Here is a 53,842-nt window from a genome sequence, read left to right on the forward strand (position 1 = left end):
GCCCGGCCGAGGGCGACCTCGGCGGGATCGCCCTCGGCCGGGCGCTCGGTGTTCCGGGTCCCGGGATCAGGCCCCCGGCGGCGCCGGGGGGACCGGGGGGCCCAGGGCGTGGAGCCAGCTGTCGTCCTGGCGGAGGATGGCGGTCTGGAGGCGGCGCAGGCGGGGGCCGGGGTCCATGCCGAGTTCCTCGGAGAGCAGGGCGCGCAGTTTCGCGTACCGCTGGAGGGCCTCGGCCGGGCGGCCGGAGAGGTACAGGGCGTGCATCAGCAGTTCCCAGGTGACCTCCCGGAGCGGGTGGCCGGCGGTCAGCTCCTCGGCCGACAGCATCGCCTCCTCCAGGTTGCCCTCGCGCACCAGGATCGTCACCCGCAACTCCCGGCCCAGCAGGCGGGCTTCTTCGAGCCGGATGATCTCCTGGGCGGCGAAGGGGTGGTCGACGGCGTCGGCGAGCGCCGCTCCCCGCCACAGCGCCAGGGCGTCGTCGATCTCCTGGCGCGCCGGCCCGACGCGTCCCTCACCGAGCAGCCGGCGGGCCCGGCCCAGGGCCTGTTCGAAGCGGACGGCGTCCTGTGCCTCGGCGGGGACCCGCAGGGCGTACCCCATCGGCTCCCGTACCAGCAGGCTCGTCTTGCCGCGACGCGGGCGTTCGGGCTCCAGGGCGTCGCGCAGTCTGCTGATGTGGGCGTGGACCGAGGAGACGGCCCCGCGTGGTGGACGGCTGGTCCACAGATCGTCGCAGAGCGACTCCAGCGGTATGGCGTGCCCGCGCTCCAGCAGGAGGCGGAGCAACAGCACGCGCCGCTTGGGCGGCCCGAGGTCGAGGGCTCTGTCCTCGGAGTGCGCGACCAGAGGTCCCAGCAGTCCGAATTCCAGCGGGAGCCGGGGGCCGGTCCGCTCGCCCGGCGCGGATAACGAGTACATCGGCGCATTCATTTTTCGATTTCAATCCTCGTACGGTCACGAGTAGGTCCAGGAGGTTCGCAGAAGTCCTGGCGGGGACAGTTCGTGGTCGTGCGGGGGGCTCGGTCGGCGCAGGTCGTGGCCGGTCCTGATCAACCGCTCGCATGCTACACGCCGCAGTGACGGCGGAATCGGGGCCGGGGGCGGTCCCGTTCAGAGGAGCGCCGGGTCCTGGCGGAGGATTCCGTAGAACTTGCTCTGCAATTCGCGGCCCGGGTCCAGCCCCAGGCTGTGCGAGAGGCGTTCGCACATCTGGCTGTAGGCGTCCAGCGCGTCCGCCTGCCGGCCGGACCGGCAGAGGGCGGTGATGAGTTGGGCGCAGAACCGCTCGTGGTAGGGATGCATGGCGTGCATCTGCTCCAGGTCGGAAATCAGCGACCGGTGCTGGTTCAGCTTCAGCCGGACGTCGAACAATCTCTCACAGGCGGTGATCCGGGTCTGCTGGAGCCGGGTGTAGGCCATGCGGCAGATGGCCCCGTGACCGGTGTCGACCAGCGCCGGGCCGCGCCACAGCTCGGTCGCCTCGGTGAGCAGCGCCGCGGCCGCTCCCAATGCGTCGTCGCCGAGCAGTTCGGCGCGGCGGACGAGTTCTTCGAATCGGGCCGCGTCGACCTCGATGGAGTCGATGAGCGCGTATCCGGAGGGCGAGGTCTCGATGATCTCGCGCAGATCGGGCTTTCCGCTGCGGGCCGCGAGCACGCGGCGGAGACGGGCGATGTGGCCGTGCAGCGAGTTCTCGGCATTGCGGGGCGGCTCCTCACCCCACAGTTCGTCGATCAGGTCGTTCCGCGACACCGGGCGCCCGGGCGAGAGAGCGAGGACGGCGACGATGGCCCTCAGCTTCTCGCCGGATATCCGCACGGGAACTCCGTCGTCACTGACTTCCAGAGGTCCGAGAACATCTATCTTCATCGAGCGTCCACCCTTACGGAGTTCTGGCGGTCGAACCATGCGTACTGCGTGGCGACGAAGCCACGCCGTCGGCGATACGGAAACAGAACAACGGCCGGAAATTCAGGAACGGGTCGTGGTACGTGGCCGGGCGGGTCCCGCATCGCGCAGAGGGGTGCCCCGCTCCGGATTCCCCAGTCTCATCCGAGGCGTGCTGTGGCGGGCCGCGGGACACCGGTGTGCCCGTTCGATGTGCCCGAGACCATGCGCATCAGACTCTCCCCCCGGAAAACCGTCGTCCATGGTCAAACTCCCCCTGGTTCGCATCCTGACCCACGTTTCTTGTCGCCCGCTTGTCTTCGGCGGCTGCGGAGGACCGGGGTGCGGCCGGTACCGGTATCGCTACTTTCGAGTAGTAGGTTCCGGGCGCCCGGCGACGCTGATCGCCACACGCTGGGAGAACAGCGCGCTGGGGCGCAGGCCGAACATGGCGTGGAAGGCGCTGCTGAAGTGGGACGGGCTGGCGAATCCCGACTCCACGGCGGCCGTGCTCAGATCGGGCCAGGTCTCCAGCAGGGTGGCCGCCCGCAGCATCCGCGCCCACAGCCGGTACCGGCGGAAGGTGGTGCCGGTCTCGGCACGGAACAGGCGCAGGAAGGCCGAGACGGAGAGGCCGGCCTCGGCCGCGAGCTCCTTGGCCGCGAGCCGCTGCCCCGAGGGCCCGGCCAGCCGGTCGGCGGCCCGTCGGATGCGCGGGTCCCGGCTTCCGGCGAGGCCGTCCGGCCCCGCCAGGTCCAGCCACTGCCGGGCCTCCGGAATCGGTACGTCCCCTTCCAGGGAGGCGGCCAGCCGCACCAGTTCGGCCTCGTGCTCATGGTCGCGGGCCACCTCCGGGCCGCCGCGCATCATCCGGTGGCAGGCCCGTTCCCGCGCCGACGCCGGATCCAGGTAGCAGAACGCCATGCGGGCGCCGCCGGCCACGATGCGGTGCCGGACCCGGGCCGCCACCAGTGCGGTCCGGACCCGCTGCCGGGGGCCGTGTTCCGGCTCGACCGTGAACTCCGCGTCGACGCCCACGGCCAGGCAGCTCACCGCGCCGGCGTGGATGTCCAGCTGCAACGAGGGGCCCACGTACAGGGCCTGGCCCGGCCACAGCCACAACGCGGCCTGGTCACGACACGTTTCTGAAAGCAGGGCCGGTGGCATGCGGGCATGCTAAGCCCTGGCTCGCACCAGGCGCGGTGGCGGCGGGCGGTTCCGCCTCGGGGTGCCCGTGGTGCGCCGGGGCCCGCCGTTCCGCTCCGCGTCCCGGCCGGCCACCACACCGCGAACCCCGGTGAACATTCGTGAACTTCACTCAACATCCCGGTTTTCCTGCGAACAGCACTGATTGTCCACGAAACTATTTTCCTGCGAACGGACAGACGACATCATGTGGATCGACCGTCTCACCGCGGCGCTGCTCTTCATCGTCGGCGCGGTGAACCTGCTGCCCGGCTTCGTCGCGCTGGCGCCGTCGCGGATCACCACCGCGTACGGCATCACGATCGACGGCGCCGACTCCGCCGACCTGACCGTGCTGCTGCGCCACCGCGCGGTGCTGCTGGGGCTGGTCGGCATCGGCCTGCTCTGCGCGGCGTTCATCCCCTCGCTGCGGGTGCCCGCCATGGTCGCGGGCGGGGTCAGCATGGGCACGTTCCTGCTCTTCGCCTCCGTCGGCCCGGCGCTCAACAGCGCCACCATGCGGGTGGCCAGGATCGACATAGCGGCGCTCGCGCTGCTGGCCGTGGCGGCCGTGCTGGTCTGGCGCAAGGAGGCCTGAGGTCCGGGCGGGCCCGGGCCCACGAGCCGGGGCGGGGCGCCTGTGCGCGCCCCGCTTCACGGACCGGCCACGCCCGCGCCTCCACGGACCGGCCACGCCCGGGCGGGCCCATGGGCAAGGCTGACCACTTCCTCGCCTTCGTCGGACAGCCGCAGCTCTCATCAGTGCGCCGCCCGACGTAGCTCCAGGGTCTGACCGAAAAGTCACCCTGCGGGCCGATGCTCCGTTGACTGCTGTCGGGAAGTATTCCTTGCTGTCTGCTGAGAACCGCGTCAAGGACAAGGACCCGACTGTGCAAGGCAAATGGATAGGTGCCCTCCTGGGCGGGACCGCGATCGCTGTGGTAGCAGCGAGCCTTCCCTCTGCGAGTGCTTCTGCCGCTTCCCCTCTGGACCCATACGTCCAGCAGAAGCCTGCGTGGCAGCGATGCGATCCCCGCGCGCCGGCGGACTTGGTGTGCACGAAGATCAAGGTGCCGCTCGACTACCGGCGTCCTGGCGGGAAGACCATCGAGCTGGCGGTCTCCCGAATGAAGGCACGGGATGCGGACAAGCGGCGCGGAGCGCTGCTGATGAACCCTGGCGGGCCCGGCGACTCAGGCAGATTCATGCCCCTGACCATGGAGCTGCCCGATTCGGTACGTGACCGGTTCGACCTGATCGGGTTCGATCCCCGCGGCATGTGGGGCAGCGCCCCCGTGCACTGCGGGCTGACCGAGGCGGAGGACAAGCAGCGACACCCTTATGATCCGCAGACGTTCGCCAAGAATGTCGCATGGGCGCGCACGGTGGCGGAGAAGTGCCGGACGAAACACGGTGCCAGGCTTCCTCACATCACCACCCGCAACACAGCCCGCGACATGGATGTGATCCGCTCCGTGCTCGGAGAGAAGAGGATCTCCTACTTCGGCGCCTCCTACGGAACCTATCTCGGTGCGGTCTACACGCAGATGTTCCCGAACCGCGCGGACCGGTTCATCCTCGACAGCGCGGTCGACCCGAACCGTGTCTGGCGGGAATACAATCGCCGCGAAGCACCCCACGCTGAACGCGCGTTCCGGCGATGGAGTGCATGGACCGCACGGCGCGATGCGGCCTATCACCTCGGTGACACCCCGGCCAAGGTCCGCAAGACCTTCTGGGCCCTGGTCGCCCAGGCCGACCGCACACCCATCGAGGACGGCGGGCAAACCTACACAGGCGCCGACATCCGCAATTTCGCCGGGTTCTCCATCGTCCGTGAGGCGGCCGGGAACATCGTCCGGTGGAAGAAGGCCGCCGACGACACAACCCCCACCACACCCCCGCCCGCCACGGACAGCCCGGCACCGGCGAACGACTCATCGGCCGGCTATTGGACCGTCGAGTGCGGCGATGCGGCGTGGCCGCGTGACCCCGAGCAGTACCGCCGCGACGCGGCGCGGGACAAAGTCCGGTATCCGCTCGTGGGTGATCTGACCGCCGGCATCACGCCCTGCGCCTTCTGGGCCAAGGGCAGCGAACCCCGCACCGTGGTCGGCAACGACACACCTGCGCTCATCCTCCAGAACGAGTGGGACGACTCCACCCCGCTGGCCGGCGCCAGGGGCCTGCGCAAGGCCATGAAGGGCGCGCGGATGGTGACGGTCGCCGGAGGCGAGGGACACGGCGTCTACGCCAACCCGCACCCGCCGTGCGTGGAACGGGCAGTCACCGCCTACCTCACCACCGGCCGCCTCCCCACCGGCGACGTGACATGCCGGGCATCGGACACTCCGCCACAACCCACGGCCGACCACGGCGACGAGCACGCCGAGTAGCCGGCGACCACGCCGGCCGCTCCGCAGACCGAGACCGGCAAGAACGCCGAGATCCCCAACACCGGCGGGAGGCTCGCGACGACCGGCGACAACGGCAGCATCCCGTACGCCGCAGCCGGCGCCGCCGTACTCACGCTCGGCATCATGGCCGTGACAGCGGCCCGTCGGCGGCGGACCCGAGTGACGGCGACAACGGAACACACCTCATAGGTGGTCTTGGACGTCGTTTCCTTTGGCTGAGGTTCGGGCTGGTGACCAGACCCCTCATGAAACGGCTCAACGAGCCTTTCACGCCAAAAAGGAGCGACGTCCAAGACCTACGCCCGCGCGGGCACGAGGTGCCCCGCCCCGCTCGGGCACGGGGTGTACGCCCCGCCTCCGGTCGGGGCACGGGCCGGGACGCCCGTGCCCGCGGAGCGCACGTCACGCCGCGCGCCGGGCGCTCCGGTCCATCAGGCCGAGACCGGCGCGCAGCAGCGGCCGGGCGGGGGCGGGCAGCGGAAGCCGCGGTGCCCGGGACCGGTGCCAGGGCAGCCGTTCGGGGGTGCCGCCGGTCAGCGCCTCGGCCACATGGGCGCCGTGCGCCACCGACAGGGCGAGGCCGTGGCCGCAACAGCCGCCCACGTACCAGACGTCCGGCCGGTCGGCGAGCGGTCCCACGACCGGCAGGCCGTCGGAGGTCATGCCGATCCGGCCGGCCCAGCGGTGCGTCACCTCGGTGCCGGCGAGGGCCGGGTGCAGCCGGCGCAGCCGTTCCTCCAGCCCCGCCCAGACCGCGGCGGAGCCGGAGTCGTCGGACACCGGTGGGAGCAGCGGCCGGCCGCCGCCCAGGACGAGCCGTCCGTCGGGGGTGAGCCGGAAGTACGGGGCCAGGGGGTGGGCGTCGATCAGGGCGCAGCCGGTCCGGCCGCCCAGCAGTTCGCGGGCTTCGGCGGGCAGCGGCGCGGTGGCGACGGCGTGGACCAGGAGCGGCAGTACGGTGCCGACCGGCAGCCCGAGCGGGCCCGCCGCCGCGTTGACGGCGAGAACCGCCTTCCGGGTGCGCACCGTGCCGCCGGGGAAGACGAGATGGGTGTCGGCGGCGGTCTCGCCGGGGCGGAGCGTCACCAGGGGGCTGTTGCCGAGGAAGCGGACGCCCTTGGCGGCGCAGGCGCGGGCCAGTGCGCCGCTGAGCGCCGCCGGGTCGAGACCGGCCGCGCGGTACAGCAGTCCGGCGTGGTACGGCACGTCCAGCCGGTCGCGGATGCCTGCCGCGGAGAGAACGGGTACGTCCAGGCCGAGTTGACGGTAGGCGGCGGCCTGCCGGGCGAGGGTGGCCAGCCCGTCGGCGGTGCGGGTGGCCACGATCTGCTCGCCGTCCCGGGGGCCGGTGGGCACGCCCAGCCGGGCGCACAGCTCCCGGACCCGTTCCACCGCCTCGGTGCTGGCCAGGTGCATGCGGCGGGCGGTGTCGGGGCCGAAGCGGCGGACGGCCTGGTCGACGGGGGGCCCGACGCGGGGGCCGAGCAGCCCGGTGCCGCGTCCGCTGGCTCCCGCGGCGGGGCCCTCGGCGTCGACGACCAGCACGTCCAGCGACGGGTCGCGCTCGGCCAGGTGGTAGGCGGTGGAGAGGCCGGCGAGGCCGGCGCCGACCACGGTCACGTCCGCCTCCAGCACCCCGCGCACCCGCTGCGGCGCGGCCGGTTCGGTGCCGGGCGGGGCCGTCGGGTCGGAGTCGGCGCCGGGCCAGCAGGGCCGGCCGGCCGGGGGCCGCGTCATGGTGCCTCCAGGGGCGGTCGGGGTGCGGGCGGGGCGGAGAGGGGCACGCCCCGGCCTTCGAGGGTGTGGAAGGAGCGGTCGTGCCAGAGGAGCGGAGTTCCGGGGGCCGTGTGCGCCGCGGCGATGCGGCCGACGAGCAGGCCGTGGTCGCCGTAGCGGCGCAGGTCCTCCACCGAACAGACCGACCAGCCGAGGGTGTCCGCCAGCACGGGGACGCCGAGCACCTGGTGGTGGCCGGTGCCGGCGAACCGTTCGGCCGAGCCGGCCCGCGGGTCGGCGAACAGTTCCGCCCGTGCCCGCTGCGGCGCCGCCAGCAGATTGACGGCGAACCACCCCTGCTCCTGGATGACGGCCAGGGTCCGCGAACCGGTGCCCAGGCAGACCAGGAGCAGCGGCGGGTCGGCCGAGAGGGAGGTCACCGCCGAGACGGTGCTGCCGGCCGGCCCGTCGGGGCCCTGCGCGGTCACCACCGTCACGCCGGAGGCCAGCCGGGCGTAGAAGTCCCGGCAGGCGGCCTCCCCGACGCCCGGCACGGCGAGCGCGTCGGACGGGGTGGACGCGTCCGGTTCGCCGGGGGGTGCTCCGGCGGTGGCCTGGCGCATCACCGGGCTCCTTTCTGAAGCCGTTGGGGCTTCCCTTGCGTGCGGGCGGATCGGGCTGGGGCGGTTCAACCGGCTCGCGAACGGCCCGGTGTTGCTCGGGGTCACAGAGGTGTCCCACGGCTCACATGGGAAACAAATAACGGACCCCGGCGAAGATCAACGGCCCTCGCTCACCGCCCCGCTTCGAGCGCGTCCCGCAGGGCGACCAGGGTGGCGCGGGCGGTGGTCCGGTTGCGGGCGGGCCGCCGGACCACGCCGGTGAGCAGCGGGGCGGTGGCGGTGATCAGCCGGCCGTGCAGGCTCCGCCGGCGGTCGTGCCACTCCTCCGTCACCTCGCAGCCGTCGGGCACCGCGGTGAAGCGGTAGACCCAGCGGGAGAGCGGGATGCCGAAGAAGCTGACGTCGAAGGCGAAGCGCTCGCCCGGGACGGCCTCCACCACCCGGCAGAGGGTCACCCAGGGCAGCCAGGAGGCGCGGTTGCGGCCGAGGAAGCGGGTGCCCGGACGGATGCCCCCGCCGATGCCCCCGCCGCGCCCGAGGAGCCAGGCGCCGCGGCACTCCGGGCTCCACTCCCCCATCCGCCGCACATCGCTGACGGCGGCCCAGGCCGTGCCGGGCGGCACCCGGACGGTCAGCCGTTCGACCACCGTCGGTGCCGTGTTCGGGTCGCTCACCGTGTCACCTCTCTCCGCGTGCGCGGGCCCGCCCGCATGTCCACCGGGGTATGCCGGCCCCGGTCCGGAAGCCGTCGGGCGACGGCCGGACTCCGTCCGCCGGGGCTCACCGGCGGGTCTCCACCGGGGACTTCCGGCCCGGCATCCACCAGTTCCAGCGGGTCATCAGCCGCATCGAGGCCGGCACCACCAGCAGCCGGATGACGGTCGCGTCGAGGGCGATCGCCACGGCCATGCCGATGCCGATCTGCTGGATGGGCAGGATGCCCGCGAAGGCGAACGCCGTGAAGACGGCCACCATCAGCACCGCCGCGCCCGAGATCAGCGGTGCGGTGGCCGCCATGCCGCGGGCCACGCTGCCGGTGGCGTCCCCGGTGGCGACGTAGTCCTCCCGGATCCGGCTGAGCAGGAACACCTCGTAGTCGGTGCTCAGGCTGAACAGCAGGGTCACCAGCAGCACCGGGACGAAGTTGGTGAGATAGCCGCTGGTGTCGAAGCCGAGCAGGCCGCTGCCCCAGCCGTCCTGGAAGACCAGGACCAGGACACCGTAGGTGGCGGCCATCGAGACCAGGTTCATCAGGATCGCCTCCAGCGGCAGGAGGACCGACCGGAAGGTGATGAGCAACAGCAGGTAGATGACGGCGAGCATGGTGCCGATCACCGGGAACAGGCTGTCGGTGATGACCTCGTTGGCGTCGACGCCCTCCGCCGTCTCGCCGCCCACGTGGACCGTCCAGCCGTCCGCCGACAGCCCCGCGGCGGCGGCGCGCACCGACTCCAGCAGGTCCCGTACGGATTCGGAGGCGGCGGTGTCCTTGCCCACCACCTCCATCACCAGGGTGCGTCCGTCCGCGGCGACGAAGTGCCGTACGGCGCCGCGCAGATCGGCCGGCAGCGCGGCGGCGGCGCGGGGTGCCAGGAGGGCGAACGGGCGGGAGGGGTCCGCCTGGCGCAGCGGGGCGAGCACCGAGTCGACCCGGGCCGCGCCGGGCAGGCCGGCCAGTTCGTCGTGGAGCTCGGTGAGCCGGGCCGTGTCGGCGGGCGGGCGCTCCCACAGCGGGGTGCGGGATTCCACGACCACCTGGACCGGCGCGGCGCTGCCGACGCCGAACTGGTCCTTGGCGGTGTCGTAGCCCTCGCGCACGGCGGCCCCGGTGGGCACCACCCGGGCGTCCGGGGTGAAGGTCTCCAGCTTGAGCGAGGGCACGGCCAGGACGCCCATGGCGACCAGGCTGACGCCCAGGAAGACTACCGGCCGGCGCATCACGGCACGGCTGATCGTCGCCCAGCGGCTCGGGCGCGCGGGCGTGCCCTCCGCTCCGCGGCGGCCGAGCGCGCCCCACTCGATCCGGGGACCGAGCAGATGGAGCAGGACCGGCAGCAGCAGCACGCTGGTGAGGATGGAGAAGGCGACCACCACGACGGCGCCGAGCGCCATCGACCAGATGACGTTCAGGTCGACCAGGAAGAGGGTCGACATGGCGGCGACGATGGTGACCCCGGAGGCCACCACGGTCTCGCCGGAGGTGCGCAGGGTGCGGGCCACGGCGCGTTCCACCGCGTCGGCACAGGGGTCCGGCCCCTCGGCGCGGAGTTCGTCCTTGAACCGCATGATGACGAAGAGCGAGTAGTCCACGCCCACGCCGAGGCCGAGCATGGTGGCGGCGTTCTGCACGAAGACGGAGAGCTCGGTGTGGCGGGCGAGGAGGGCGAGCAGGCCGAGGGTGAAGGCGACCGAGGTGATGCCGACCAGCAGCGAGGCGAGGGCCGCGGCCACGCTGCGGAAGAGCAGCAGGAGCACCAGGGCGATCAGCGGGAGGGTGATCAGCTCGGCGCGGACCAGGCCCCGTTCGCTGAGGTGGTTGACCTCGCCCCACAGCGCCGCCTGGCTGACCAGCGAGACGCGCAGCCCCCGCGGCTCGTAGGTGTCGCTCAACTCCTGCTGGATGTCGGGGAGTACGCGGCGGGCGGTGCCGTCGTCGAGCCGGGAGCCGAGGCGGACGAGCGCGGTGCGGCCGTCCTCGCCGAGGAACGCGCCGCGCGCCCGGTCGCCGGTGAGGGTGGTCCAGCCGTAGGAGCCGGAGACGTTCAGCCCGCGGTCGCGGGTGACCCGGTCCACGACGCCCCGCACCCGGGTCTCGAAGGCGGGGTCGCCCCGCTCGTGCCGGGTGTCCCGGACGACGAGGGTGAGGGAGCTCTTCCCCCGCCCCTCGAAGCCCTGGGTGACCCGCTGGGCGGCGGCCGCCGAGTCGGAGCCGGTGACGTACCAGCCGCCGCCGCTCAGCGCGTCGGCGAGCTGGGTGGCCCCGTACCCGGTGACCAGGATCAGCAGTACCCAGAGGGCCGCCAGCGGCCGGCGCCGGCGGCGCGTGAACCGGGCGGTGCGGGCGGCGATCCGGGCCACCGGACCGTGGCCGCCGGGCGCACCGGCCGGACCGCCGTCCGCCGTGGGCACGGCGGCGGTACGGGTCGTCGGCTCGGTCATGCCCGGATCGCGATTCCGTGGTCGCGGTCGTCGGTGAGGATCTCCATCAGGGCACGGTTGCTCGTGCGGAGCCGGTCGGTGCGGCCGGTGATCTTGTTGACGATCTCCACCTCACAGGAGGCGATCTTGGTGTTGAGGCAGTGTTTGATGCCGCCCGGGGGGTTGTAGTAGTTCAGCCCGACGAAGTGTTCCGGCCGGGCGTCGAACCGGCCCCGGATGGACACGGTGTCGTCGCCGCCGAGGAAGTTCCAGTAGAAGTAGCCGAAGTCGGCCTTGGCGGTGAGCGCGCGGCGCGGCGAGACCAGGGCGTACTCGCGTTCCTCGTGGCGCAGGACCAGGAAGGTCACCATGGGCGTGGTGACCGGGCCGGCGATCCAGGTGCGCCCGGTGACGATCTCCAGGAAGCTGTCGGGCGCGTCGTCGAAGCCGGCGACCTGACCGAAGGCGTAGTAATCGGTGTGCCGGCTGCCCCAGTTGTGGTTCTGGCTGCCGGTCCAGCCGTCGATGTCGACGGTCCTGCCGTCCACGGTGAGCGTGCCGTCGTACACCGCCAGGGGCACGCCGACCAGGCTCTTCGCCTTGGGGAAGCCGCCGCTGTACATGGTCGGCGGCAGCAGCAGGAGCGGCGGCTCGTCGCCCTTGTAGGTGAGGTCCCAGCCGATCCGGCCGTTGGTGCCCACCGCCTCGCCGCGCAGCGCGCCCGGCTCCAGCACCCGGTCGGCGACGCGGGCGCCGAAGGCGTCGCGGTCGAAGTGGCACTCGGCGATCGGGTACTCCTCCTTGGCTACCACGTGTTCCCCGGTGACACCGTCGAAGTAGACCGCCCACAGCTCACCGATGGCCGCGTCCGGCATCCCGGCCGGGCTGAAGACGGTGTAGCGGATCCAGAACGCCCGTGGCTCGGTGGGGTGGTTGCCGCGCTGGTAGAAGCTCTCGTAGTGCCCCTCGCGCTGCCCCGGCCGGTAGTGCGTCCGGTTCAGGGCCGCCGCGTCGGCGTCGGTGTAGTCGGTGTGCATGAGTCCCGTCTCCTGGAGGTCTGCCGGTCCCGCCGCGCGCGGGGCCGGGGGACGTGCTGCCGGTCCCGCGCGGCGCGGTGAACGTCCGGCCGGTGCCCGGGGGAACGGCCGGTGCCGCGGGTCCCGGTGTGCTGTCGTTCCGGCGTCAGTCGGCCGCGGTGCCCGCCGGCGCGGCCGGCGCGAGCGGGGCGCGGCGGCGCTCGTGGAGCGTCATGGCCATGCCGTGCTTGGGCCGCAGGGTGATGGTCGCGTGATTCACCACCCGGTGGGAGGGGATGTGCCGGAATTCGTACCGCCTGATCAGCGCGGCCAGCAGCAGATGGGCCTCCATCAGCGCGAAGTGCTTGCCGATGCAGAGGTGCGGTCCGGCGCCGAACGGCATGGAGGCGAACCGGTAGCGGCCCTTCTTCGCCGCCGCCGCGAAGTGACCGGGGTCGAAGCGCTCCGGGTCGCTCCAGTGCCGCTGATGGCGGTGGATGTTGAACAGATTGACCAGGATGCGCGACCCCTCCGGCACGTGATGGCCGCCGAGGACGGTGTCCTTGAGGGTCAGCCGGGGCACGATCGGCGCCGACGGGTACAGGCGCAGCGCCTCCTCGAAGATCTGCAGGAGGTACGGCATCCGGGACAGGTCGTCGACGGACGGCATCGCGTCGCCCAGCTCCCGGTCCACCTCCTCCTGCGCCCGGCGCAGCACCTGAGGGTGGCGGGAGAGCAGGTAGAAGGCCCAGGTGAGGGTGACGGCGGTGGTCTCGTGGCCGGCCGCGAAGGTGGTGATGATCTCGTCCCGCAGCTCGCGGTCGGTCATCCCCTCGCCGGTGTCGGCGTCCCGGGCGGCGAGCAGCATGTCGAGCAGGTCGTTGGCGCCCTCCGCGGGGGGGCCGGCGGCCCGGCGCTCCTCGATGATGCCGTACATCATGCCGTCGAGGCCATCCATCACCTGCTGGAAGCGGCGGTTGCGCGGGGTGGGCCAGCCGGTGGGCGGGCTGAACGGGTTCTGCAGCCGGTCGAAGGCGAAGTTGACCGCCACGTCCACCGCTTCCGGGCTCAGCTTGTCCCGGGTGCGGCTGACGTCGGTGCTGAACATGCAGCGGCTGACGATGTCCAGGGTGACCCGCATCATCTCGCCGTGGATGTCGACCTCGGCGCCGGTGGCGTGGCTGCGCTCCATGTGGGTGAGCTGATCGGCGGTGGCGTCCACCATGGCGCGGAACATGCCGGCGAGCGCCTGCTTGGCGTAGATCGGCTGCATCATGCGCCGGTTGCGCATCCAGCTCTCGTGGTCGTCGCTGGTGAGCAGCCCCTCGCCGAGGATGAGGCGGAGCGGGTTGTCCGGGCCGAGCTTCCCGAACGTGCCGCTGTCGGTGAGCACTTCGCCGGCCAGCTCGGGGCTGGAGACGCCGTGCACCACGAGCGGGCCCAGCCGGTAGCGGACGAGGTCGCCGTGGGCCTGCCACCCCCGGTGCATGGCGTCGAGGATGTCCTTGCGGAAGTCCACGATGTTGCCCAGCAGCGGCAGGCCGTCGGCCTCCGGGGCGGGGCCGTCGTGCCGGGCGGGTGCCGCCGGTGCCGTGCGCGGCGCCGCGCCGGGTGTCGTCCCTGGTGCCATCTCGGGTGTCCTCCCCGCCGCCGTCACTTGCGCCCGAGAGCGCAGAGCCAGCCGAGCGAGCGGCGCGGCTCGGCGACGAACCGGACGTCCCGGAAGCCGGCCTCGGTGAGCATCCCGGTCAGTTCGGCGCCGGACAGGATGTGCAGCCCGTCGCGCTCGGAGCGCTCGGTGAACCGCTTGCCGAAGAAGCGCTGCACCAGTGAGGGGTCGGCGGCCGCCTCCCGGCTCATCTCCAGGGTGATCGCCACCTGCCCGCCGGGCCGGAGCACCCGGTGCGCCTCGGCGAGGCCGCGCATCGGGTCGGGCCAGAAGTAGAAGGTCTCGATCGCGCTGACGTGGTCGAACGAGGCGTCCTCGTAGGGCAGTTCGGCGGAGTCGCCGTGCCGGATCTCCACCCGGCGCCGGGCGACGGCGTCCGCGTTGCGGCGCACGGCCTGGCTCACCATGTCCATCGAGTAGTCGACGCCGGCGACGAAGCCCTGCGGCGTCCGCTCGGAGAGCAGCTTGACCGCCATGCCGCCGCCGCAGCCCACGTCCAGGACGCGCTGGGAGCGGCGGACGTCCATGTGCTCGATCGCCCACACCGTCAGCGAACGGTGCTGGAGGGTCATCAGGTGGCCGACGAGCTGCCCGGCCGTGCCGTTGGGCTGCCGGAAGTTCGTCTCGACCACTTCCAGCGGTCGGTTGAGCAGGGTGCCGATCATCCGGGTTTCCCTTCGCGGGCTTTGCGGGTGGGAGGCCTGCCTTGGCGGCGGCGGAAGAAGCCGCGGGGGGTCCCTGGCACAGCCAGGGACCCCGGCGCGGAGAGGGCAGGATTCGAACCTGCGAGGGCTTGCACCCGATCCGGGTTTCCCCGGAACCCCGTTGGGCCGCTTCGGGTACCTCTCCCCACGGCGGGCCGGGCCGTATCGACCCGTTGTGCCGGTGGCAGTGATTCTGCCGCCCGCCTCTGACATTCCACTGATACGCATCTGAGACGCGCGCATCACATCCGGAACAGCCGAAACTGCGTCCGAAAGGGTGAGCGCCGCCACAGGTGGCCGGTCCGGCGAGAAGCCGGGGACCTTTCGAGGAAAGGAGAGGCCCGATGCCCGAACAGCCCCTGCCCGCAGCGAACGAGGAGAACGGGAATGCCGACAGCGCGGAGCACGCGGGAACCACAGCCGGTACCGGGAACGCCGACCGTGTCCGGCACGCAGGGCCGGCGGGTGCCGGGGACGCGGGCGGTGGACACGCCACAGGAACGGCCCGCGCCGGGAACACCGGCCGTGGGCGGGACGCGCCGACGGCGGCTCCCGGAACGGCGAACGGTGCACGGGACCCACGAACGCCCCGTGCCGGGAACGCAGCGAACACCGGGGACACCGAGCACGCCGAGCACCTGGAGACCGGGATCGCGGCCGACGCGGAGACCGACCCCCACGGCCTGAGCGACGGCGAGGCGGCACGGCTGCTGGCCGGGGCGCGCTGGCGCCGGGTGGTGGTGCTCGGCGACGGCGGGCGGGAACGGCGCAGGGCCCGGACCGCCGACGGCCACGAGGACGCACCCTGGTACGACCGGGTCACGGACGCCCTGCGCGGGGTGGAACCGGGCCTGGCCTGCCTGAACCTGCTCGGCGGGCGGGGGCGGCGGGCCACCCATGTGCGCTCCCGGCAGCTCCCCGAGGCGCTGGCCTTCGGCGGGGATCTGGCGGTGCTCCAGGTGGCCGGCCACGACCTGCTGCACCCGGCGTTCGACGCCGACGCCTTCCGGACGGAGCTGGTGCGCATCATCGCCCCGCTGCGCGAACGCGGCTACGACGTGCTGGTGGTGGAGCCCTTCGACCTGACGCGCTCACCCGGGGGGCGTGACCTGGACGCGGAGGTGCTGCGGGCCCGGCAGCGCGCCCAGACCGAGCGCTCGCGCACCCTGACGCAACGCCACGGAGCGCTCCACGTCGACCTGTCGGCCTGCAGGCCGTCGGCCGGCGCCGGGGTGTGGGGCGCCACCGGTCTGGTGCCGAACGGCCGGGGTCACGCCGTGATGGCGGCAGCGGTGGTCCGGGCCCTCGGCGCCCGCCTCCGCCCGGCGGCTTCCGGACCGCCGTCCGCGGGCCGGGTGGTCGGCGGACGGGCGGGCCGGCCGGGGGGCGGACCGGCGGGCGGCATCGTCGGCCGGCCCTGCGGGGCGCCCCGGAGACGGGGGCACACGGCGCCGAGGTGAGGTGCGCGGGCGGGCGGCGGGCGCGGGACGCGGCCCCGGACCCGAAGCAGTCGGGACGCGGCCCCGGACCCGACGAGGTACGGGGGCACGTCCCGGGACCTGCGCCCGGGGCGTGCCCCCGTCGCCGGACCGGGGCGCGCCACCCCAGGGCCGGCCGTCCGGATCAGGCCGGGCTTCGCGGCGCCGGACCGCTCCCGGACCGTGCCCGGTCCGGGGGCGGTCCGGGAGCGGTCCGAACGCCCGGCCCTACCGCTCCAGTTCCTGCTTCAGCCGCTCCAGGGTCGCCCGCATCTGCACCCGGTTGGCGAGGTGGCGCTGGTCCGGACGGGTGCCGGTGAAGATCCTGCCGAGCAGCTGGGCGACGCCGCCGCGCCGGCCGGTGCGCAGGTCCCGCCAGTGCTCGGTCACCCGGGTGCCGTCCCCCTCCGGGGCGAACCGGTAGCCCCAGAGGGCCACCGGGAGCCCGAAGGTGCCGACCCGGAAGGCGAACGCGGCGCCCGGCTCGGCGCTGGTGACCCGGCAGTCGGTGAACCAGAAGAACGGGCCCTTGCGGTTGAAGCCGAGGAACCGGGCGCCGGCCGGGGCGGGGCCGGGCGGCACCCCGCGGACCGCGACGCACTCCGGGCTCCAGCGCCCCATCGACCGCACGTCGGCGATGGCGGCGTACACCGCCTCGGGAGCGGCCTCGACGAAGACGCTCTCCTCGATCTCCCAGCGGCGTTCCACCGGACTCATCGGCTCCCCTCGGGTTCGAAACACGCGTCGGTTCATCGGGTGACGGGCGGACCCGGCGCACCGGTCCGGGCGCATGGGTCATGTACGCATCAGGAACGGGTGAGCAACAGTACCGCGTTCTGCCCGCCGAACCCGAAGGAGTTGCTGACGACCACCTCGACCGGGGTCTCCCGGCCCTCCTTGGCGACCACGTCCAGCTCGATCCCGGGGTCCGGGTCGTCCAGGTTGGCGGTCGGCGGGACGAAGGACTCCTCCAGGGTGAGCGCGGCCACCGCCGCCTCGATCGCCCCGGCGGCCGAGAGCGAGTGGCCCGTCACGCCCTTGACCGAGGTGACCAGCGGCCGGTCGCCGAGCACCTCCCGGATCAGCCGCGCCTCGGTGGCGTCGTTGATGACGGTCGCGGTGCCGTGCGCGTTGACGTGGTCCACCTCGTCCGGTCCGACGCCCGCGTCCGCCAGGGCCGCCCGCAGCGCGAGTGCGGCGCCTGTGCACTCCGGGTCCGGGGCCGTCGCGTGGTAGGCGTCGGCGGAGGCGCCGAAGCCGCTGACCACGGCCCGGATCCGGGCCCCGCGGGCGCGGGCGTCGGCGGCCCGCTCCAGCACCAGGACGGCGGCGCCCTCGGCGGCCACGAAGCCGTCCCGGCCGGCGTCGAAGGGGCGGGAGGCGGCCCGGATGTCGTCGTTCCGCCGGGAGAGCGCTCCCATCTGGCTGAACCCGGCGACCAGCGAGGGGGTCAGGGGCGCCTCGGCGCCCCCGGTGATCACCACATCGCAGGCGCCGGAGCGCAGCAGGTCGCGCGCCGTCCCGATGGCGGTCGTGCCCGAGGCGCAGGCCGTCGCCGTCACCAGCGACGGGCCCTTAGCGCCGAACTCCATCGAGACGTACCCGGCCGTCATGTTGGCCGACAGCATCGGGATGAGCCGGGGAGAGACCCGGCGCGGCCCGGAGTCGAGCAGCCGCCGGTGCTGGGTCTCCCAGGTCTGCGCGCCGCCGATGCCGTTGCCGAGCACCACGCCGACCCGGGCGCCGTCCCAGGTCTCCGGGTCGAGGCCGGAGTCGGCCACCGCCTCCAGGGCGGCGGCCAGCGCGAGCTGGCTGGAGCGGTCGAACTGCAGGACGCGGCGCCTGCCGAGGACGGCGGCCGGATCGAACCCGGGCACCTGGCACGCGAAGTCGGCCGCGATACCGGCGAGTTCGGGGACCGTGACGGCGGCCGTGCCGGCCCCCTCCCGGATGCGCTCCCAGGACGCGGCGGTGCCGACCCCGGCCGGGGTCACCATGCCGAGCCCGGTGATCGCCGCGTCGAACCGCTCGGCCCGTCCGCCCATCAGACGGCTCCCGCCTTCTGCTCGATCACCTGGGCGGCCCGGGCCAGGGTGGAGTCGGGGCCGACCTCGGTTTCGGTGAGCGTGACCCCGAACTCCTCCTCGGCGGCGACGGTCAGCTCGACCAGGGCGAGCGAGTCCATCTCCAGATGGCCGAAGGTGTCCTCGGGCTTCAGCTCGTCCGGCTCCAGCCCGAATCCTTCTGCCAGCAGCTTGATCAGACGGTCGTAGACGTCACTCATGACGGGCTCCCTCGCGTTCGGGGTGAGCGGCCCTGTGGGCCGGTGGGGTGGGATGGAACGGCGCCGCGCGGTCAGCCGGCGGCGGGCACGCCGCCGGGCGCCGCGGCGGGGACCGCCTCGGGTCCGGACCTCTCGTAGCGCTCGCAGAAGGCGGCGTACGCCGGGTGGATCTCGGGCTCGAAGCGCAGCGCGAACGGCTTCAGGTAGTTGCCGAACAGCGCGCGGTCCCCGAAGAGGTGGATCGGGACGGCCAGCAGCGCCCACTCGGCGCCGAACAGCCAGATCCAGGCGAGCACGACCAGGCCCTGGGTGACCAGGCTGTGCATCACGTTGTAGAGGACGAAGTAGACCTTGGGGATCCGCCCGTCGGGGCTGCGGTGGTGGGCGAGGGCGCCGGGCAGGTAGCCGATCAGGTCGATGTAGAGGAACAGCCCGACCGCCGGCAGCCAGCGGACCTCGTCGAGGTGGGTGAAGAACAGGACGGCCGCCACCACCAGGCCGAGCCCGTACTCCAGGCGGATCAGCCGGGAGGTGGTGGGCGTCTCGAAGAGGTTCTTCGCGTCCATCAGCGCAGCGCCGGGGTGCTCGGGGCGGGCTCGCCAGCCGCAGCGACGGCCCGCGCCACCGTCTCGTCGCCCAGGACGGTCGCCCCGCCGAAGAGGCCGATGATCACGCGGGCGATGGTCTCCTTGAAGACCCGCTGGGCCACCGGGTCCAGGATGCCGGCGAGGCTGGGGATGCCGAAGTCAAAGTCGGCGGAGAAGGCGACCAGGGTGTCGGGCCCGTCGCCGCTGATCCGCCAGCTGCCGGAGAACTCCGCGAAGTCGCCGTCGATCTGCTCGAAGGAGATGACCAGCGACTCCCGGTCGAAGCGGTCGGCCTCGGTCCACCCGAGGATGCCGTTACGGAAGTAGACCTTCCACTCGCTGGTCTCCTCGTCCGGGGAGATCTCGTGGACGGTCACGCTCCGGACCACGTCGGTGAATTCCGGGTAGCGGGCGAAGTCGTGGATGCGGTCGAACGCGGCGGCGGGGTCGACGCCGTCGACACGGAGAAGAACTTCTGCGGTACGCATGGTCTCAGCTGCTTCCTGCGGTGGCGGTGGATGAGTAACGGAGCGCCTGCGCGCGGCACGCCCGGTCGAACGCCTCGTAGAGGAAGTCCAGATCGCCGCGGTCGAGGATCGCGGGCGGCGTCAGGCGGAGGACGAGGTGGGAGTTGAGGGAGTGGTTGGCGATCACCCCGTTGGCGATCAGCTCGATGAGCAGGTCCCCGGCCGGTCCCGGCTCGGCGAACTCGATGCCCAGCAGCAGCCCCCGGCCGCGCACCTCGCGGACGGCGTCCCCGTAGTGCGCCACGGCGATCCGGCGGATCTCCGGCAGCAGTTCCTCGCCGAGCTCCCGGGCGCGCCCGACCAGGTCCTCCTCCTTGATCGCCGCGATGGCGCCGCGGGCGGCGGCCATGGCGAGCGGGGCGCCGGAGAAGGTGGAGGTGTGCAGGTACGGGTCGCGGTCGAAGACCGAGAACGCCTCCCGGGTCGCCACCACGGCCGATACCGGCACGACACCGCCGCTGAGCCCCTTGCCGACGAGCATGATGTCGGGGGTGACGCCCTCGGCGTCCGCCCCCCACCAGCTGCCGAGCCGGCCCAGACCGGTCTGGACCTCGTCGAGGACGAGCAGCGCCCCGTGCCGGTCGCAGGCCTCGCGCACCGCGCGCAGATAGCCCGCCGGCGGGATGACCACCCCGGCCTCGCCCTGCACCGGCTCCACGAAGACACAGGCCTCGCCGGGCGCCTGCGCCAGCACCGTCTCCAGCGCCGCCGCGTCGCCGAACGGCACATGCGTGGTGTCCGGCAGCAGCGGCTGGAAGGGGGTGCGGAAGACCTCGTTGCCGGTGAGGCTGAGCGCGCCGGCCGTCTTGCCGTGGTAGCCGTTCACCGTGGCGACCAGCCGGTGCCGGCCCTTGGTGCGGGCGAGCTTGAGCGCGGTCTCGGCGGCCTCGGCGCCCGATCCGGCGAAGTGGACCCGGGAGAGCCCGGCCGGGGCGACGGAGATCAGTGCCTCGGCGGCCAGCGCCGCCTGCGGCTCCAGGAAGACCCGGGTGGCGATGGGGTGGGTCTCCAACTGCTCGGTGACGTGCCGGATTACTGTGGGGTGCCGGGAGCCCATCAGGAAGACGCCGTAGCCGCCGCAGTTGAGGAAGCGCTCCCCCTCGGCCGTGGTGACCCAGGCGCCCTGGGACGCCACTTCGACATGGCCGCCGAACATCTCGCCGAGGGTGGCCCGGCCCCGGTTCATGTGCTCCCGGTACATCCGGCCGAGTTCCTCGCGGCCGGGGCCCCGGTAGGGGTTGCCTGCCGCGGGCGCGCCGGCGGGGACGGGGGCGGTGGGTGTGGTCGTCATGAGGTCTCCTCAGGCCAGCCGCAGCGGTTCGCCCGCCACGTGCTCCAGGTACGGGCCGGTGAAGGCGGAGCGGGACGGCGGGTGGAAGCCGATCCCGTGGGAGGCGGCGGCGAGCACCGCGATGTCGGAGGCGCCCATGTACGCGGTGCCGCCCAGCAGTTCCACGGCCTGGTCGCGGGCGTCGCCCAGGGCGTCCTGCGCCGCGTACCGGGCGGTCAGCGCGTGGGCCAGGGCCTCGTTGCCGGTCTCGCCGTCCCGCACCCGCCGGGCCACGCCCTCCAGGAGCTGGGCGGCGGTCTCCAGCCGGATCAGTGCCCGGGCCCGGTCCGACTCGCTGCCCCGCCGCCCGTCCACCGCCCGCTCGACGAGTCCGCTGACCATCCCCAGGTAGCAGCTGGAGATGAGCAGTTCGAACCAGATGAGGCCGACGGTCTGGAGGTCGTCCAGCTCGCCCGGATCGGCGGTGTTGGGCATCAGCAGCTGCTCGTCCACGAAGACGTCGGTCAGCCGGACCTCGTCGCTCTCCGCGCCCGCCAGCGCCTGGCTCGCCCAGAACGGGTGGACGGTGACCCCCTCGGTCTCCCGGGGGATGAGGAGCACCGCCGACCGGGTGCCGCCGTCGTCGGCGGGCAGCGCCACACTGGCGGTGAGCAGGTCCATGGAACGGGACAGGCTGCACGGCTTCTTGGCGCCGTTGATCAGGTAGCCGCCCTCGGCCTTCCGGGCGGACATGGTCGGCGACAGGATGCCCTGCCCCGGCCGGCCCTCCGCGAAGCCGGAGGCCACCAGGAGCCGCTGTTCCGCCACGCCTTCGAGCAGCGCCCACTCCATGCCGCTGCTCTGCACGCTGTCGGCGAGGCTGAACAGGGTGGCCACGGAGAAGTGGTGCATGGTGGTCGCCACCGACAGGGACGGGGCGCGGGAGCCGAGGGCCCGGGTCACGGCCATCGCCTGGAGCGGGTCGGCGCCGAGCCCGCCGTAGGACTTCGGGATCACCAGCGCGGGTCCGCCGCACTCCCGGAAGAGGCCGATGGCCGGGCTCTGCGGGGTCTCCAGCTCCGCCAGCGACAGGCCGGCGAGGCGGTCGAGCAGCCCCGGGAGGAACGATTCACAGGTCACGCGTGCCGCGTCGAGTGGGCGCATGGTCTCTCTGCTCTCTGTCGTTCTCTGCGTCTTTCAGGTCGCACCGGCCGGGTGGGGCGGGTGACGGGTGCCGCTACGGGCGAGTGCTGTTGCGGGCGGGGGCCGTCGCGGGGCAGGTTCCGTCGCGGGGCGGGTGTCGTCGCGGGGCTCGCTCGGGAGTGACCCGCGCGCGGTCAGCGGCCCGCCGTCCCGCCCGCCGGCTCCGGGCCCTCGCCGCGCATCGCCCGCCAGGCGCCGAAGACGGCCTCCCGGGGGCGGACGGAGCCGTCGGAGACGCTCACGCCCTGGATGTGCGAGGTGCGCAGGATCGGGTAGTTGGCCTCGCCGTACACCCCGCCGGTCAGCCCGGTGCCGCCGTGCGTGGGCAGGCCCGGCAGGAAGCCGATGTGGGAGTCGTTCACCTTGAGCAGCCCGCCCTGGGTGATCCGGGTGACGAAGTGGTCCACCACCTCCGGGTCCCGGGCCCACACCGAGTTGCGCAGCCCGTACGGGTTGCTGTTGACGAAGTCCACGAAGCGGTCGAGCAGCACGGCCTCCGGGGCCGGGTCGGCCGCGATCACCGGCAGCAGCGGGAAGAACGTCTCGTGCCGCACCGCCTGGATCCCGCGGGCCCCCTCCATCCCCCGGACCAGCACCACCGTCGGCTCCAGGAAGATGCCGGCGACGTCCCGGGTGCCGTCCGCCTGCATCGCGTGGCCGCCGCAGACCAGTTCGGCGCCGCCGGCGAGGGCGTCGTCCAGGCAGGAGAAGAACTTCTCGTTGCGCAGCACCGGGGTGAGCAGCACGTCCTCCTCCCGGACCGAACCGCCCCGGATCTGCAGCGCCTTCTCGGCGAGCAGCGCCACCAGGTCGCCCGCGATGTCCGGGTGGGCCAGCACCTGGTTGGGGATCATGCACAGCTGGCCGGAGCCGTAGAAGCTCTCGGTCAGCGCCTCGGCGGCGAGGTCCAGGTCGGCGTCCTTCCAGACCACCACCGCGTCGTTGCCCGCCAGTTCGAGGATCGGCTTCTTGCCGGCCGCGACGCAGCGGTTCTGGAAGCGGATGCCGGCCTCGCTGCTGCCGAAGTACATGACGTCGTCGACGAGCGGGCTGTCCAGCCAGGCGGACAGCACCGGGGCCGGGTCGCCGCAGACCACGTTCAGGGTGCCGCCGGGCGCGCCGAGCTCCTCGAGCACGGGCGCGACGACCTCGTGGAGGACGTACATCACGCCGAGCGGGGCGCTGCGCGGGGCGCGGACGACGAGGGAGTTGCCCGCCATCATCGCGGTGACGCCGAGCAGGGCGCTGGACAGCGGGGCGTTCTGCGGCGGGTTGAGGCAGACCACGCCGTCCGGCCGGCGGCGCACGGAGAGGCGCCGCTCCCCGTGCCGGGTCTCGCGCAGCATCTGGCTGCGGTAGAAGGCGAGGGACTCGGGGCCGAAGCACTCCAGGGCCCCGGAGACCTGCCAGCGGGCCAGCGCCAGCGGGTGGCCCTCCCGCAGCAGGATCTCGATGGTGCGGTCGGCCTTCTCGGTCAGCCGCCGGTGCAGCAGGGCGCCGAACCGGTCCAGCCGCTCGTCCAGCGGGAACGCGTTCCACTCGCCGGTCGCGCGGGCCGCGGCCTCGACGGCCTGCAGCACGGTCTCCCGGTCCGCCCGGGCGACCCGGCCGACGATGTTGTCGCCGGGGAGGTCCTCCGGGGCCAGCCGGCCGCTCTCCAGCTTCCGCTTGAGCGTCAGGCTGGCGAAGGCGTCCTCCAGCAGCGCGTCCGAGTCGACCACATAGACCCACTGGTCACTCGGGACGCTCTTGCCGTCGACGAGCGAGGCGTAGGTCAGCAGCCGGCTGCCGCCCGCCGTGGTTCCGGCGGCGTCCTCCATGACATGCGACGCCTCCGGCGCCGTACGGGCACTGCACACGCAGATCCTCCGCTCCCCGTCCCCGCCCTCGCGGACGGGAGGAATGTCCCAATGTGATGCGCTCGCCGACGACTGTCACAGCCGGCCCTGACAATCGGCGGAGACGCCCCTGAGACGGCCGTGTCAGACCGATCAGAGCGCCCTCCCGGAGCATGGCGCCCGGCACGTTCCGCGGGCGGCTCACGACGACAGGGGGAAGCGGATGACCACGGTCAACCGGAGGATCGACCCGGACGGGGTGGCCGACGCCCTCCGGGAGAGCGCCGACAACCCCAGCGCCTTCCTGGCCCTGAACGCCGGCAACGCCTACTTCACCGACCCGTCCTCCTCCGGGGTGGTCGCCTACCGCGAGGCCGGCCGGTTCCTGATCCAGTTCGGCGGGGTCTTCGCGCCCGAGGCCGACCGGGAGCGCCTGCTCGGCGCCTTCCTCGGCTTCGCGCGGGCGGCGCGCCGCAAGGTGGTGGCCGTGCAGCTCCAGCGCTCCGACGCCGAGTTGTACGCCCGGTGCGGCTTCACCGTGAACCAGGTCGGCTCCTCGTACGCCGTGCGGCTGCCGGACCACACCCTGCGCGGCAGCCGGTTCATGAAGCTGCGCAACAAGATCTCCAAGGCGCGGCGGAGCGGCCTGGAGGTGACCGAGGTCCCCTACGACGGGCACCGCGACGAGATCGCCGCCATCGACCGGGAGTGGCTGCAGGCCAAGGGCCGGCACGTGAAGGAGATCGAGTTCCTGGTCGGGGAGTGCGGCGGCCCGGCCCAGCGGCACCGGAGGCTGCTGCTCGGCCGGCTGGACGGCGCCCCGATCGGCTACATCTCCTACGCCCCCGCCCACGGTTCGCGGCCCGGCTGGCTGCACGACCTCAGCCGCCGCCGGGCGACCGCCCCGCCCGGTGTGATGGAGGCCATCAACCTGCACGCCATGGAGACCTTCCGCGGCGAGGGCGCCGAGTGGCTGCACTTCGGCTTCACGCCGTTCGTCGGCCTCTCCCCCGAGCACGAGGTGCCCGGGGCCAGCCGTATGACCACCCGCTTCATGCGCCTGATGGCCGAGCGCGGCGACAAGGTCTACCCCGCCGCCAGTCAGCTGGCCTACAAGGAGAAGTGGGGGCCCGACCTCGTCCTCCCGGAGTACCTGGCCTTCCACGGCCGGGCCGGTCTTCCCGCGATCTGGCAGATCCTCCGGGTCACCAAGTCCGTCTGACCGGGGCGCGGGGCGTGTCCGTCAGGGGCGTCGGGGCCCGTGCATCCGGTGGTACGGGGCCTCCCCCGGTGATACGGCCGGTGGCCCGGTCGGCGTTCACCGTTCACGCCTCCCCCGGCTTCGGCGGCACGCACCGCCAGGCGTTCACCGTTCACGCACCCTTCGGCTTCGGCGGCACGCACCGCCGGGCGAGCGCCGCGGCGGTCAGATAGGCGAGGGCCCCGACGGCCACGCTCACCCGCAGCCCGGCGGCGTAGTCGGCGGCCGTGGCGAGGAAGGTGCCGCCGAGGGCGACGCCGGTGGCGCTGCCGATCTGGCGGGCGGTGTTGAACAGGGCGGCGGCGCTGCCCGCGTATCCGGCGGGTGCCGCCCCCATCACGGTGGAGGTCGAGCCGGTGAGGGCGAAGGAGGTGCCGAACCCCACGGCCATCATCGGAGCCACCAGCAGCGGATAGCCGGGGTCGGCTCCGGCAGCGGCCCAGCCGGCCAGTCCGAGGGCGGCCAGCAGCATGCCGGAGACCACCAGCGGGCGGTCCCCGGTGCGGCGGCTCAGCCGGCCGGACAGGACGGAGGCGAACATGGTCATCGCCACCGCGGGGAACAGCGCCGCCCCGGCGCCCAGGGCGCTGTAGCCGCGCTGGTGCTGGAAGTCGAGGCTGGCGGTGAACACCATGCCGTAGAAGCCGAAGTTGAACAGCAGCCCGATGACGGCCCCGCCGCTCATCGCGCGCGAGCGCAGCAGGCCCGGCGGGAGGACGGGAGAGCGGGCCAGCCGCTCCCGCACCGCGAACGCCGCGGCGGCCGCCACGGCCAGGCCCAGCGCGCCGAGGACCGCCGGATCGGTCCAGCCGCGCCGCCCGGCCTCGTTGAGCGCGGCGGTGAGCAGGGCCACCGCGGCGACGACCGCGCACTGCGCCGGCCAGTCCACCGGCCGGCCGGCGCGCCGGGGCGAACGGCCGAGGTGACGGAGGGTCAGCAGCAGGCAGACGACACCGACGGGCAGGTTGATGAAGAACACCCAGCGCCAGCCCACCGTGGAGACGAGCAGCCCGCCCAGCAGCGGTCCGGCGGAGGTTCGACACCGGCCCCACGATAAGCCGCATGCGGCCGGTATTTCCGCACATCACCCCGATTCCGGCGCGGATTCCGGAATCACCAGTCAACCCCCTTGGCGGGGCAAGGCGGCATTGTCATGGGAAAGGCGACACCCGGCCTTTTCCTGATGGAATCCCCCGGCCTCACCATCACGACCGAAGGGGTGACGGCGACAGCTTTCCACCGAATTCGGGCGGGAGTTCAGCGACCGGCCACCCGGCGGCCATGTCGTGACAACTCTGTGTTCCGGAGCACGTTCCGGTGCAGGTCGGGTCGGCGGAGAAGTGATCTACGCCATGGGTGTCCGGCGACCCTCCCGGCCTTCCTGACCACCGGGTCAGGTGCGGAACGAAACCCCCGTCTTCTCATCGTCCCAGTTCAGAAGGGGATCTTGTCGTGCACAGGCCTAATCACAGATGAAACGCCCAGGTCAAGTGGCAGTGGGCCGAACGGCCGGACGAGGTTGGCGATCCAGACACACGACTGTTCGAGGCTGGTTAGACTCGCCCGCCATGGGAAAAAGGGGCCGGAACCGCAGCGAGCGGCAAGGAGACAGCAGCAGCCAGCAGGCGCAGGTGTTCGTCGGTGCCTCGGGACTCCGCAGACGGCTCCTGTGGCTGACCGCCGTCGCGGTCGGCTGCGCCTGCGCCGGATATCTCCTGCTGATGATCGCCACGCTCTTCGGCGTGCTGCAGCCGGATCCGCAGTCGCCCAGGACGTTCAAGCCCCCGGCTCCCGCCTCCACGGTGCGTGGCGCCGCACCACAGGCTGACGTGGTGTCGTACCGGACCACCCCCACCAAGGTCCCGGCAGCACGCAAACCCCCGCCACGGCAGCCCTAGCTGCCCTGGCCCGTCCCCCCACCGGCCCAGGGAGGCACAGTCCCTTGAGTCCCCGGCACGCGCAGCGTCGTGACCCACGCGCGCACTGGCTGCTGATGATCATCGTCATCTCCGCGGTCGCCACCGCTCTGATCTTCGAAGGCTGGACCACCCACGAAGTGGCGGCCGTCCAGACGCGGAAGCCCTGCACCACTCCCGTACCGAAAGCCGCGGACACCGGCGATCCGGTGCTCAGCATCATGGGCGACCGGATCCAGACCACGGCGATGCCCGCCGGCACCGTCGCGCTCACCTACGACGGCGGCCCCGATCCGGTGTGGACCCCACGCCTGCTCGCGCTGCTGCGGGCCCACAAGGCGCACGCCACCTTCTTCCTCTCCGGCGCCGAGGCGGCCCGGGAACCGGCGCTGGTGCGGCGGATCCTGGCGGAGGGTCACGAGATCGGCTCCAACACCTACACGGGCTCCGACCTCGGCCAGGCGGGCGCCGCCCGCACCCGGCTGGAGCTGTCGCTCACCCAGACGGCGCTGGCGGGCTCCGCGGGGATCGACACCAAGATGGTGCGGCTGCCGCTCACCTCGCAGGTGGAGACCATGTGCGGCGGCGAGTGGACGGCCGCGCGGCGGGCCGCCGCCGAGGGGTACGTCCTGGTCGCGGCCGACGGGCCGCTCAGGAAGCCGCAGCAGGGCCTGGTCCGGCAGTTCAGCCAGAACGACACCGCGTACTCGCAGACGAAGAAGCTCCTCCGCGACCCCCGCGCGAAGAAGTTCACCACGGTGTCGGCGGGGCTCGGCTCCCCCACCGCCAACGAGCCGGTGACCACCATGAGCCGCTGGGAGGGCAAGGCCCTGCTCCTGGTGCAGACCGTGGGGCACGCCTTCGTCCGGGCCATGAGCTGGATCCTCCTCATCGGCGGCTCGCTGGCCCTGCTGCGGCTGGGCCTGCTGCTGCTCCTCGCCCGCGCCCACGTCCGGCGGATCGGCCGGGCCCGCCCCGGGGCGCCCTGGCTGCGGGAGGTCAACGAGCCGGTGACGGTCCTGGTGCCCGCCTACAACGAGGAGGCGGGGATCGAGGCGACGGTACTGTCCCTGCTGGACTCCACCCACCAGCAGCTGCAGATCCTCGTGATCGACGACGGCTCCTCGGACCGGACCGCGGAAATCGCCCGCAGCATTCCCGACAACCGGGTGATGGTGATCCGCCAGCCCAACGCGGGCAAGGCCGCGGCGCTCAACACCGGTCTGGCCCACACCCGGCACAACATCGTGGTCATGGTGGACGCCGACACGGTCTTCGAGCCGGACGCCATCCACCGGCTCATCCAGCCGCTCGCCCACGCGGCCGTCGGCGCGGTCAGCGGCAACACCCGGGTCGGCAACCGGAGCCGGCTGCTCGGCAAGTGGCAGCACCTGGAGTACTGCTTCGGCTTCAACCTCGACCGCCGGATGTTCGAGATGCTGGAGTGCATGCCGACGGTCCCGGGGGCCATCGGCGCCTTCCGCCGGGACGCGCTGATGGGCGTCGGCGGGGTCAGCGAGGACACCCTGGCCGAGGACACCGACCTGACGATGGCGCTGTGGCGCGCGGGCTGGCGGGTGGTCTACGAGGAGTCGGCCATCGCCTGGACCGAGGTGCCCAGCAAGCTCGGCCAGCTGTGGCGGCAGCGGTACCGCTGGTGCTACGGCACCCTGCAGGCGATGTGGAAGCACCGCCGGGCCGTGGTCGAGCTGGGCCCGCCGGGGCGCTTCGGCCGCCGCGGACTGGTCTATCTCGCGTTCTTCCAGATCCTGCTGCCGCTGTTCGCGCCGATCGTGGACGTCTTCGCGCTGTACGGCGGGCTGTTCCTGAACTCGGCCCAGTCGATCCTCATCTGGGTCGGCTTCCTCAGCGTCCAGATGCTCGGGGCCGGCTATGCGCTGAAGCTGGACGGCGAACGGCTGCGGACGCTCTGGGTGATGCCGCTGCAGCTGTTCGTCTACCGGCAGCTGATGTACCTGGTGACGATCCAGTCCGTGGTCACCGCGCTGCTCGGCAGCCGGCTGAAGTGGCATCGGATGCAGCGTTCCGGAACAGCGGGCCAGCAGGTGCTCAGCGAACCCGCGCGCAAGCCGGTGCAGTTGAAATGAACGAGTGGTTCCGTTTCGCCGGGACCGCATCCGCAACGACCGTCCGCCCGGGCCGGGGGTTCCTCCCCCGGCCCGGGTTTTCGTACGCCCTCCACCGGGAACCACCCGGGCGGCCCACCCCGCCCGGGATACCGTCGACGGTGAAAAGTGCTTGTCCTGCGGGAATTCACCTTCTGCGCAGCGTCCGGGGATACTGGCGATTCGTCTTGTTCTGCCGGGCGGCACAATTCCCCTTCTTTCGGTCGGTTATCCGAACCGCTTGGCGAGGACGCCCGGTAACCGTGCAGACTTTCACGTCATGAACGACTGGCCGGACAACTGGACCGACGAGACCCGAAGCGGCGGTTTTACGGAGCCGGCGCATGTCACGGGGCAGCTGTGGCGACAGGACGGCTACGCGCCGGAATACGGCGCGGTGCCGGATTACGGCACGGGGCCCCACTACGGCGCGGCGCCCGATTACGGCATGGGGCCCGATTACGGCGCGCCCGGTTACGCTCCGGCGCCCGACTACGGGTCCGTGCCCGACTACCGCACAGGGCCCGACTACACCACAGGGCCCGACTACGCCACAGGGCCCGATTACGGCACGGCGCCCGGCTACGGCGCCGCGCCGCACCCGGGGGCGCCCGGGGACCCGCTGCCGCCGGGGCAGGTGACGCCGGCGGCGGCGTACGGGAACCACCCCGTGCCGATGCCCGGGGACGACCTGCCGCACGCTCAGGGCGGCCCCCTGCCGCCGTCCCAGGGAGACCCCCTGCTGCCCGCCCCCCAGCAGGACCCTCTCGCGCCGCAGCAGGACCCGCTGCACGCCCAGGAGACGTCGACGCTGCCGACGGTGGGCGGAGCGCCCCTGCTGCCGACTCAGGACGAACTGCCGCGCGCGGCGGGCCGGCGCACCCCGCCGGCCCGGTTCGGCGGCGACCGGGGCGCCGGGGACGGGGACGGGCCGGAGGGGCGCCGTACCGCCGGGTCCGGCGCGAAGCGGCCCCGCCGCAGGAAGCGGACGCTGCTGATCCTGGCCGCGGCGCTGCTCGTGAGCCCGGGCGGCGCGTACGCCTGGGGCGAGGGGAAGCTCAACCACGACGTCGACCTGGACAAGTACGGCAGCCGGCCCGCGGCGGGCAAGGGCACCAACTACCTCATCGTGGGCTCCGACAGCCGGGACGGGCTCACCGCGCAGGCCAAGAAGGACCTGCACACCGGCACGGGTGAGGGCCGCCGCACCGACTCGATGATGGTGCTGCACACCAGCCCCAAGGGCAGGACCACGATGGTCAGCCTGCCGCGTGACTCCTGGGTGACCCTGCCGGGGTTCGTCCGGCCCGAGACCGGCAAGCACCTCCGCCCGGCGAAGAACAAGCTCAACGCCGCGTTCTCGCTGGGCGGCCCCGAACTGCTGGTCCGGACCATCGAGAACAACACCGGGCTGCGGATCGACCACTACGCGGAAATCGGGTTCGCGGGCTTCGTGAACATCGTCGACGCGGTCGGCGGCGTGGACGTCTGCCTCGACCGGGCCATCAAGGACGAGAAGTCCGGCGCGGACCTGAAGAAGGGCTGCCAGACCCTGCACGGCACCGAGGCGCTCGCCTTCGTGCGCCAGCGCCACCAGGAGGCCGAGGGCGACCTGGGCCGGGCCAAGAACCAGCAGAAGTTCCTGGCCGCGCTGGCCAAGAAGGCCGGCAACACGGACACCATGCTCGACCCGCCCAAGCTCTACGGCGCGATGGACGCCGGGCTCGGCACGCTCATCGTGGACAAGGACACCCGGCTGTGGAACCTCACGGCCATCTTCAAGGGCCTGAAGAGCGTCTCGGGCGGCCAGGGCACGAAGATCAACGTCCCGGTCTCCAACACGAACCTGCGCACCTCCAAGGGCAGCGCCGTGGAGTGGGACGAGGCCAAGGCGAACCAGCTCTTCAGCGAACTGCGCAACGACCGGCGGGTGACGGTCACGGACAAGTGAGCGGGCGGGCGCACCTCCCGCCGCCGGCATCCGAGGCCGCCCGCTCCCTGTGGAGCGGGCGGCCCGGGCACCCCTCAAACCACCGCGATCCCGTCCAGTTCCACCATCGCCTGCTCGTCCCAGAGCCGGACCGCGCCGATCACCGCCATGGCCGGGTAGTCGCGGCCCGCCAGCCTGCGCCAGATCCTGCCGAGTTCGGGGGCGTGGGCGCGGTAGTCGGCGACGTCCGTGGCGTAGACCGTGACCCGGGCCAGGTGCTCCGGGCCGCCGCCCGCCGCGCGCAGGGCGGTGAGGAGGTTGGACAGCGCCGTCTCGAACTGGGCGGGGAGCGTGTCGCCGGCCACGGCGCCGCTCCCGTCCAGGGCGGTCTGCCCGGCCAGCAGGACCAGCCGCCCGCCGGTGGCCGTCACGGCGTGGCTGAAGCCCGTGGGGGGCGAGAGCTCCGGCGGGTTGATCCGCCGGAGGCCGGCCGGGGCGCCGACGCCATCCGTACTCTCCGCGCCGCCGATGCTCTTCGCGCCGTCGGCACGCTCCTCACCGGACGTCTCGTTCGCGGCCCGTTGCGACTCGCTCATCGGTACAACTCCTTCGCGACGATGGTGCGCTGGACCTCGGTGGCCCCCTCGTAGATCCGCGGTGCGCGGACCTCGCGGTAGAGGTGTTCCAGGAGGTGGCCCTGTTGCAGGGCGCGGGCGCCGTGGATCTGGACGGCGGCGTCCACGACGTACTGGGCGGTCTCGGTGGCCAGCAGCTTCGCCATGGCGGCCCGTTTGGCGATGTCCGGGGCGCCCCGGTCGTACGCCGCCGCGGCGGCGTGCACCAGCAGCCGGGCGGCCTCGGTGCGGGTGGCCATCTCGGCCAGCTGGTGGGAGACCGACTGGAGGTCCTTGAGGGGGCCGCCGAAAGCGGTGCGCCGGGCGGCGTGCGCCAGGGCGGCGTCGAGTGCCGCCTGCGCCATGCCCACCGCGAACGCGCCGACGCTCGGCCGGAAGAGGTTGAGCGTGCGCATGGCGACCCCGAAGCCCGCGCCGGGCTCGCCCAGCAGATCGTCCGCGGTGACGGGCACCCCGTCGAACACGACGGTGCCGATGGGGTGCGGGCTGAGCAGGGCGAGCGGTTCGCCGGACAACCCCGGCCGCCCGGCGGGAACGAGGAACGCCGTGATGCCGCGGGCGCCGCGGGCCTCCCCGGTGCGGGCGAACACCGCATAGAAGTCGGCGTGCGGGGCGTTGGAGATCCAGCACTTCTCCCCGCTGAGCCGCCAGCGCCCCGGCCCGTCGGCCTCGGCGCTCAGCGCCAGGGCGGCCGCGTCCGAGCCCGCGTCCGGCTCGCTGAGCGCGAACGCGGGCACCGCCCGGCCCGCCACCACCTCCGGAAGCCACTCCGCCCGCTGCGCCGGGGTGCCGGACTGGACCACGGGGTAGGCGCCGAGGCCCTGGAGCGCGAGCGCGGTCTCCGCCTCGGTGCACTCCCGGGCCAGGGACTCCCGGAGCAGACAGAGGTCGAGGGCGGACACCCCGGCCTCCCCCGCCGCCGGGAAGACCCGGCCGAGCAGCCCCGCGTCACCGAGGGCGGTGACCAACGGCCGGTTGATCAGGCCCGGTTCGCCCTCGGCCGCCAGGGCGTGCAATCGCCCGGCGGCGAGCTCCCGTACCTGGTCGCACCACTTCTCCTGCTCCGGTTCCAGCGCGAATGCGGGCACGGACAGCCCCTCTCTTATCGCGGACCGTTGACTGTCGTCACTATCACGTTACGCTCGTTCAGCAACCGCACGGCCGGAACCACCCCGATTCCCGGACCGGCGCAAGGGGGCGCACCGCCATGGAGCTCAAGCCATCGGCCCACGTGGACACGTTCACCCGCGACCACCTGCCGCCGCCCGACCAGTGGCCGGAGCTGTCGTTCGGCCTGCCCGGGCTGTGCTACCCCGACCGGCTCAACTGCGGTACGGAGCTGCTGGACCGCACCGTCGAGCGGTTCGGTCCGGACCGCCCCGCCTTCGTCGACGGCACGGGCGAGGTCTGGTCCTACGGCGCGTTGCAGGAGCGCACCGACCGGATCGCGCACGTCCTGACGGCCGAACTGGGCGTGGTGCCCGGGAACCGGGTGCTGCTGCGCGGCCCCACCACCCCCTGGCTGGCGGCCTGCTGGCTCGCGGTGATGAAGGCGGGAGCCGTGGCCGTGACCGTGCTCGCCGCGCAGCGCCCCCTGGAGCTGGCGGGCATCTGCGCGACGGCGCGGATCCGGCACGCCCTGTGCGACATCCGCTCCGTGGACGACCTCGCGAAGGCCGAGGTGCCGGACCTGCGGATCACCACCTACGGCGGCGACGGCCCCGATGACCTGGGGACCCGCGCCGCCGCCGCGCCCACCGGCTACCGGGCTGTCGCGACCTCCGCGGACGACGTGGCCCTGATCGCGTTCACCTCCGGCACCACCGGCCGCCCCAAGGGGTGCCTGCACTTCCACCGCGATGTGCTGGCCATCGCCGACACCTTCTCGGAGCACGTGCTGCGCCCGCGGCCCGACGACCTGTTCGCGGGCAGCCCGCCGCTCGCCTTCACCTTCGGCCTCGGCGGGCTGGTCGTCTTTCCGCTGCGCGCAGGCGCCTGCGCCCTGCTGCTGGAACAGGCCGGGCCGCGGCAGTTGCTGCCCGCGATCGGACGGCACCGGGTGTCCGTGCTGTTCACCGCGCCGACCGCGTACCGGGTGATGCTGGAGGAACTCGACGCACGGCCGGGGCTCGACGTGAGCTCGCTGCGCCGCTGCGTCTCGGCCGGGGAGAACCTGCCCGGAGCCATCTGGAACGCCTGGCGGCGCCGGACCGGGCTGCGCATCATCAACGGCATCGGGGCCACCGAACTGCTGCACATCTTCATCTCCGCCGCCGACGAGGCGATCCGGCCCGGCACCACCGGGATTCCGGTTCCGGGCTTCGAGGCGCGCGTGATCGGGCCGGACGGGTGGCCGGTACCGGACGGCGAACCGGGGCTGCTGGCCGTGCGCGGGCCCACCGGCTGCCGCTATCTCGCGGACGAGCGGCAGCGCAGTTACGTCCGCGGCGGCTGGAACATCACCGGTGACACCTATGTCCGGGAGCCCGACGGCTGGTTCCGCTACGTGGCCCGCGCCGACGACATGATCATTTCGGCCGGCTACAACATAGCGGGCCCCGAGGTCGAGGACGCCCTGCTGCGCCACCCCGACGTCCTGGAGGCCGCGGTGGTGGGGCGCCCCGACGAGCGCCGGGGGCAGGTGGTGGTGGCGTACACCGTGCTGCGGGACGGGGCGCGCCGGGACGCGGCCGCGAGCGAGGCCCTGCGGCAGTTCGTGAAGTCCGAGATAGCGCCCTACAAATGCCCCCGGGAGATCGTCTTCCTGGACGCGCTGCCCCGGACGCCCACCGGGAAGCTGCAACGGTTCCGGCTCCGCGGCCCGGGCGGGACCGAAGCGCCGCCCGGCGAACCGGCCGGGAGCGGGGACGGCGGGGCGGACGGCACTCCGAGCGGACGCGGGGACGAACAGGCTGCGGACGCTTCGGGCGGGCGCGGGGACGCAGAGGCAGCGGACTCTCCGCGCGGGCAGGGAGACGGGGACAGGGGCGCGGACGCTCCGGACGGGAGCGCCGACGGCAGCAGGGGCGCGGACGGCAGCACCCCCGGGACGGCGGCGGCGATCTAGAGTGACCCCGTGGCAGAGCAGCACACACCGCGGTCCCTGATCGTCACCTTCTACGGCGCGCACGGGCGCGGGAGCGGTCCCGGCGGCGGGCGCCCGGTGCCGATCGCGGCGCTGATCCGGCTGCTGGGCGCGGTGGACGTGGACCCGCCCTCGGTGCGCTCGGCGGTCTCCCGGCTGAAGCGCCGCGGGCTGCTGCGGCCGGCCCGGGCGGAGAGCGGCGCGGCCGGCTATGTGCTCTCCGACGACGCCCGGCAACTCCTCGACGACGGCGACCGGCGCATCTACGACCGGCCGCCCGCCCGCCTCGACGACGGCTGGGTGCTGGCCGTCTTCTCCGTGCCCGAGCAGGAGCGCCACAAGCGCCATCTGCTGCGCTCCCGGCTGGCGCGGCTGGGCTTCGGCACGGCCGCCCCCGGGGTGTGGATCGCCCCCGCGCACCTGCTGGAGGAGGCCCGGCACACGCTGGAGCGCCTGGAACTCGCCTCGTACGTCGACCTGTTCACCGGGGCGCACACGGGGTTCGAGCCGACCGCGCGCTCGGTGGCGCGGTGGTGGGACCTGGCCGCCACGGCGGAGCTCCACCGGGACTTCCTCCGGACCCACGAGCCGGTGCTGCGGCGCTGGTCCGGACCGGCCGCCGGCGACCCGGCCGAGGCCTACCGGGACCACCTCCTGGCGCTGGACTCCTGGCGGCGGGTGCCGTACGCCGACCCGGGCCTGCCGGCGGCACTGCTGCCGGCGGACTGGCCGGGCGGCCGGAGCGCCGAGGTGTTCGCGGCCCTCCACACCCGGCTGCGCGAGGCGGCGGCCGGCCATGTGCGCGAAGTGCTGGCGGCGGGCTGACCGGCGGGGCCCGCCGGACCCGACAGTGCTCGTGCGGGCCCGGGCCGGGGCGCGCGACGGTGCTCATGCGGGACCGGGTGCGTTCCCCCGTCATCCCGCCCCCCGTCAGCCGTCAGCCGGCCGTCGGGGCGTCCAGTGTCAGGCGTGGCTTCGGGGCGTCGGTCCGGCCGGTCGGGGGTGTGCGGCTGCCCGCGGCGTAGGGCAGCGGCCAGGGCGCTCCGGGGCCGCTGTAGCCCTGGTCCGCGGCGGCGTGCAGCGTCCAGTGCGGGTCGTAGAGGTGCGGCCGGGCCAGCGCGCACAGGTCGGCGCGGCCCGCGAGCACCAGGGAGTTGACGTCGTCCCAGGAGGAGATGGCGCCGACCGCTATGACCGGCACGCCGAGGGTGTTGCGGATCCGGTCGGCGTAGGGGGTCTGGTAGGAGCGGCCGTACTCCGGGCGCTCGTCGGGGACGACCTGGCCGGTGGAGACGTCGAGTGCGTCGGCGCCGTGCGCGTGGAAGGCGCGGGCGATCTCCACGGCATCCTCCGCGGTGGTGCCGCCCTCGGCCCAGTCGGTGGCGGAGATCCGCACGGTCATCGGGCGGTCGTCCGGCCACACCTCCCGTACCGCGTCGAAGACTTCCAGGGGATAGCGCAGCCGTCCCGCCAGGTCGCCCCCGTAACCGTCGGTGCGCCGGTTGGTGAGCGGCGACAGGAAGCCGGAGAGCAGATAGCCGTGGGCGCAGTGCAGTTCGAGGAGGTCGAAGCCGGCGCGGGCGGCGCGCCGGGCCGCGTCGGTGAACTGCTCGCGGATCCCGGCCAGTCCGGCGGCGTCGAGTTCCCGGGGCACCTGGTTCACGCCGTCCCGGTACGGCAGCGGGGAGGCCGCGACCAGGGGCCAGTTGCCGTGCGGCAGCGGCTGGTCGATGCCCTCCCACATCAGCCGGGTGGAGCCCTTGCGCCCCGCGTGGCCGAGCTGCACCCCGACCGCCGCGCCGGGTGACTGCCGGTGGACGAAGTCGGTGATGCGCTGCCACGCCGCCTCGTGCCCGGCGGTCCAGAGCCCGGCGCACCCGGGGGTGATCCGGCCCTCCGGGGCGACGCAGACCATCTCGGTCATCACCAGCCCGGCGCCGCCCAGGGCGCGGGAGCCCAGGTGCATCAGGTGGAAGTCGCCGGGGGTGCCGTCCTCGGTGGAGTACATGTCCATCGGGGACACCACGACCCGGTTGCGCAGGGTGAGTCCGCGCAGCCGGAACGGGGTGAACATCGGCGGGGTGGCGGACGCTCCGGCGTCGCCGGGCGCGGTGTCCGGCAGCACGTCGCGTTCGACCGCGGTGACGAACTCCGGGTCGCGCAGCCGCAGATTGTCATGGGTGATGCGGCGGCTGCGGGTGAGCAGGTTGAAGGCGAACTGCCGGGGCGGCTGGCCTAGTACGGTGTCCAGTTCCTCGAACCACTCCAGACTGGCGCGGGCCGCCCGCTGCGTGGACTCCACGACGGGGCGGCGCTCGGCCTCGTAGGCGGCGAGCGCGTCGGGCAGCGCGGGGTGCTCCCGGAGGCAGGCGGCGAGCGCGAGGGCGTCCTCGACGGCGAGCTTGGTGCCGGAGCCGATGGAGAAGTGCGCGGTGTGGGCGGCGTCGCCGAGCAGGACCGTACGGCCGTGGCTCCAGCGCTCGTTGGTGACGGTGGCGAAGGAGATCCAGGTGGAGCGGTTGCCGCGCAGTCCGCGGCCGCCGAGCGCGTCGGAGAAGATCTTCGCGCAGCGCTCGGCGGACTCCGCCTCCCCGCACCGGTCCAGACCCGCACGGCGCCAGACCTCCTCGCGCATCTCGATGATGACCGTGCTGGCACCGGGTGCGCCGGCCGCGGGCTCCGAGGGGGCGGGGGGTGCGTCCGGGGGCTGCGCATTCGGTGAGGGGTGGTGGCCAGGTGACGCAACGGGCGGCCGCAGCCCGGACTGCTTCGACGGGGGGCGGGCGTAGGGGTAGCCGTGGAGCTGCATCACCCCGTGCTCGGTCTCCGCGATCTCGAAGCGGAAGGCGTCGAAGGCGAAGTCGGCGGCGAGCCAGATGTAGCGGCAGCGGTGCCGGACGATCCGTGGCCGGAAGGCGTCGGCCAGGGCGTCCCGGGTGACGCTGTGCACGCCGTCCGCGGCGATCACCAGGTCGTGGTCGCGGACGAGTTCGGCGTGCGGCGGCGCCTCGGCGGAAAAGCGGAGCCGGACGCCGAGCTCCCGGCAGCGCGTGTGCAGCACGGCGAGGAGGGTGCGGCGGCCGAGGGCCGCGAAGCCGTGACCGCCGGAGGTGAGGGTGCGGCCGCGGTGGACGACGTCGATGTCGTCCCAGCGGACGAATGCCTTCCGCAGCTCCTGGAAGACCTGGGGGTCGGCGTGTTCGATACCGCCGAGGGTCTCGTCGGAGAGGACGACGCCGAAGCCGAAGGTGTCGTCGGGGGCGTTGCGCTCCCAGACGGTGATCTCCCGGGCCGGGTCGAGGCGTTTCAGCAGTGCCGCCGCGTAGAGGCCGCCGGGCCCGCCGCCGATGACCGCGACCCGCAGCGGCCCGGCCGCGGCGCTCCGCCCCGGCACGGCTACCTGCCCTGCCACTTCGGCTGCCGCTTCTCGCTGAAGGCGGCGTGGAACTCGGCGTAGTCGGCACTGTTCATCAGCAGCGCCTGGGTGGCCGCGTCCATCTCCACGGCGGCGGCGAGCGGCATGTCGAGCTCGGCGGTGAGCAGCGCCTTGGTCTGGGCGTGGGCGAGGGCCGGCCCCTCGGCGAGCCGGCGGGCCAGCGCGGCGGCTTCCGCTCCCGCCCGGCCCTCCTCGGCGAGGGTGCTGATCAGGCCGATGCGCTCGGCCTCCGGGGCACGCACCGGTTCGCCGAGCATCAGCAGCCGGGTGGCGTGTCCGAGGCCGACGACGCGGGGCAGCAGATAGGCCGCGCCCATGTCCCCGCCGGAGAGCCCCACCTTGGTGAAGAGGAACGCGAAGCGGGCCGACGGGTCGGCGACCCGGAAGTCGGCCGCCAGCGCGAGGACCGCTCCCGCGCCCGCGGCGACGCCGTGCACCGCGGCGATCACCGGGAAGGGGCACTCGCGCAGCGCGCGGACGACCTGGCCGGTCATCCGGTTGAAGTCCAGCAGCTCGCCGGTGTCCATGGCGAGGGTGGCGCCGATGATCTCGTCGACGTCGCCGCCGGAGCAGAATCCGCGCCCCTCGCCGCCGAGCACCAGGGCCCGTACGGAGCCGTCGCGGGCGAGTTCCGCGATCAGGTCGCGCAGGTCGGCGTAGGCGCCGAAGGTCAGCGCGTTGAGCTTCTCGGGGCGGGCCAGGGTGACCGTGGCGACGCCGCCGTCCCGGGTGAGGCGGAGATGCCGCCACTCCTCGGTCGTCCGGGCGGAACCGGTGAACGGACTCATGGAGTACGGCCTCCTTCAGCCGGGCGGCTGGTACCTGCCCTGCGAAGCTATCACCGATGCGTGACTGTCGTCATGAGTACGACATAAGACAGCCGGTGGCGCCGGGCGGACCGGTCCCCGGCTCCGGAGCACCGGGGCCACCGCTGGGCGGAGCAGAGCGCCTGGGCGATGGCCGACCGCAGCCGCCGCGGGGGCGGAAGGCCCGTCCGATTCGGGACCTCGGTCCCATGGAGGGCGGTCCGGCGACCCCTGCCGGACCACGGGCGCCCGTTCCTACGGTGGAACGTCGCAGAGATCCCCATCCCCCCGACCGACCGGAATCCTTCGTGCCTGACGCCGACTCCCCGACCTTCTGGCAGTTCGAGCTGCCCCACACCGCCGCGGCCGTGCCGATGGCCCGATCCCTGGTCCGTGACGCCCTGGCGGAGCTGGACGAACCGGCCGACCGCGACACCGCGGAACTCCTCACGGCCGAACTGGTGACCAACGCCATCCAGCACACCCCCGGCGACCAGTCGGTCGTCCTGGTGGTGGAGCTGCTGACCGGGGGCTGCCGGATCGAGGTGCACGACCGCAACCCGGCCCCGCCCGGGGACCTGAAGAACCCGGAGTCGGATCCACACGCCCTGGAGGAGCGGGGGCGCGGCCTGGTGCTGATCCGCGCGCTCAGCTCGCGCGCGGGCTACCGCGCGACCCCGCGAGGGAAGGCGGTCTGGTTCACGCTGCACCCGCCGGGCGAGCCGCGCTGACCCACGGCGGCGGCGCCTCGCCGCCCCGGGCCTGCGCTCTCCCCCGCCCGCTACTCCGGCCCGGCGAGGGTGGCGACGAGGACGGCCTTGATGGTGTGCATCCGGTTCTCCGCCTCGTCGAAGACGACGGAGTGCTCCGATTCGAACACCTCGTCCGTGACCTCCAGCGAGGTCAGCCCGTGCCGCTCGTATATCTCCCGGCCGACCGCGGTGCCCAGGTCGTGGAAGGCCGGCAGGCAGTGCAGGAACTTCACGTCGGGCCGGCCGGTGGCCCGCAGCACGTCCATGGTCACGGCGTACGGGGTGAGCAGGGCGATCCGCTCGTCCCAGACCTCCTTGGGCTCCCCCATGGACACCCAGACGTCGGTGGTGACGAAGTCCGCGCCCCGCACGCCCTCGGCCACGTCCTCGGTGAGGGTCACCCGGGCGCCACTGTCCGCCGCCAGCGCACGGGCGCGGGCGATCACGTCGCCTGCGGGCCAGAGCGACTTCGGTGCGACGATCCGCACGTCCATGCCGAGCAGCGCGCCGGTGACGAGGTAGGAGTTGCCCATGTTGTAGCGGGCGTCGCCGAGGTAGGCGAAGGCGGTCTCCGCCAGGGGCCGGTCGCTGTGCTCGGTCATGGTGAGCACGTCGGCCAGCATCTGGGTGGGGTGCCACTCGTCCGTCAGACCGTTGAAGACCGGCACACCGGCCGCCGCGGCCAGCTCCTCGACGACCTCCTGGCCGTGCCCGCGGTACTCGATGCCGTCGAACATCCGGCCCAGCACCCGGGCGGTGTCCCGCACCGACTCCTTGTGCCCGATCTGCGATCCCGACGGGTCGAGATACGTGGTGGAGGCGCCCTGGTCGGCCGCCGCGACCTCGAAGGCGCAGCGGGTCCGGGTGGAGGTCTTCTCGAAGATCAGGGCGATGTTCCGGCCGCGCAGCCGCGGCTCCTCGGTCCCCGCCCGCTTGGCGGCCTTCAGCCGGGCCGCGAGCTCGACGAGGTGCCGGAACTCCTCGGCGGTGAAGTCCAGCTCCTTGAGGAAGTGGCGGCCCGAGAGGTCTGTCGCCATGGTGGGGCTCCTCGGTCACGGATCGGTCGGTGACGGATCAGGGGATCGAATACTGGAAGTATATACGACACCCCGCATCTCTATACGGGCCTCCATGCGGGCCCGGTGTGCACGGCCTGCCCGCGGAACCCCATCCTCCGCGCCCCCGGGGTACCGGTACTCCCCGGGGTCCCGGCGCCACAGAGGTCCCGGCCCTACACAGGGTCCCGCTCGACCGGGCAGCTCATGCAGCGCGGCCCGCCCCGGCCCCGGCCCAGCTCGCTCCCGGGGATGGTGATGACCTCGACGCCTCGCTTGCGGAGGAAGGTGTTGGTGGTGGCGTTCCGCTCGTAGGCGACCACCACGCCCGGCTCCACGGCGAGCACGTTGCAGCCGTCGTCCCACTGCTCCCGCTCCGCCGAGTGCACGTCCTGGGTGGCGGTGAGCACCCGGATGCCGTCCAGACCGAGCGCGGCGGCGATCGCCCGGTGCATGTGCTCCGGCGGATGGTCGGTGACCTTGAGCTCCCGCTCCCCGGAGCCCGGCTCGATGGTGTACGAGCGGAGCTCGCCCAGCCCCGCGTACTGGGTGAAGGTGTCCCCGTCGACCATCGTCATCACCGTGTCCAGGTGCATGAAGGCGCGCGCCTTGGGCATGTCGAGCGCCACGATGGTCGTGGCCGAGCCCGCCGCGAACAGACCGCGGGCCAGCATCTCCACCGCCTGCGGGGTGGTCCGCTCGCTCATGCCGATCAGCACCGCCCCGTTGCCGATGACGAGCACGTCGCCGCCCTCGATGGTCGACGGGTAGGCGCTCTGCCCCTCGGACCAGACATGGAAGGCGCCGGACTGGGTGAACAGCGGGTGGTGCCGGTAGATCGCCTCGAAGTGCATCGTCTCGCGCTGCCGCGCGGGCCAGCGCATCGCATTGATCGAGACACCGTCGTAGACCCAGGCCGAGGTGTCGCGGGTGAAGAGGTGGTTGGGGAGCGGGGCGAGAAGGAAGTCGTCCAGGTCCATGACGTGGAAGCGGACGGAGACCGGCTCGGCGTGCCGCTCCAGGAACTCCCGCTTCGTCATGCCGCCGACGAGCGCCTCCACCAGGTCGGGGATCGGCAGTTCGTCGAAGGCGGCCCGCAGGTGCTCGGTGGCGAGCGGGCCGTACTCCTTCTCCTGGAAGACCCGGTCCAGGATCATCCTGTGCGCCTCCGGGACCTCCAGGGTCTCGGCGAGCAGATCGCCGAAGAGGTGCACCTCGATGCCCAGATCCCGCAGCACGTCCGCGAAGCCGTCGTGCTCCTGCCGCGCCCTGCGCACCCACAACAGGTCGTCGAAGAGCAGCGCGTCCTTGTTGCTGGGAGTGAGCCGCTTCAGTTCCAGGTCGGGGCGGTGCAGGATGACGCGGCGGAGCCGCCCGGCCTCGGAATCCACATGGAACGCCATGGCTCCATCCTGGCCGAGACGGGCGGCCCGCGCGCCTGTCGAGCCCGATTTCACGGGCTCAAGGGCTGGACTTCACCGGCTCATGGCCGCATCTCGTAGGCGTCGGACAGCGCCTCGACCTGCGCCCAGACGCGAGCGGTGCGCTCGGTGTCGGTGACCGGGCGGCGGACCGCGCCGAGCGCCCACTGCTGCTGGGCGTCGGTCGCCGAGTCCTTGCCGTGCAGCTCGACGGCGTACGCCGAGAAGTCACGGACGAGGATGCCGAACAGCTCGTCCAGGACGTCGCGGTCCAGGCCGGTGAGCTCGGCCTGCTCCAGGATCAGCTGGCCGTGCACGACGAGCGCGAAGAGCTGGCCGATCGCGAGCAGCAGATCGAGGTCCTTGGCCTGCTCGGCGTCCGGCGCGGCGGTGGTGACCAGGGTGCACAGCGCGTCCGCCTGCTCCCGCAGCCGGGCCACGTTGGGCAGGTCCGCGTGGGCGTCGTAGGCGGTCCGCCAGTCGTGGAACTGGATGGAGCCCAGGCCGCGGGCCGCGCCCTGACGGAACAGGAAGGTGTCGTCGGCGTCGTCGCGCCGGGTCGGCACCGGGGCGTACTCGGCCGGGTTGAGGAGGTAGTTCCCCATGAACTTCAGGATCAGGGCCAGGTTGACGTGGACCGTGCCCTCCAGCTTGGGCAGGCCGCGGATCTCGGTGGCCGCCTGCGAGAAGTAGGTGTCCTTCTCGAAGCCCTTGGCCGCGATGACGTCCCAGAGCAGGTCGATGACCTTCTCACCCTCGGTGGTCACCTTCATCTTCGTCATCGGGTTGAAGAGGAGGTAACGGCGGTCCTCGGAACCGGCGCTGCGGAAGTAGTCCACGGCGCGGTCGCTGAACAGCTTCATGCCGACCAGGCGAGCGTAGGCGTCGGTCAGCTCACGGCGCACATGCGCGAAGTCGGTGACCCGGCGGCCGTAGAGGATCCGGTTGTGGGCGTGGGTGACGGCCTCGTACATCGCGTGCTCGCAGATGCCGACCGCGCCGGTGCAGAGGTTGAACTTGCCGACGTTGACGGTGTTCAGCGCGGCGTCGAACGCGGCACGGCCGGTGTGCAGCACGTCCTCGGCCCGCACCGGGTACCCCTCCAGCCGGAACTCGCTGACGTACTTCGAGGAGTCGACGACGTTCTTGACCAGGTGGTAGTCGGGGTGCCGGCTGTCGGCGGCGAAGAAGACGTAGCCCTCGGGGCCCTCGATGTCGGAGCGGCGGCCGAAGACCGAGACCAGCCCGGCCGCGTTGCCGTTGCCGATGTAGTACTTGGAGCCGGTCGCGTGGAACCCGCCCTCGGCGTCCGGGGTGAGCACCATGTCGGTGCTGTAGATGTCCGCGCCGTGCGCCTTCTCGGACAGGCCGAACGCGAACACCTCGCCCTGCTGGAGGAGCTCCGCGGCGCGGGCTCGGACCGCGGTGTTGTCGCTCTGCCAGACCGGCCCGAGGCCGAGGATGGTGACCTGCCAGGCGTACCAGTAGTCGAGGCCGTAGAAGCCGAATATCTCGTTGAGGGCGGCGATCCGCGAGGTGTCCCAGCGCTTGTCGCCGTTGTCGCCCGCCTCGGCGGACGGGGTCAGGAAGGTCGCGAACAGCCCTTCCTTCTCGGAGAACGCGAGGAAGTCCTCGAGCCAGGCCCGGGACCGGTAGTCCTCGATGAGCTGCCGCTTGCCCCGCCCCTCGAACCAGTCGACGGTGGCGCGGAGCAGCCGGCGCGTCTCGGGGTCGAAGTGGGCGGGGTCGTAGGTGCGCGGGTTGAACAGCAGCTGGTCCGCCATGGTGCGGGACACCTTCCTGGAAGAGGGTTCGGACGAAGAGAAGTCGGGTCAGTGCGGGTCGCCGAGGCGGCGCAGGGTGGCGAGGACGTCGTCGAGCCAGGCGAGGGTCATCCGCTCGTACTCGATGCCGCCGCGCAGCACCACGTGCTGGAGCTCCTGGCCGGTGTCGAGCGCGCCGGGATCCGGGAAGTCCCGCCGCTCCCCCGCGAGGTAGCGGTCGAGCCGGTCGGCGTGCGCCTTCCGGTGGCGCTCCACCTCGGCGATCAGCGCGGCCGGGTCGTCGAAGGCCGCGCCGCGGATCTTCACCGCCAGGTCGTGGCGGACGCTCTCGGGCTCGACGGGTTCGTGCAGCCAGTCCGAGAGCGCGGCCCGGCCCGGAGCGGCGACGGAGTAGGTCTTCTTGTCCGGGCGCCCCTCCTGGGGCACCTCGTGGACGTCGATCCAGCCGTCGCCCTCCATGCGCTTGAGGACGCGGTAGATCTGCTGGTGGGTCGCGGTCCAGAAGTGCCCGATGGACCGGTCGAACCGCCGGGCCAGCTCGTAGCCGGACCCCGGCTGCTCCAGCAGGGAGACGAGGATCGCGTGCTCGAGGGCCATGCCCCACACCCTGCTATGCAACTCGTTGCATAGACAAGGGGGCCTGGTCCGGATGAGACACGGCTCACTCCGGTGGTGGGGAGGGGGCTCGTCCCCGGTGTCGACGACCAGTCGGCGGGTGGGCGCCAGCAGGCCGGCTGCCGGCTCCGGGTGGGAGCGGCCGCGGTCGCCGGAGGAGGCACCTTCGGCGGCACTCTGCCGCTGTGCCTTCTGGTGCTGTCTGCCCCCGGCGCGCTCTGAACGCGCGGAAGTCCCGGAGCCCGTCACGGCCTCCGGGGCTTCGCCCATCAGAAGGGCACGCCCGCGCGCTTGGCGAGGCGGGTCAAGCGCGGGTTGCTCCGGCGGTGCAGCGAGGTCAGCACGCGCATCAGCTCTTGGGACGTCGGGTGCACCCGGGCCATCTCGGGCGAGACATCCCAGGCCGCTTCGAGCGATTCGAGCGCGGAGTCACGGTCGCCCAGCGCCAGATGTGACCGGCCAAGGTTCATGCGCAGAGGGCCGATCCGGGTCGCGGGAAGAGACGTGCCGCCCCGGAATAGGTCGTCGGCGGTGTCCAGCGCGGTGCGGTGCTGGTCCATGTCGGAGTACGTCGAGATGACATGCGTCGCGGTCTGGTCGGGCCCGAAGTGGATACCGTGCTCGTCGGCGTCAACGCCGTACTCCTCGACCGTACGCCACGCGGCCTCGATGTGCTGGCGCGCGGTGGCCTTGTCCTTGATCCGACCGGCCAGCGTCAGCCCGCGCAGGTGCAGGATGCCCAAGCCGAACGCGCGGTCGCGGCCGTTCAAGATGGTCTCGGCCTCGACGATCGCGCGGTCCACGATGGCCAACCCCCCGGCGAAATCACCGGAGTTGAGGAAGGCCCCGGCCTCGTCCCGGGCGGCCACCGTGACGGCAATCGGGTTCGCGCGTTCGGCGGCCAACCGCTGCTTCATGACCGCCAGTTCGGCGAGGTGCATCCACCGGTGTCGGGCGGCCAGCCAGTACACGACCGAGTACGTGTCGGCGACGCGTGTCCAAGCGTCCGGCGACTGGGTGGCGTGGGCGAAGTCGGTTGTACGGGCCAGCACGCCCGGGGTCTTCTGCAACACGGCCGACAGCTCGGTCCGGTAACGGTGCTCGTTCAGCTCGGCCAGCTCGCGCGGCAGATCCTCGGGGTGGGGCGGAGGGCCGTCGGGGATGTCGAACCGTCGGATGGCGTAGTTGAGGGCGGTAAGGCTGTTCTCGTCGGCACCCTCGACCGGGGCAGTACCGAGCAGCTCGTCGAGCGTCATCCGCATGGCTCGTGCCAGGTCGGCGGCAGTGCCCTGCGTCAGCGCGCGGTCGCCCACCTCGATCTTGCTGAGCAGTGAGACAGAGATGCTGGCCCGGCGGGCGAGGGCAACCTGACTCAGGCCGCGCGCCTTGCGGCAGACGGCCACGTTCGCACCGGGTCCGGGAATCTTGGTCGCGCTCATACGTTTGCGCCTTCCCCGCTCAACTTCCGTTACGGCCCATCGTCCCACCGCGGCCACTCCTGCGCCCTGGTGCTGTGCAAGCGGTGTGCAAGTTCATCTTGCACGGCGGCAGTTCTCTTGGGTGACACACGTATGCCCAGGTGGGACGAGGGATCATGGCACAGACATACGAGAAGCCACCGACGACGCTCAGCCACGGCGACCTGCCCTATCCGCTGGGGAGGCTCGTTGAGGACACGCTCTCGAAGCGCACTGGCGAACTTCACGGCGTGATCGAGGAGCGCACCAAGGAAGGCAGCAAGCTCATCAGCCGTACGGCGTTTCTGCGGCCGGAGGGCGGTGGCATGGAATGGGACGTCCCTTTGAAGCACATCCGCCCCGTCGAGAACCCTTAAGCATCCCTACGAAGCGCGCAGCCCTCATCACCTCGGGCGACGTGATCGGCTACGAGGGGCATTGGCGCACGGTCAAGAAGGCGACCACGGCGCTCGGTCCGATGGGCGGGTTAGCCGTGGTGGTCACCTGGGAGGAAGGTGGTTCGGCGCGCTTCCCCGCCGGGGACGAACTCCTCTTAGGTGAGCCGGATTCCGCCTGACCAGCACCTGATCCCCACCCCAATTCGACCGGGGTGGGGATCAGTTGTGTTGCCCGAGTATGGTCGGTCGAGTTCTCCTCCCACCACGCATGGTGTCCGGGGCGGTGCGCCTGCGGTCCGGGGCCCCTATCTCTTTCGTCCAGCGCCGGGTTGCGGTGCCCTGTGTGACGTCGTGAGTCGTGGGCCACCGCGTGGAGCAGGGAGAAAACCGGCGGGGGCTGTCTGTGAGAGGTGTGAGGCGCCGGGAAAACCGATTGACCGGCGGCTTACTGTTTCCGCATGACGACTACGCTCCGGTTGGCAACGGTCACTGCCGCCAATGTCGACGTTGCCATCGGCCTGAAGGTGCGCCCCGACCAAGAGCACTTGGTCGCACCGGTCGTGAAATCTCTCGCTGAGGCCTATGTGCACCCGGACGTGGCTTGGCCCCGTCTCATCTTCGACGGTGACCGGCCCGTTGGCTTCCTCATGGCCTTCCTCGACATCGACTTCGCGGGCGACGGCACAGGCGCCGACATCCGCTCGGGGTTGTGGCGGCTCAATATCGCAGCCGGCGAGCAGGGCCGCGGTTATGGCCGCTTCGCGGTCGAGTCCGTGGCCGCTGAAATCCGCCGCCGCGGCGGCACCCGCCTGACCGCGACCTGGCACCCGGGTGAGGACGGCCCCGAGGGTTTCTACTTGGGACTGGGGTTCCGGCCGACGGGGGAGACGAGCGGGGACCAGACGGTCGGGGAGTTGGAGTTGGGCTGAGGCCTGTCCGGCACATCCGGTGACCGCCCCCGGGTCCCGATTCGTTGGAATGATCATGGGGCGGGGAGATCGCTCAAGAACTCCCGGGCGGTGGCCACGAGGTAAGACAAGCGCGCCTGCATTGTCCATGGCACATCACCGTAGCCTCGATCCGTCTCCGGCTTCGTTCCTGATCTGCGCAGCCGGATCAAGCAGCCTCGATGCCGGCTGGGCTTCCAAGCGACGGGCAACCGGAACGCCTTGGTGTGACTCGGCTGCCCGACGACGGGGGCGGCCGAGGCCCGGGGCGCGCCTGGCGAGGCGACCGCGATCAGGCTCGTTGACGATGCCGTACGAAGGCGGCGGCAATCGTCATCGCCAAGGTGGTGTTGGCGGCGGTCCAGAACACGAGCTTGGCGTTCGGCCCATTGACCGTCCGCAACTCCCCGTCCGCGTGGCGGCAGAACGAGTCGGGCGGGAAGTACTGCGAGACAGGAGTGGTACGCGTGCCGTAGCAGGGTGATGTATCCGGAAAGAGGGACGGCTTCGCGCGCTGCGAGAGGACCCAGCCGACGCACACCGTCAGCCACCCGGCCAGCAAGAACACGACCAGCATCCAGCGGGCGACCCGCGCTCGCCGCCCCAGCAGCCAGACCAGGGAAGTCGGCACGACGAAGACGACGAACACAGCGAACAGCAAGATCATGGCCTTCATGAGGGTATGACCCTACTGCTCCGAGGTCCGCCGGACAGGCGCTGGTGGATCCGCTGGACGTTGCGGTCCGCATGCACCGCGTGCGCGGAGTTCCCCCGCGGCGTCCCCTTCCGACGCGGGCAGGGCCAGTGTCCCCTCCCCTCATGCGAGCAGGTCCGGTGTCCTCCCCGTCGAGCTGCGGGCGGGGCGGCCGGCCGTGCCGAGCGGGGCGCCGGCCGCGGTGGCTCTCACCGCACGGCGTCCAGCCGGCGGGCGACGGCGGCGATCCGGTCCGGCCCCACCCGGCAGCACCCGCCGATCAGCCGGGCACCCGCCGACTGCCACTCCACGGCCCTGGCCGGGTCGAACGTGACACCGCCCCGCCAGCCGCGCCACTCCGCGTCCCAGGTCTCGCCACTATTCGGGTAGACGACGACCGGCTTCCCGCTCACCTCCGCCGCGAGGCCCACGGCGCGGTCCGCGTCGGCCGGATCGCAGCAGTTGACCCCGACGGCCAGCACCTGGCCCGCATCGGCGGCCAGCGCCAGGGCCCGGTCCAGCGGCTGCCCGGCGCGGGTGGCGTCACCGGCCGCGGTGTACGACAGCCAGACCGGCACTCCGGTCCCCTCGGCCGCCCGGAGCAGGGCCTCGGCCTCATCGATGTCGGGCACGGTCTCCAGGGCGAGCACATCCGGCCCGGCGGCACAGAGCGCCTCGATCCGCGGCCGGTGGAAGCGCTCCAGCTCACGGACGCTCAGCCCGTACCGACCGCGGTACTCACTGCCGTCCGCGAGCATCGCGCCGTACGGCCCCACGGAGGCCGCTACCCACACGTCCGCCCTGTCCCCCGCCGCACGACGGGCCAGTTCGACGCTGCGCCGCAGCAGCGCCGTGGTCTGCGCGCGGCCGATGCCCCGCCGGGCGAACCCCTCGTACGTCGCCTGGTAGCTCGCGGTGATGAGCATCCGCGCGCCCGCCCGTACGTACGCGGCGTGGGCGGCCTCGATCTGCTCGGGCGCATCCGCGAGCAGCCGCGCCGACCAGAGCGCGTCCGACAGATCGCACCCTTGGTCCGCGAGCTGGTTCGACAGACCGCCGTCGAGCACCACGGTCCTCCGGGCCAGGGCCGCGGCCACGCTCCCGTCGCCGGTCTTGCCTCCGCCCTCAGGCGCGGGCGCGGGTCCGGGTCCAGGGACGGGTCCGGGGACGGGTCCGAATCCCTCCCCGGGTCCGTCGGAAGCGGACATCACGACAGCTCCTCCTACGACTCCCACGGCTGCCGACGGCGGCTGGCACCGCGCGCCACAGCCGTCCGGTTCCTGCGCCCCCGTGGCTCGGGCTGCTACGACCCACAGCTCGGGCAGCTAGAGCTCCTTCAGTCCAGACTGCCACCGGTTTCGAGGCCCGGCACAGATCGCGCCCGTCAAGGAGCCGAACGCGCCAGGGACTCAGGCCCCCAACGGCGACATGCCATGGGCAGTAGACAGCGGAGTGGGGTGGGGTTCTGGGGTTGTGGTCAGCAGAGATGTGCGGTTCTGAGGTTGTGGGCAGCGGCTCAGTCGAGCTGGGACTGCACTGCGGAGGCGATGAGTTCCAGGTGGTCGAGGTCGTGCAGATCCAGCAGCTGCAGGTAGATCCGGGAGGAGCCGGTCTCGCCGTAGCGGCCGATCTTCTCCACGACCTCGGCAGGGGATCCCGCGAGACCGTTCTCCTTGAGCTCGTTCACCTCCCGTCCGATGGCGGCTGCCCGTCGTGCGACGTCGGCGTCGTTCCGGCCGACGCACACCACCAGCGCGTTCGAGTACACCAGGTCGTCCCCCTTGCGGCCCGCCTCCTCCGCCGCTGCCCGCACCCGGCCGAACTGTCGCTCGGTGTCCGCGACGGAGGCAAAGGGGATGTTGAACTCGTCGGCGTAGCGGGCGGCCAGCCGCGGCGTGCGGGTCGCGCCGTGTCCGCCGATCAGTACCGGGACCTTCGCTTGGGCGGGCTTCGGCAGTGCCGGGGAGCCCTCGATCCGGTAGTGCTTCCCGTCGTAGTCGAACCGGCTGCCCACCTCCGTCCGCCAGAGACCGGTGACGATCGCCAACTGCTCCTCCAGCCGGGCGAACTTCTCCTTGGGGAAGGGGATGCCGTACGCCCGGTGCTCGGCCTCGAACCAGCCGGCCCCGAGACCCAGCTCGACCCGTCCGCCGGACATCCGGTCCACCTGAGCCACCTGGACGGCCAGCACCCCGGGCAGCCGGAAGGTGGCCGCGGTCATCAGAGTGCCCAGTCGGATCCGCCGGGTCTCCCGCGCCAGTCCCGCCAGGGTGATCCAGGCATCGGTGGGCCCGGGGAGACCGTCGGCGTCGCCCATATGGAGGTAGTGATCCGACCGGAAGAAAGCGTCGAATCCGAGATCCTCCGTGGCCTTGGCGACGGTGAGCAAGGTGTCGTAGCTCGCGCCCTGCTGGGGCTCGGTGAAGATGCGAAGGTCCATGCACCCATCGTGCCTGTTCCGCCCTGCCCGTTCCTCACCTCCGTGGCGCCACCCCGTCCTTCCGTGGCGCCGGCCCTCGCCGGACGGCTCGGCCGGCTCATGACGGCTCCGCCGCCGGGTCCGCCTGCCAGCGCTCGCGTTCCGTCAGCTGCCGCAGCAGCCCGTGTACGCGGTCGCCCGCCTCGTCGGTGGCGTCTATCGCCTCAATGCACTGCCAGTAGAGCGCCTCCTCGTCCGCCGAGCAGGCCACACCCACAAGCTCTATGCCCACTTCCCCGAGCAGCGCGCCCAGCGCCAGGAGCACGCTCCGCGGGTCTTTCAGGCCCGACAGCTGCGCCGCCCGCACACCGCCCTCCCGCTGCCCGGGAAGCCTGAGCACACCGCACGCTCTGCCGCCGGATTCACTCAGGCCGTGAGCCCTGGACCTGAGCTCCGGCGGCCCGTGGAGCGCCAGATGACTTCCCACGGCCTGCGCCAGCGCCTGCGCCTGCCATGCCTCGGCAACAATCTCCTCGGCCGCCCGCGACTGCGCCAGGGCATGCCGGGTGGCACCGATCAACCGAACCGCGTCCATCCGCCCGTCCCCTTCGCCCCGTGCCCCGCTTCGCACGGCCATCGGCCGAACGTCACCTCGCCACTACCCAGAGTGATACCGAACGGGCCGAAAAGCCAGGGGGATTCCGAAATTTGTGGACAACTGTTCCCGTGTTGATATCCCCGCCACTCCGAAGAGTGACGATCAGGCTCCCTCACCGGACGGCGAGGACGGCGCGGACGGCGCAGTCGGCCCGGATGACGCGGACGGCCCGGACGGCGCCGGGAAGCGGTGCTCGTTCCGGTCGATCTTCGCGGCGAGCGCCGTGAGGGCGTCGATCCCGAGCACCTCACAGAACTGGAGCAGGTACGCGAGCACGTCGGCGACCTCGTCGGTCACCCGGTGGGCCGACTCCGGCTCCTCCATCACCCGGGCCGACTCCTCCGGCGTGAGCCACTGGAAGATCTCCACCAGCTCCGACGCCTCGACACTCAGCGCCGCCGACAGGTTCTTCGGTGTGTGGAACGGCTGCCAGTCGCGCGCCGCCGCGAAGTCGGCGAGCCGCCGCTGCAGTGCCAGGAGGGTGAGCCCGCCACCTGAGCCGGGCGCCCCCTCGGCCGGCCCCGGGGAGCCCGCGGCGGACGCGGCCGAGCCGGCCGGACCGTCGACTCCGGGGCCCGTCCCGGAACGGGAGCCGGAATCCATGCCGGAGCCGGAATCGGAGCCGGTGTCAGTGCCGGATCCGGAACCGGAGCCGGAGCCGGGAAAGGCACCGGAACCGGAGTGGGGAACGGACTTGGAGCCGGTTCCGCAGTCGGGTCCGGGTCCGGAGTCGGGGTCGGATGTCTGGTTCACACCCCCAGGTCTACCACCGACACCCCGGCCACCCCCTCGGCGGGCGCCCGGTCCTGCACCGCCCCCACCAGCCGTACATGGCCGCGCTCCCCCATCCGGACCGCCAGCGACAGCAGTTCGCGCACCTGCCGCCGGTCGAGACAGCGGTCGAAGCCGTCCGCGAGCACCGTCATCGCCTGCAGGGCGGGCAGGACCTCGGCCACCGGTTCCATGTCCAGCACCCCGGGCCCCGTCAACAGCACCAAGGCCAGGGCGAGATAGCGCAATTCGCCGTCGCCGAGCCGCCCGACCGGCGTGATGCCGAGCGCTCCCCGGTCGAGGACGGCCCGGACCGTGCCGTCGGTGAGCTCCTGGGCCGCCAGATCCTCCACCGCTCCCGCGCAGCCCGCCCGGCTCGCCGCGATCAGTGCGGCGTGCCGGGTGCCGCACTCCTCGCGGGTCCGCAGCAGCACCTCGGCCAGGTTGCCGCAGCCGCCGTGCAGCCGCCCCGCCCCGAGGGGGACGGGCACGCGCATCCGCTCCGGCCGCGGGTCACAGGCGAAGACCGAGCGCAGCGCCACCACGACCTGTTCGGCGGCGGCCAGCACCAGCCGCTGTCCCACCGTCTTCCCCGCCACCCGTAACGGCAGCAGCGCGGTGGCCAGCCGGTCGTCCGGCAGCGGCGCCCGGGTCACCGGCACCGAACCGGCCGTGTGCCAGGCCGCCTGGACGGTACGGCGAGCGGGATCGCGGAGCGCCGTGGAGAGCAGGATCTGCCCGCCGCTGGTCAGCCGCTCACCGACCACCCGCAGCTCCGGCTCGGCCTGGACGGCGACGTCGAGCCGTACCGATCCGACCGGCCCGTCGACCGTGCAGCCGATCCGGAATCCGCGCCGACCCTGCGGGTCCGGCCGGGCGCGCTCGGGCACACAGCCCGAGGCGTCCGGGAACGCCGTCCCGACCCGCTCGCCGCCGCCCAGCCGGGCCAGTGCCGTGTACGCCTGCAGGGCACTGGTCTTGCCGCTGCCGCTCGGCCCGGCGAAGACGGTGAACGGGCTCAGCGGGAGGACGGCCCGGCGGTGGGACTTGAAGGAGGAGAGCCGCAGTTCGGACAGGGCCGGGCGGTCGTCGGCCCCGACGGGGGCACGGGTGGGATCCATGACGGGACGGTATGCAGCGGCCGTTCCGGCGAACCGTTCCGCCGGGACGGCCTTCCTACGATCGAGTTAACCGATGAGTCGCCGGTCAGTCCAGCGCCGCGGCCTCCCCGAGCCGCGGCTGCTCCACCTCGGTCCCGGCCGGGGTGAGCAGGAAGACATTGGTGTCGACCCGGTGCATCTTGGCGTTGAGGCCGAAGGCCACTCCGCTCGCGAAGTCGAGGATGCGCTTGGCGACATCGGGCTCCGTGCCGGACAGGTCGAGGAGGATCGGGGTGCTCCTCATGAGGTACTCCGCCACCTCGCGGGCGTCGGCGAAGATCTGTACCCGGATCACCACGAAGCGGCGCGGGTCCCGGCCGCCGCGGTCGGCGGGAAGGGTGCGGTGTCCCGGCCAGGTCGGCCAGGCGTCGCTGCCGCGCAGCGGAACGACTTCGGCGAGCCCCTCCCACTGCGCATCGGTGACGTCACGCCGGTTCACCGGACCTCCCCGTGGGTGAGCTGGCTGGATATCGGCATCCTGCCAGCCTAATGACCGTCGCACCGGGATCGGGCGGAGCGACACATGCCGCGCGCCATCGGTGTGACGAGGACCATTCCGGTGGACGGTGACTCATCGGCCACGTCGTCGCGTTCAGGATGGGCCCGGCCACGACGGAATGTTCTGACGAAGCGCCAATTGAACACCATGGGAACACCGTTCGTGCCCCGGGGCCACGAATCCGGCCTTGGTCCGGAGTGCCCGGAGTGCTCCGGAGTGCTCGGGAGTGCTCCGGAGTGGCCCGGCCGTGCCGCGCGGGCGCGCCCCGTGCGAGGCGGGCGCGGTCCCGGCGCCGACGGTACGCATCGGCCGGAGGGCGGGCTCCGCGTCCCCCGGGGAGCGAGAACGGGCCCGCCGCACCACCGGGAGTGGTGGGGGGGGGGCCCCCCCGGCGGGCCCGGGGAGGCCGCCCCCGGGACGTCGGACCCCAAAAGCCCCCGGCGGGTCAGGGCGCGGAGCGACGGCCGCCCCC

The 53,842-nt window shown here is 72.7% G+C and carries 49 protein-coding genes and 1 tRNA gene; 14 read left to right on the top strand and 36 right to left on the bottom strand.

Features of this window, described 5'->3' with window-relative positions:
• Window positions 1-66: 66 nt before the first annotated feature.
• The 3 genes from ABT112_RS26035 to ABT112_RS26045 all read right to left on the bottom strand — a co-directional run bounded on the left by ABT112_RS26035 (window position 67) and on the right by ABT112_RS26045 (window position 3,057).
• Complete coding sequence (locus ABT112_RS26035; protein ID WP_351513509.1) at window positions 67-921, bottom strand: AfsR/SARP family transcriptional regulator; 855 nt, start codon at window positions 919-921, stop codon at window positions 67-69.
• A gap of 192 nt (window positions 922-1,113) precedes the next feature.
• Window positions 1,114-1,872, bottom strand: a complete 759-nt coding sequence (locus tag ABT112_RS26040) for an AfsR/SARP family transcriptional regulator (RefSeq protein WP_351513511.1) — start codon at window positions 1,870-1,872, stop codon at window positions 1,114-1,116.
• A 381-nt stretch (window positions 1,873-2,253) separates the two neighbouring features.
• On the bottom strand, window positions 2,254-3,057 hold the full coding sequence (locus ABT112_RS26045; RefSeq protein ID WP_351513513.1) for an AraC family transcriptional regulator: 804 nt from the start codon (window positions 3,055-3,057) through the stop codon (window positions 2,254-2,256).
• Between the two features lie 226 nt (window positions 3,058-3,283).
• On the opposite strand from ABT112_RS26045, the gene ABT112_RS26050 reads away from it, so the two are divergent.
• From ABT112_RS26050 to ABT112_RS26060, 3 genes are all read left to right on the top strand, one after another.
• A complete protein-coding gene (locus ABT112_RS26050; RefSeq protein WP_351513515.1) occupies window positions 3,284-3,673 on the top strand; it encodes a hypothetical protein in 390 nt (129 codons plus the stop codon).
• Between the two features lie 472 nt (window positions 3,674-4,145).
• A complete protein-coding gene (locus tag ABT112_RS26055) occupies window positions 4,146-5,471 on the top strand; it encodes an alpha/beta hydrolase (RefSeq protein ID WP_351513516.1) in 1,326 nt (441 codons plus the stop codon).
• Between the two features lie 51 nt (window positions 5,472-5,522).
• Window positions 5,523-5,681 carry an LPXTG cell wall anchor domain-containing protein gene (locus tag ABT112_RS26060; protein WP_351513587.1) on the top strand — a complete coding sequence of 53 codons (159 nt, stop codon included), beginning with the start codon at window positions 5,523-5,525 and terminating at the stop codon, window positions 5,679-5,681.
• A 213-nt stretch (window positions 5,682-5,894) separates the two neighbouring features.
• Here ABT112_RS26060 and ABT112_RS26065 read toward each other — a convergent pair whose 3' ends face one another.
• From ABT112_RS26065 to ABT112_RS26100, 8 genes are all read right to left on the bottom strand, one after another.
• Window positions 5,895-7,229, bottom strand: a complete 1,335-nt coding sequence (locus tag ABT112_RS26065) for an NAD(P)/FAD-dependent oxidoreductase (protein ID WP_351513518.1) — start codon at window positions 7,227-7,229, stop codon at window positions 5,895-5,897.
• The gene (locus ABT112_RS26070) at window positions 7,226-7,831 is read right to left on the bottom strand and encodes a flavin reductase family protein (protein ID WP_351513520.1); all 606 of its coding nucleotides are present in this window, start codon (window positions 7,829-7,831) and stop codon (window positions 7,226-7,228) included. Before ABT112_RS26070 ends, ABT112_RS26065 begins: the two co-directional genes overlap by 4 nt.
• A 170-nt stretch (window positions 7,832-8,001) precedes the next feature.
• Window positions 8,002-8,505, bottom strand: coding sequence for an SRPBCC family protein (locus ABT112_RS26075; RefSeq protein ID WP_351513521.1), 504 nt, complete (start codon window positions 8,503-8,505; stop codon window positions 8,002-8,004).
• A 106-nt stretch (window positions 8,506-8,611) separates the two neighbouring features.
• Complete coding sequence (locus ABT112_RS26080; protein ID WP_351513523.1) at window positions 8,612-10,990, bottom strand: MMPL family transporter; 2,379 nt, start codon at window positions 10,988-10,990, stop codon at window positions 8,612-8,614.
• The gene (locus ABT112_RS26085) at window positions 10,987-12,006 is read right to left on the bottom strand and encodes a hypothetical protein (RefSeq protein ID WP_351513525.1); all 1,020 of its coding nucleotides are present in this window, start codon (window positions 12,004-12,006) and stop codon (window positions 10,987-10,989) included. The genes ABT112_RS26080 and ABT112_RS26085 overlap by 4 nt, the downstream gene beginning before the upstream one ends.
• A gap of 145 nt (window positions 12,007-12,151) precedes the next feature.
• Window positions 12,152-13,615, bottom strand: coding sequence for a cytochrome P450 (locus ABT112_RS26090; protein ID WP_351513527.1), 1,464 nt, complete (start codon window positions 13,613-13,615; stop codon window positions 12,152-12,154).
• A 23-nt stretch (window positions 13,616-13,638) separates the two neighbouring features.
• The gene (locus ABT112_RS26095) at window positions 13,639-14,319 is read right to left on the bottom strand and encodes a class I SAM-dependent methyltransferase (protein WP_351513529.1); all 681 of its coding nucleotides are present in this window, start codon (window positions 14,317-14,319) and stop codon (window positions 13,639-13,641) included.
• Window positions 14,320-14,416: 97 nt separating this feature from the next.
• Window positions 14,417-14,503: transfer RNA gene (locus ABT112_RS26100), tRNA-Ser, on the bottom strand.
• Window positions 14,504-14,702: 199 nt separating this feature from the next.
• Between ABT112_RS26100 and ABT112_RS26105 the strand changes: the two genes are divergently transcribed.
• Window positions 14,703-15,818: a GDSL-type esterase/lipase family protein gene (locus ABT112_RS26105; protein ID WP_351513530.1), complete on the top strand. Its 1,116-nt coding sequence runs from the start codon at window positions 14,703-14,705 to the stop codon at window positions 15,816-15,818.
• 246 nt (window positions 15,819-16,064) lie between these two features.
• Here ABT112_RS26105 and ABT112_RS26110 read toward each other — a convergent pair whose 3' ends face one another.
• The 8 genes from ABT112_RS26110 to ABT112_RS26145 all read right to left on the bottom strand — a co-directional run bounded on the left by ABT112_RS26110 (window position 16,065) and on the right by ABT112_RS26145 (window position 23,527).
• On the bottom strand, window positions 16,065-16,553 hold the full coding sequence (locus ABT112_RS26110; RefSeq protein ID WP_351513532.1) for an SRPBCC family protein: 489 nt from the start codon (window positions 16,551-16,553) through the stop codon (window positions 16,065-16,067).
• 89 nt (window positions 16,554-16,642) lie between these two features.
• A complete protein-coding gene (locus tag ABT112_RS26115; protein WP_351513534.1) occupies window positions 16,643-17,881 on the bottom strand; it encodes a beta-ketoacyl-[acyl-carrier-protein] synthase family protein in 1,239 nt (412 codons plus the stop codon).
• Window positions 17,881-18,120, bottom strand: coding sequence for an acyl carrier protein (locus tag ABT112_RS26120; RefSeq protein ID WP_351513536.1), 240 nt, complete (start codon window positions 18,118-18,120; stop codon window positions 17,881-17,883). Before ABT112_RS26120 ends, ABT112_RS26115 begins: the two co-directional genes overlap by 1 nt.
• A gap of 71 nt (window positions 18,121-18,191) precedes the next feature.
• Window positions 18,192-18,686 carry a hypothetical protein gene (locus tag ABT112_RS26125; protein ID WP_351513538.1) on the bottom strand — a complete coding sequence of 165 codons (495 nt, stop codon included), beginning with the start codon at window positions 18,684-18,686 and terminating at the stop codon, window positions 18,192-18,194.
• Window positions 18,686-19,195 (bottom strand): type II toxin-antitoxin system RatA family toxin, encoded by a 510-nt coding sequence (locus tag ABT112_RS26130; protein ID WP_351513540.1) that lies wholly within the window; start codon window positions 19,193-19,195, stop codon window positions 18,686-18,688. The genes ABT112_RS26125 and ABT112_RS26130 overlap by 1 nt, the downstream gene beginning before the upstream one ends.
• Window positions 19,196-19,199: 4 nt before the next feature.
• Window positions 19,200-20,525: an aspartate aminotransferase family protein gene (locus ABT112_RS26135; protein ID WP_351513542.1), complete on the bottom strand. Its 1,326-nt coding sequence runs from the start codon at window positions 20,523-20,525 to the stop codon at window positions 19,200-19,202.
• A gap of 9 nt (window positions 20,526-20,534) precedes the next feature.
• Window positions 20,535-21,668, bottom strand: coding sequence for an acyl-CoA dehydrogenase family protein (locus tag ABT112_RS26140; RefSeq protein ID WP_351513543.1), 1,134 nt, complete (start codon window positions 21,666-21,668; stop codon window positions 20,535-20,537).
• Between the two features lie 173 nt (window positions 21,669-21,841).
• The gene (locus ABT112_RS26145; protein ID WP_502975447.1) at window positions 21,842-23,527 is read right to left on the bottom strand and encodes an aldehyde dehydrogenase family protein; all 1,686 of its coding nucleotides are present in this window, start codon (window positions 23,525-23,527) and stop codon (window positions 21,842-21,844) included.
• Between the two features lie 241 nt (window positions 23,528-23,768).
• On the opposite strand from ABT112_RS26145, the gene ABT112_RS26150 reads away from it, so the two are divergent.
• Entirely contained in the window at window positions 23,769-24,767 is a 999-nt protein-coding gene (locus ABT112_RS26150; RefSeq protein WP_351513547.1) for a bifunctional lysylphosphatidylglycerol flippase/synthetase MprF, read from the top strand.
• A 151-nt stretch (window positions 24,768-24,918) separates the two neighbouring features.
• Here ABT112_RS26150 and ABT112_RS26155 read toward each other — a convergent pair whose 3' ends face one another.
• A complete protein-coding gene (locus ABT112_RS26155; protein ID WP_351513588.1) occupies window positions 24,919-25,881 on the bottom strand; it encodes an MFS transporter in 963 nt (320 codons plus the stop codon).
• 493 nt (window positions 25,882-26,374) lie between these two features.
• On the opposite strand from ABT112_RS26155, the gene ABT112_RS26160 reads away from it, so the two are divergent.
• From ABT112_RS26160 to ABT112_RS26170, 3 genes are all read left to right on the top strand, one after another.
• The gene (locus tag ABT112_RS26160; protein WP_351513549.1) at window positions 26,375-26,704 is read left to right on the top strand and encodes a hypothetical protein; all 330 of its coding nucleotides are present in this window, start codon (window positions 26,375-26,377) and stop codon (window positions 26,702-26,704) included.
• Between the two features lie 95 nt (window positions 26,705-26,799).
• Complete coding sequence (locus ABT112_RS26165) at window positions 26,800-28,830, top strand: bifunctional polysaccharide deacetylase/glycosyltransferase family 2 protein (protein ID WP_351513590.1); 2,031 nt, start codon at window positions 26,800-26,802, stop codon at window positions 28,828-28,830.
• Window positions 28,831-29,128: 298 nt separating this feature from the next.
• Window positions 29,129-30,799 carry an LCP family protein gene (locus ABT112_RS26170; protein WP_351513551.1) on the top strand — a complete coding sequence of 557 codons (1,671 nt, stop codon included), beginning with the start codon at window positions 29,129-29,131 and terminating at the stop codon, window positions 30,797-30,799.
• Between the two features lie 74 nt (window positions 30,800-30,873).
• Here ABT112_RS26170 and ABT112_RS26175 read toward each other — a convergent pair whose 3' ends face one another.
• A complete protein-coding gene (locus tag ABT112_RS26175; protein ID WP_351513592.1) occupies window positions 30,874-31,308 on the bottom strand; it encodes a RidA family protein in 435 nt (144 codons plus the stop codon).
• A 62-nt stretch (window positions 31,309-31,370) separates the two neighbouring features.
• Entirely contained in the window at window positions 31,371-32,501 is a 1,131-nt protein-coding gene (locus ABT112_RS26180) for an acyl-CoA dehydrogenase family protein (protein WP_351513553.1), read from the bottom strand.
• Window positions 32,502-32,620: 119 nt separating this feature from the next.
• On the opposite strand from ABT112_RS26180, the gene ABT112_RS26185 reads away from it, so the two are divergent.
• Window positions 32,621-34,480, top strand: coding sequence for an AMP-binding protein (locus ABT112_RS26185; protein WP_351513555.1), 1,860 nt, complete (start codon window positions 32,621-32,623; stop codon window positions 34,478-34,480).
• A gap of 9 nt (window positions 34,481-34,489) precedes the next feature.
• Window positions 34,490-35,323, top strand: coding sequence for a PaaX family transcriptional regulator (locus ABT112_RS26190; protein ID WP_351513557.1), 834 nt, complete (start codon window positions 34,490-34,492; stop codon window positions 35,321-35,323).
• 112 nt (window positions 35,324-35,435) lie between these two features.
• Here ABT112_RS26190 and ABT112_RS26195 read toward each other — a convergent pair whose 3' ends face one another.
• On the bottom strand, window positions 35,436-37,862 hold the full coding sequence (locus tag ABT112_RS26195; protein WP_502975448.1) for an oxidoreductase: 2,427 nt from the start codon (window positions 37,860-37,862) through the stop codon (window positions 35,436-35,438).
• A 32-nt stretch (window positions 37,863-37,894) separates the two neighbouring features.
• Window positions 37,895-38,722 (bottom strand): enoyl-CoA hydratase family protein, encoded by an 828-nt coding sequence (locus ABT112_RS26200; RefSeq protein WP_351513560.1) that lies wholly within the window; start codon window positions 38,720-38,722, stop codon window positions 37,895-37,897.
• 326 nt (window positions 38,723-39,048) lie between these two features.
• Here ABT112_RS26200 and ABT112_RS26205 point away from each other — a divergent pair, with 326 nt between their 5' ends.
• A complete protein-coding gene (locus tag ABT112_RS26205) occupies window positions 39,049-39,471 on the top strand; it encodes an ATP-binding protein (protein WP_351513562.1) in 423 nt (140 codons plus the stop codon).
• 50 nt (window positions 39,472-39,521) lie between these two features.
• On the opposite strand, the gene argF is transcribed toward ABT112_RS26205, so the two are convergent.
• The 5 genes from argF to ABT112_RS26230 all read right to left on the bottom strand — a co-directional run bounded on the left by argF (window position 39,522) and on the right by ABT112_RS26230 (window position 45,806).
• A complete protein-coding gene (gene argF / locus ABT112_RS26210; protein WP_351513564.1) occupies window positions 39,522-40,529 on the bottom strand; it encodes an ornithine carbamoyltransferase in 1,008 nt (335 codons plus the stop codon).
• Window positions 40,530-40,723: 194 nt separating this feature from the next.
• Window positions 40,724-41,950 carry an arginine deiminase gene (locus tag ABT112_RS26215; protein ID WP_351513566.1) on the bottom strand — a complete coding sequence of 409 codons (1,227 nt, stop codon included), beginning with the start codon at window positions 41,948-41,950 and terminating at the stop codon, window positions 40,724-40,726.
• Between the two features lie 80 nt (window positions 41,951-42,030).
• Window positions 42,031-43,752 carry an acyl-CoA dehydrogenase family protein gene (locus tag ABT112_RS26220; protein ID WP_351513567.1) on the bottom strand — a complete coding sequence of 574 codons (1,722 nt, stop codon included), beginning with the start codon at window positions 43,750-43,752 and terminating at the stop codon, window positions 42,031-42,033.
• 48 nt (window positions 43,753-43,800) lie between these two features.
• Window positions 43,801-44,349: a PadR family transcriptional regulator gene (locus ABT112_RS26225; protein ID WP_351513569.1), complete on the bottom strand. Its 549-nt coding sequence runs from the start codon at window positions 44,347-44,349 to the stop codon at window positions 43,801-43,803.
• Between the two features lie 287 nt (window positions 44,350-44,636).
• Entirely contained in the window at window positions 44,637-45,806 is a 1,170-nt protein-coding gene (locus ABT112_RS26230) for a helix-turn-helix domain-containing protein (protein WP_351513571.1), read from the bottom strand.
• A 155-nt stretch (window positions 45,807-45,961) separates the two neighbouring features.
• Between ABT112_RS26230 and ABT112_RS26235 the strand changes: the two genes are divergently transcribed.
• From ABT112_RS26235 to ABT112_RS26245, 3 genes are all read left to right on the top strand, one after another.
• Complete coding sequence (locus tag ABT112_RS26235; RefSeq protein ID WP_351513573.1) at window positions 45,962-46,201, top strand: hypothetical protein; 240 nt, start codon at window positions 45,962-45,964, stop codon at window positions 46,199-46,201.
• 41 nt (window positions 46,202-46,242) lie between these two features.
• Window positions 46,243-46,401, top strand: a complete 159-nt coding sequence (locus ABT112_RS26240) for a hypothetical protein (RefSeq protein WP_351513574.1) — start codon at window positions 46,243-46,245, stop codon at window positions 46,399-46,401.
• A gap of 279 nt (window positions 46,402-46,680) precedes the next feature.
• Window positions 46,681-47,151, top strand: coding sequence for a GNAT family N-acetyltransferase (locus ABT112_RS26245; RefSeq protein ID WP_351513576.1), 471 nt, complete (start codon window positions 46,681-46,683; stop codon window positions 47,149-47,151).
• Window positions 47,152-47,461: 310 nt separating this feature from the next.
• On the opposite strand, the gene ABT112_RS26250 is transcribed toward ABT112_RS26245, so the two are convergent.
• The 7 genes from ABT112_RS26250 to ABT112_RS26280 form a co-directional block, all read right to left on the bottom strand.
• On the bottom strand, window positions 47,462-47,845 hold the full coding sequence (locus ABT112_RS26250; protein WP_351513578.1) for a hypothetical protein: 384 nt from the start codon (window positions 47,843-47,845) through the stop codon (window positions 47,462-47,464).
• A gap of 227 nt (window positions 47,846-48,072) precedes the next feature.
• On the bottom strand, window positions 48,073-49,071 hold the full coding sequence (gene mmuM, locus ABT112_RS26255; RefSeq protein ID WP_502975446.1) for a homocysteine S-methyltransferase: 999 nt from the start codon (window positions 49,069-49,071) through the stop codon (window positions 48,073-48,075).
• 308 nt (window positions 49,072-49,379) lie between these two features.
• Entirely contained in the window at window positions 49,380-50,303 is a 924-nt protein-coding gene (locus tag ABT112_RS26260; protein ID WP_351513582.1) for an LLM class F420-dependent oxidoreductase, read from the bottom strand.
• Window positions 50,304-50,400: 97 nt separating this feature from the next.
• The gene (locus ABT112_RS26265) at window positions 50,401-50,877 is read right to left on the bottom strand and encodes a DUF6099 family protein (RefSeq protein WP_351513594.1); all 477 of its coding nucleotides are present in this window, start codon (window positions 50,875-50,877) and stop codon (window positions 50,401-50,403) included.
• Between the two features lie 165 nt (window positions 50,878-51,042).
• Window positions 51,043-51,417, bottom strand: a complete 375-nt coding sequence (locus ABT112_RS26270) for a nucleotide pyrophosphohydrolase (RefSeq protein WP_351513596.1) — start codon at window positions 51,415-51,417, stop codon at window positions 51,043-51,045.
• A 272-nt stretch (window positions 51,418-51,689) separates the two neighbouring features.
• Window positions 51,690-52,832 (bottom strand): AAA family ATPase, encoded by a 1,143-nt coding sequence (locus ABT112_RS26275; RefSeq protein WP_351513584.1) that lies wholly within the window; start codon window positions 52,830-52,832, stop codon window positions 51,690-51,692.
• A gap of 85 nt (window positions 52,833-52,917) precedes the next feature.
• Window positions 52,918-53,310 (bottom strand): cell division protein SepF, encoded by a 393-nt coding sequence (locus ABT112_RS26280; protein ID WP_351513585.1) that lies wholly within the window; start codon window positions 53,308-53,310, stop codon window positions 52,918-52,920.
• Window positions 53,311-53,842: the final 532 nt, after the last annotated feature.

Source organism: Streptomyces sp. NPDC002055 (assembly GCF_040296705.1).
Lineage (GTDB): Bacteria > Actinomycetota > Actinomycetes > Streptomycetales > Streptomycetaceae > Streptomyces.

Bases quoted from the DNA above. Each gene is read 5' to 3' on its own strand.
- ABT112_RS26140 (WP_351513543.1), bottom strand. From the start codon at position 21,668: ATGCGCCCACTCGACGCGGCACGCGTGACCTGTGAATCGTTCCTCCCG.
- ABT112_RS26250 (WP_351513578.1), bottom strand. From the start codon at position 47,845: ATGAAGGCCATGATCTTGCTGTTCGCTGTGTTCGTCGTCTTCGTCGTG.
- ABT112_RS26105 (WP_351513530.1), top strand. From the start codon at position 14,703: ATGCCCGAACAGCCCCTGCCCGCAGCGAACGAGGAGAACGGGAATGCC.
- ABT112_RS26085 (WP_351513525.1), bottom strand. From the start codon at position 12,006: ATGCACACCGACTACACCGACGCCGACGCGGCGGCCCTGAACCGGACG.
- ABT112_RS26035 (WP_351513509.1), bottom strand. From the start codon at position 921: ATGTACTCGTTATCCGCGCCGGGCGAGCGGACCGGCCCCCGGCTCCCG.
- ABT112_RS26150 (WP_351513547.1), top strand. From the start codon at position 23,769: ATGACCACGGTCAACCGGAGGATCGACCCGGACGGGGTGGCCGACGCC.
- ABT112_RS26080 (WP_351513523.1), bottom strand. From the start codon at position 10,990: ATGACCGAGCCGACGACCCGTACCGCCGCCGTGCCCACGGCGGACGGC.
- ABT112_RS26260 (WP_351513582.1), bottom strand. From the start codon at position 50,303: ATGGACCTTCGCATCTTCACCGAGCCCCAGCAGGGCGCGAGCTACGAC.
- ABT112_RS26165 (WP_351513590.1), top strand. From the start codon at position 26,800: ATGATCATCGTCATCTCCGCGGTCGCCACCGCTCTGATCTTCGAAGGC.
- ABT112_RS26115 (WP_351513534.1), bottom strand. From the start codon at position 17,881: ATGGGCGGACGGGCCGAGCGGTTCGACGCGGCGATCACCGGGCTCGGC.
- ABT112_RS26185 (WP_351513555.1), top strand. From the start codon at position 32,621: ATGGAGCTCAAGCCATCGGCCCACGTGGACACGTTCACCCGCGACCAC.
- ABT112_RS26070 (WP_351513520.1), bottom strand. From the start codon at position 7,831: ATGCGCCAGGCCACCGCCGGAGCACCCCCCGGCGAACCGGACGCGTCC.
- ABT112_RS26160 (WP_351513549.1), top strand. From the start codon at position 26,375: ATGGGAAAAAGGGGCCGGAACCGCAGCGAGCGGCAAGGAGACAGCAGC.
- ABT112_RS26215 (WP_351513566.1), bottom strand. From the start codon at position 41,950: ATGGCGTTCCATGTGGATTCCGAGGCCGGGCGGCTCCGCCGCGTCATC.
- ABT112_RS26065 (WP_351513518.1), bottom strand. From the start codon at position 7,229: ATGACGCGGCCCCCGGCCGGCCGGCCCTGCTGGCCCGGCGCCGACTCC.
- ABT112_RS26095 (WP_351513529.1), bottom strand. From the start codon at position 14,319: ATGATCGGCACCCTGCTCAACCGACCGCTGGAAGTGGTCGAGACGAAC.
- ABT112_RS26125 (WP_351513538.1), bottom strand. From the start codon at position 18,686: ATGGACGCGAAGAACCTCTTCGAGACGCCCACCACCTCCCGGCTGATC.
- ABT112_RS26145 (WP_502975447.1), bottom strand. From the start codon at position 23,527: ATGGAGGACGCCGCCGGAACCACGGCGGGCGGCAGCCGGCTGCTGACC.
- ABT112_RS26235 (WP_351513573.1), top strand. From the start codon at position 45,962: ATGGCACAGACATACGAGAAGCCACCGACGACGCTCAGCCACGGCGAC.
- ABT112_RS26110 (WP_351513532.1), bottom strand. From the start codon at position 16,553: ATGAGTCCGGTGGAACGCCGCTGGGAGATCGAGGAGAGCGTCTTCGTC.
- ABT112_RS26220 (WP_351513567.1), bottom strand. From the start codon at position 43,752: ATGGCGGACCAGCTGCTGTTCAACCCGCGCACCTACGACCCCGCCCAC.
- ABT112_RS26130 (WP_351513540.1), bottom strand. From the start codon at position 19,195: ATGCGTACCGCAGAAGTTCTTCTCCGTGTCGACGGCGTCGACCCCGCC.
- argF (WP_351513564.1), bottom strand. From the start codon at position 40,529: ATGGCGACAGACCTCTCGGGCCGCCACTTCCTCAAGGAGCTGGACTTC.
- ABT112_RS26135 (WP_351513542.1), bottom strand. From the start codon at position 20,525: ATGACGACCACACCCACCGCCCCCGTCCCCGCCGGCGCGCCCGCGGCA.
- ABT112_RS26040 (WP_351513511.1), bottom strand. From the start codon at position 1,872: ATGAAGATAGATGTTCTCGGACCTCTGGAAGTCAGTGACGACGGAGTT.
- ABT112_RS26275 (WP_351513584.1), bottom strand. From the start codon at position 52,832: ATGGATCCCACCCGTGCCCCCGTCGGGGCCGACGACCGCCCGGCCCTG.
- ABT112_RS26120 (WP_351513536.1), bottom strand. From the start codon at position 18,120: ATGAGTGACGTCTACGACCGTCTGATCAAGCTGCTGGCAGAAGGATTC.
- ABT112_RS26200 (WP_351513560.1), bottom strand. From the start codon at position 38,722: ATGAGTCCGTTCACCGGTTCCGCCCGGACGACCGAGGAGTGGCGGCAT.
- mmuM (WP_502975446.1), bottom strand. From the start codon at position 49,071: ATGTCCGCTTCCGACGGACCCGGGGAGGGATTCGGACCCGTCCCCGGA.
- ABT112_RS26045 (WP_351513513.1), bottom strand. From the start codon at position 3,057: ATGCCACCGGCCCTGCTTTCAGAAACGTGTCGTGACCAGGCCGCGTTG.
- ABT112_RS26265 (WP_351513594.1), bottom strand. From the start codon at position 50,877: ATGGACGCGGTTCGGTTGATCGGTGCCACCCGGCATGCCCTGGCGCAG.
- ABT112_RS26230 (WP_351513571.1), bottom strand. From the start codon at position 45,806: ATGAGCGCGACCAAGATTCCCGGACCCGGTGCGAACGTGGCCGTCTGC.
- ABT112_RS26245 (WP_351513576.1), top strand. From the start codon at position 46,681: ATGACGACTACGCTCCGGTTGGCAACGGTCACTGCCGCCAATGTCGAC.
- ABT112_RS26170 (WP_351513551.1), top strand. From the start codon at position 29,129: ATGAACGACTGGCCGGACAACTGGACCGACGAGACCCGAAGCGGCGGT.
- ABT112_RS26225 (WP_351513569.1), bottom strand. From the start codon at position 44,349: ATGGCCCTCGAGCACGCGATCCTCGTCTCCCTGCTGGAGCAGCCGGGG.
- ABT112_RS26050 (WP_351513515.1), top strand. From the start codon at position 3,284: ATGTGGATCGACCGTCTCACCGCGGCGCTGCTCTTCATCGTCGGCGCG.
- ABT112_RS26090 (WP_351513527.1), bottom strand. From the start codon at position 13,615: ATGGCACCAGGGACGACACCCGGCGCGGCGCCGCGCACGGCACCGGCG.